Source organism: Planotetraspora phitsanulokensis, assembly GCF_016863295.1.
GTDB classification, from domain to species: Bacteria; Actinomycetota; Actinomycetes; order Streptosporangiales; family Streptosporangiaceae; genus Planotetraspora; species Planotetraspora phitsanulokensis.
In genome coordinates this window covers 1-56,423 of the sequence record NZ_BOOP01000047.1, presented here as the reverse complement: position 1 = coordinate 56,423, position 56,423 = coordinate 1, and the positions used below count along the sequence as shown (strand labels likewise).

The window sequence follows — 56,423 nt, the reverse complement described above, 5'->3', positions numbered from 1 at the left end:
TGATCGCGCGCGGTGGCCGGGGGAAACGGCACGGAGGGCGACAGCGGGCATCGGGGTCCTCAAAGTCTGGCGGGCAAGCCGGTGAGTGCCGCTGAGCGTAGGGCTCGTTCACCCCTATAATCAATACTTGACGAAGGAAATTATTAAGCCGACGTTTCGGGCCATGTCCACCGAGGCCGGCACTGGCGCTCTTAGAGAGACTTCGCCTCCTACGGCCACGCCAGCAGGACCGGATGCCTCATCGCCGCCCGGCGACCACAGACAAACCCTGCGTTTCCACTGTCAGTTGCCACTTGATCTGAGGCACGACGCAGCTCTCGAGCTGGGATGCCTCATGATCAGTGGGACCACAGATTGGGCGAATGTCCTCGGCGCGGAGCTGGGTGACGGCGGCGTCCAAGTAGCGGGTGTTGAACAGCACGAGTGCGTTCAGCACCAGGCCCGGCGCCCCGATCTGATCCCCGTTCTGCGAACGGTATCCGCATGTACGAGTGCTGACCTCGCTGTCATCACGGCAGATCGCGCGGCACGCCGGGCCTTGCGCCGGCTTGTCAGGGAGCCAAGGTGTTTTGGGCGCTGCTGCCGTGTCAGTGCCGGGCGGTGCTCAGTCCGTCCAGGGTGAGGTCGAGGAGGCGTTCGGCCTGCTCTCGCTGTTCGGGTTTTCCGGAGGCGAGTGCGATGCCGGTGAGGGCGGCGAACATGTCGGTCGCGCTGACGTCCGAGCGGATGGTGCCGGCTTTGACCCCGGCATCCAGAAGGGCGGCCAGAGCGGCCAGCATCATCTCGTGGCTCTGGGCGTATGGGTTGACGCCTGTGTCGACAAGGGCCCGCAGGGCCTCGGCCATGCCGAGTTTGGCGGTCGCGTAGTCGATGAAGCGGCCCATCCAGGCACGCATGGCCTCCCGCGGTGGCATCGTGTCCAGAAGATCGGGGGCGGCGTCACACAACTTTGCCAGCTCGTTGCGGTAGGCGGCCTCGATGAGGATCTCCCGGGTCGGGAAGTTCCGGTACAGAGTGCCGCTGCCGACGCCGGCCTCTTTGGCGATGCGCTCCAGGTGCGCGTCCAGTCCCTGTTCGGTGAACACGCGCACCGCGGCGGAGAGAATCTTGTCCCGATTGCGCTGCGCGTCGGCCCGCAGGGGGCGCCCTGTCTCTCTGGCCATCGGCGGTCTCCTGTCGTGCCCGGTTTGCTAAGCGGCGACGCCTCCACTTATAGTCGGAGAAGCGGCGACGCCTCCACTTAACTGTAGGGCACCCGCCGCCCGCATCCACTGCGCGCAACCGGAACGGCGCCTTCAACCTCGCGCCTCTCGGCCACCTCAGGCGGCCGCCGCTACCGGTTCCGGGAGTAAGGGACGCCATCCCCGGCCCTGTCGTCGTGGTTCCGGCTTTACATCCCATGACGGTCCCCACCCACCAAGAACCGAGTGGGGAATCGACACATCACAGGAGAAGAATTGAATCTCTCGCTCGAAGGCAAGGTCGCCCTCATCACGGGCGGCGCATCGGGGGTCGGCCTGGGCATCGCCCAGGAGTTCGTGGCCAACGGCGCTCACGTGGTCATCACTGACCTGCAGCAGAAGCACCTGGACGAAGCGGTCGCGGCGATCGGGCCGAACTGCTCAGGAATCGTCGCGGACGTCACGAGACTCGCCGACATGGAGGCCGCCTACGGGAAGGTGAAGGAGCGGTACGGGCGGCTCGACGCGGTCGTCGCCAACGCCGGTATCGGTGCGCACGCTCCACTCGCCGCGATCACCGAGGAGGAGTTCGACTGGACCTTCAACGTCAACGCCAAGGGCGTCCTGTTCACCGTGCAGCCCGCGCTGCCGCTGCTGCCACCCGGCGGAACGGTCGTCATCATCGGGTCGACGGCATCCATCCAGCCGCCGCGTGGGATGAGCATGTACGGCGGCGCCAAGGCCGCGGTGCGCAACTTCATCCGGGCCTGGATCCAGGACGTCAAGGGATCGGGCATCCGGATGAACATCCTCAGCCCCGGAGCGGTCGACACCGCCTCCCTGCGCAATGCGCTGACGATGGCACAGGGAGCCGACCAGGTCGATGCCACGATCAAGACCATGGGCGAAGGCAATCCCACCGGACGGATCGCCGACCCACGCGAGATGGGCAAGGCTGCGGTGTTCCTCTGCAGCGACGCCTCCAGCTTCATCACCGGCGTGGAACTGTTCGCCGACGGCGGCATGGCGCAGGTGTGACAACCAGCGCCAGGTCGATCGGCGCACCACCCAGTGCGGACCCGTCCCATCGGCGAAGCAGGCCATCAAGCGCCTGCCGGCCGGTGAGGTCGTGTCCGGCCAAAGCGAAGTGAAGGGAAGAAACTCCATGTCGGGAATCGAAGACAAGGTCGTCGCCATCACGGGAGCGGGCGGCGGCATCGGCGCGGCGACCGCACTGATGCTCGCTGAGCGCGGCGCGAAAGTCGTGCTCGGGGACCACCGCGCCGATGGCATCCAGGCTGTGGCGGCCCGCATCGCGGACGCCGGCGGCCAAGCCGTCTTCGTCCAGGCGGACGTGACGCACCGCGAGGACCTGGCCGCCCTGGTCATGCTGGCGCGCGAACGGTACGGCAAGCTCGACGTCCTGGTCAGCAACGCCGGAGTGGGACCGATCGCGCCTTTGGACGACCTGCGCGTGGCGGAGTGGGAGCTGATGATCGACGTCAACATCAAGGGCGTCTTGTACGGCATCGCGGCGGCGCTACCGGTATTCCGCGAGCAGGCTTTCGGGCATTTCGTGAACATCGCCTCCACGGCCGCGTACACCACGGTGCCGAACCAGGCGGTCTACTCCGGCACGAAGTATGCCGTGCGCGCCATCTCCGAGGGCTTGCGGAAGGAGGCCGGCGGCACGCTGCGCGTAACGATTGTCTCGCCGGGCTTCGTCCGGACGAACTTCGTGGAGTCCGTCCAGAACGCGGACGTGCGAGCCCAGCTCATCGAGTCCCGGGACAAGTTCGCGGTGCCGCCCGAGGCGATCGCCCGCGCTATCGCGTTCGCGATCGAACAGCCGGCCGAGGTGGATGTGAACGAGGTCGTCGTCCGTCCCACCGCGCAGAGCTGAACCTCGGTGCCGGCTTCCTGCCGGGTCTGGGCACCCTCTCGGTCCGGACCGCTTCCGCCGAGCACTGGGTGTTCACCCTGAACCGGTCTGCGACGCGGATAGCGTGCCCATGATCGAGTAGGTTTCCCCATGAGGCTACGCTGGCATTCATGAATGGTGCATCCGGCCCCGTGCACCAGCCGCGGCAGAAAGTCGGTTTCCTCTTCGTACGGAACGTGGTCGTTGTACTGCTCCCGCTGTTTGCGGTGTGGCCGCTGATGTCAGGAGTCGAGGCCGGCGACCGGCAGGCCGCCGAACAAGTCTGCGCCCAGCACAGCATGGTGGTGAGGACGCTGGATTACCCTCGCAAAGGGGCTCAGGCCACGGGGGTGACATGCACCCCCGCCGGACGGTGGGACGACCAGCACGCCTACGCGCTGTCCGAATCGGGGCTTCCAGGGCTGTTGGGTGGGTTTTTTGTACCGTTCGTGTGCCTGGTCTACCTCGCGTCCGGGTGCTTGACGCTGGCGGCGTGGAATGTGATCGCCCGTCTTCTCCGCGCCCGATCAGCACGGTGACTTGCCCTGCGGCCGCGGGCGGCGACGTGGCGATCGGCGCGGCTGGTCCCCGCATTGGTGATCCAGTCCGAACACCACCCGAAAGATCCGCGAGTACCTGAACCCCGCCCAACTTCGAAGAGCCCGTTTTTGGGCCGTATCGGCGGAACGCGTGATCACGCTTTCGTCGCGCACGTCCTGCCGCGATCAGAGCGTCGGCACGCGCGTTCAGGAATAGTCACTCTCGTCGTACTTCCCCAGGTCGAGCAGGCGGCGGATCGTGTTTCCCGCGTCCGCCCCGTTGTGCCGTGCGGCTTTCAGCACCTGCTGAATCAGCGCGTCCTGGGTCTGCGCCTTCGCGGCCTCGAGCCAGTACGGCTGTGCCTTGAGCGATTCGGCCCGCAGCTCCTTGATGGGCGTGCGCACAGCAGCGGGCCACTTCGTATTCGCAAGCCGGCTGATCTGGGTCTTGTTCGCCGCGGCGACCTTGGCCGCCGACGTTCGCAGGGTCGCGATCGGCTGGCCGCCGTTGACCGCCTGTTCCAGGCTCTCGAGCGCGACGTTGTAAGGCTTGACGATGGCCAGATAGCGAACGGCCGCCTGCTTCGCGGTCATCGGCGCCGGGCCCGAGGTGGCCCTCTGCGTCGGGCTGGCCACCGCAGTCTGGGTCACCGCCGAGTCTCCGGCGGGCCCGCTCGAACACCCACTCACCGCGACGAGGCCGGCGACGGCGAGGGCCGTCAGAAAGGTACGAATGGGGACCAGTCGTACGATGCCGTCCATCGTCACATCACGTCCAGTAGCCGATTATCGACGCCAATGATCCGGGCCGCTCCAGCGCTGTCGACTCGCCGGGCGACAGTGGCTGGGCCGGGTGGCAGACACCCGACCGATGATTGCGGAACGCCAGTCCTGGAGCAAATCGGATGAAAGCACCATCTGCGCTCCCGCCGACACCGGCCGTCAGCACGCCGGAGTGTTCGGGGCGACCCGGTCAGCGGTGCGCTGGAGATGGGCCCGCATGATCGCCGCGGCCTGGTCGACGTCGCGGCGCTCGATGGCGTCGACGAACTCACGATGTTCGGTGCTGCCGAGGAGGCCCATCACGGGTGCGGCGACCTTCGCCTCTTCGAGTGACATCAGCAGTGGTCCGTGGAAGCTTTTGACCAGCATCTCGATCGCCGCATTGTGCGTGCATGCCGCGACCCGCACATGGAACTCGGCGGACAACGTCATCGAGTAGGACTCGTCCTTCAGGGCGTCCTGCTGCCTGTCGCAAATCTCCTTGAGCGCGGCGATGTCCTCGGGGGTCGCGCGGTCGACCACGATGGGGACAATCCCGAGCTCGAAGACCATGCGGGCCTCCGTCACCTCCGCCGCCGTGAGCGGACTGAGCTTGAGCAGGGTAGCCAACCCCTCACCCACACGCGCGCTCGAAGGCGTGGACACGAACGCTCCGCCGCGCGCCCCGACCCGGATCTCGATCAGGCCGCTGGACTCCAGGACCCGCAGCGCCTCCCGGACCGTGACACGGCTCACGCCGAACTGTTCACACAGATCCCGTTCGCTCGGAAGCCTGTCGTCGGTCTTGAGGCGGCCCTGCTGGATGAGCAGGCGGATCTGATCGACGATGACCTGGGAAACACGCACCGCGCTGACCGGGCTGAACAGGCCCACCCCTGCTGCCGAACCCGCTCTGCCCGACTTGGTCTTGCGCTGTTCGACGGTCATGCGTCCATCCTCCAGCATCGGGTGATCTGATTGTGCCTTGTTGACACTCTACGGCCTGACCGACAGTATGGTCATACCAATAGCCCTAAGCTTCCCAGGGGAATGCACATATGGGCACAGCACCCGAGGTTTCCTTTTCCGAACTGGCAAAGGAGACGAAGTACACATCTGAGTTGGGACCTCAAATATACGAGCCCAGCCGACATCGAGATCCGCGGATCTTCGGGCGCGGTTGGGTGTTCGTCGCCCACGAGTCCGCCACATCCCGCCGCGAGGACCGCCATCGCATCGATCATCATGGTGTCGAGTCGGCCGTCGAGATCATCCAAGCCGAGCGCCACCCGCTCGAGCGGTTGAGCACGCACCGGTTCCTCCTACAAACGGCGCACGACGCGTTGCGCGTCACCGGCGACAGGACGGATCCGAGAGCCACCCATGTCGGCATCCGCCCAACGGAGAAGCACCATGACGCTCCCTGACGACCTCACCCCTCTGCGTCGCAAGATCGCGCTGGCCTGCCGAATCCTGGCGAACGCCGGGCTCGCGGAGGACATCCTGGGTCACGTGAGCGTGCGTGTCGGACCCGACACGATGCTGGTGCGCTGCCGTGGCCCACAGGAAGAGGGACTGCTGTTCACCCTCGACGACGACGTGCGACTGGTCGACTTCGGGGGCGAGGGCGGCGATCTCGGCCCCTGGGCGGTCCCGAACGAGTTGCCCATCCACGCTGAGGTGTTGCGCGCCCGCCCCGACGTCGATGTCGTACTCCATTGCCACCCCCCGTCGATCCTGGTCGCGGGCGTTGAGGAGATCCCGTTGCGGCCGGTCTTCGGCGCCTACAACATCCCCGCGGCACGGATGGCCCTGGACGGCGTCCCCGTCTACCCCAGGGCCGTCCTCGTCCGGCGCCCGGAACTGGGACGGGAGTTGGCCGATGCCATGGGAGGGTCAGCCGTGTGCGTCATGCGGGGGCACGGGATCACCACGCTCGGGTCGGGTGAGCACGCGGTGGAGCAGGCCGTCTCGCGGGCGTTGAGCCTGGACGTACTGGCCCGCGTCAGCGTCGAGCGGGCACGGCTCGGTGACCGGGCCGCGGACCTCTCCGCAGAGGACATCGCGGAGCTTCCCGACCTTGGCTCGTCGTTCAACGACGTGAACATCTGGCGTCACCATGTCGCCAGGCTGCGGCTGGCCGGGCTGGCGCTCGACTGACCTGTCCGTCACGCGCGCCCTGCGCCGTCCGCGTCTGACCGGGCTCGCGATCGACTGACCTGTCCATCACGCGTTCCTTGGGCCCGGCCGCGTCTGGCCGGGCTCGACTGACCGGTCACTCCTCGCGCCGGGCGCGCACCTTCCGCAACCACGGCAACACCGCGAGGCCTGCCAGCCCCGCCGAGATCCCGGCCAGCAGGAGCCCGGCACGAGGTCCCCACTGCTCGCACACCCACCCCGTGATCGGGGCTCCCAGGGGAGTGCTTCCGAGAAAGACCAGGCTGTGCAGGGCGATCACCCGTCCCTGCAAGGTGGGATCCGTCCTGATCTGCAACAGCGTGCGGGCGAGCGTGTTGAAGCAGATGTTCGCGATACCGAGAGCGACGATCGCCGCCATCGCCAGGGCGAGTGCGGGAGCGGCCGCGGCGGCGACGTTCACGCCGGCGAAGGCGAACGTCCACAGCAGCAGAGACCACGCGGTGGCGTCCACGCGCGCGGCGCTCGCGAGGGCACCGAGCACTGCGCCGACTCCGAGAGCGGACGTGAGCCAGCCGTAGACCTCGGGGCCTCCGCCGAAGGTCTCGCGGGCGAGCAGGGGGAACACGACGCGGAAGTTCTGCCCGAGCAGCGCCACCACGGCGACGAGGAACAGGCACGCGCGTAACTCCGGGTGCTCCCAGACATATCGCAGGCCCTGCCTGGCCTGACCCTTCGCTCGGGGAAGGGCCGGAACCCGGTGCAGTTCCTTGGGGTTCATGCGCGCGAGCCCGAGCAGGACCGCCGCGAACGACAGCGCGTTGACCGCGAATGCCGCACCGACGTCGACGGTCGCGATCAGGACCCCGGCGACAGCAGGGCCGACGAGGCGGCCGGCATTGTGCACCGTCGAGTTCAGGGCCTGCGCGTTCACGTAGTTCTCCGGACTGACCATCTCGGTGATGAAGGCCTGTCGCGCGGGCGTGTCGAGCACGGTGACGAAACCGAGCCCGAGGGTGAGCGCGTAGACCATCCAGAGCTGCACCAGGTCGCTCAGCACGAGGACCGCGAGGGCGGCCGCGAGGACGGCGCTGGCCGCCTGCGTCGCCATGATCGTGCGGCGCCGGTCGAGCCGGTCGACGAGGACGCCTCCCCACAGGCCGAACAAGAGGGTGGGCAGGAACTGCAGCGCGGTCGAGATCCCGAGTGCGACGGGGGAGTCTGTCAGTTCGAGCACCAGCCAGTCCTGCGCAACCCGCTGCATCCAGGTTCCGATCACGCTCACCGCGTGACCGGCGAAGAAACGTCGGTAGTTGGGCACGGTGAGTGAGCGGAACACACGCCGATGGGCTGTGCGGGATCGGACGAGGAACGTGTCACCTGCTGAGCCCACCGAGAGCCTCCTCCCCGAATGAGGCTAATGGTATTACCTTTTCCCCTTCAAGGAAGGGGTCTGGGGCCACTTCTTCCGACTCCCGTCGCCAGACAGGCCGCCCTCGCCACGTCCTGGCGTGCGCCGGCCGATAGATCGCCGTACGGCCGACGAGGCCCTGTTCGATCTTGGTGTGGGGGAGCGGACGGGCGTCTATCAAGAGGCCAGATTCAGGACTTGTCCGCCATGTAACGGTCCGGTAAAAGTATGGCCCAAGGGTTAGACCTTTAGTCCGCTGAGGTGTCTACTCGGGTCACTCGCCAAAGGAGGGCAAAATGCGCGATGACGATCTGCCCGGAGTGCCGGCCAACGAGCGGAACCGGGACCTGTCGGAGATCGCCGCTCGTGACGAGTTCAACGGGGAGAATGCTCCGCTCAAGGGACTCGCGCTCCCGTGCGACCTGCGGAGGATGGATCTGCCGGAACGCCCCTGGCGTGACATCGCGCCCCCGCGCCGGCCGTGGCACCAGCGCTTCAACCTGACCCAGTCCGGCATGGGCGTGATTTAAACAGTATTTCTCGCGGGGGGGAGAAACGTGCATCCGCCGGGTCGGGGCTCACACCGACTCGCCGAGCTCGCGGGAGAGCATCAATGCAACACCAGAGAATCCTCGGATCGGTGGCTGCGGCCGCCGTCGTCCTCTTCCTTGGGGCCTGTGGCGCCTCGCCGACCGCTGGAGGCCCTGCGGCCAACGGAGCCAACAATTCCAGCACGAAAGCTCAGCAGGTTTACGACCGCATCAACGGGCTCACCAGTGACGAACGGACCAAGACCCTCCTCGATCTCGCGAAGAAGGAGGGCACCCTTTCGATCTACACCTCGAACACCGACCTGGACAAGGTCATCGACGGGTTCGAGAAGGCGTACCCAATCGACGTGCAGGTCTATCGGGGTAACTCCGAGTCGGTCCTTCAGCGCGTGATTCAAGAGCAGCAGGCGAACTACGACGGCAACGATCTCGTCGAGACGAACGCCGGCGAGCTCAACATCATGAACGACCAGAAGATGCTCTACCCGTACGAAGGCGCGCTGCGCGACGCCGTACGCAAGGAGGGCCAGGCCGACGGCTGGACCGCCACCCGGTTCAACGTGTTCGTGATCGGCTGGAACACCACCAAGGTGAAGCCCGGCGAGGAGCCGAAGTCGTTCGAGGAGCTCGCCGACCCGAAGTGGAAGGGACGCATCTCACTGGAGGTCGGCGACGTCGACTGGTTCGCCGCCATGTACAAGTACTACCTCGACCAGGGCAAGACCGACGCGGAGGTCCGCGACCTGTTCAAGCGGGTCGCCGCCAACGCGAAGATCGCCAAGGGGCACACGGCGCAGGGTGAGCTGCTCTCTGCGGGACAGTTCGCGCTGACCGCCTCCTCCTACAGCCACACGATAGACAAGGCCGCCGACCAGGGCGCCCCGGTGAGCTGGCATCCGGCCTCGGGAACTCCGATCCAGCCCATCGTGATACGCCCCAACGGCGTGGCCCTGATGAAGACGGCGGTCCACCCGGCAGCGGCGATGCTGTTCGTCGACTACGAGCTCTCCGAGGGCCAGAAGATCCTCCACGAGTCCTTCCGGGTCGGCTCGATCCCCACGGCGAACGATCCACTGGCCGGACTCACCTCGATTTCCGTGCCCGAGAAGGAAATGCTCGACGATCCCAAGAAGTGGGACGCGCTCTACGAAGAAGTCGTCCAGTCAGGCCAGGAGGTCAAGTGAACACCGCACCCCCCCTGTCGGGCCGCCGTATGCCCGCGAAGCGCGCGGTAGTCTCAGGATCCGCACTCGTGCTCCTGCTCGCAGGCTGCGGAGGCTCGCCCACGGCCACCGCACCACAGGCCACGACCGCCGGCGGGCCCACCGCGGCAGAGAAGCTCTACGCCGAGGTCAACGGCATGACCGGTCAGCAGCGGCGCGACAAGCTCGTCCCGCTCGCCGAGAAGGAAGGCGCGCTCGACCTCTACACGTCCATGACGAGCGATGTGGCCGACGTGGTCATCAATGCCTTCGAAGACCAGTACAACGTTACGGTGAACCTCTACCGCGCCGGGTCGGAGACGGTGCTCCAGCGCGTCGTGCAGGAGCAGAAGGCCCACTACCAGGGCAACGACGTGGTGGAGACCAACGCGACCGAACTGTTCGACCTGAACACCGAGGGCGTTCTCGCAACGTACGACGGTGAGCGGCGCCGCATGGTCCCGGACGCGGGTCGGCAGGAGGGATGGACGGCGACGCGGTTCAACCTGTTCGCGCCGAGCTGGAACACCAAGCTTGTCACTCCGGACCAGGCGCCGAAGACCTGGGAGGACCTCGCCGACCCCAAGTGGGACGGCAAGCTGTCCATGGAGCTCAGCGACTCCGACTGGTACCTGACCCTCTACGGGTACTGGAAGAAGCAGGGTAAGACCGACGACGAGATCAACAAGCTCTTCAGCGACATGGCCACGGGCGCGAAGGTCGTCAAGGGCCACACCGTGCAGGGCCAGTTGTTGTCCGCCGGCCAGTTCTCAGTCGCCGCCTCCAACTACTCCTACATCGTCGAACAGGCCAAGGCCAAGGGCGCGCCCGTCGACTACCTGCCCTACGTCGAACCGGTCATCGCCCGCCCCAACGGCATCGGGCTGATGAAGACGGCCAAGCATCCCGCCGCGGCGATGCTGTTCACGGACTGGCTGCTTCAGGAGGGCCAGGCGGTCCTCGTGAAGGAGGGGCTCACCCCCGCCATCGTCGAGGGAGACGATCCCCTCAAGGATGTGGAGATCATCCCGATCGACGTCCAGGAGCTGACGAAGAACGGCGACGAGTGGAACAAGCGATACGACCAGGTCATCTCCAACGGTGAGCAGGTCGAAGGAAATTGAGTCACCAAGCGCGCGGCGGCATCGGTATCGGCGGTGCCGCCGCGCCCGCGATCACCGCAGGACTGGTTCAGAAAGAGGTGAGGGCATGACCGCGGCATCTCCCGCCGTACCTGCCCGCAAGGGAGCCGCGCTCGGATGGCTGCGCCGGTTGGGGACCCCCAAGATAATCATCATCCTCGTGGTCGCCGGCGTGATCGGCTATCTCGCGCTCGTACCCCTGTACTACCTGATCTGGGGCACCTTCTTCGACGCCAACGGCTTCACCCTCGGCGGCTTCGCCCGTGCCTATGGTGACCCGCGCGTCGGCGGCATGATCGGGAACTCGCTGTGGTTCGCGGTCGGAGCGGCCGTGCTGTCGCTGTGCGTCGGCACCGCGCTCGCCTACCTCAACGTCCGGACGGACGTCCCGTTCAAGGGGCTGTTCTTCGCCGCCTCGATCATTCCATTGATCATCCCGGGGATCCTGTACACCATCGCGTGGATCTTCCTGGCGAGCCCGGACATCGGCCTGCTCAACAAGGTGATCGAACCGATCTTCGGCCCGGGGTTCCTCGACGTCTTCACCGTGTGGGGGATGGTCTGGGTCGAGGGCCTGCACCTTTCGCCCATCGTGTTCCTCCTCATGGTCGCCGCCTTCCGGTCGATGGACCCCTCGCTCGAGGAGTCTGCGCTGATGAGCGGGGCCAGCAGGTGGCAGGTCTTCCGCCGAATCACCGTCCCGCTGACGCGCCCCGCGATCGTCGCCGCCGTGCTCGTCATGGTCGTACGCAGCCTGGAGAGCTTCGAGGTGCCGGCCCTGCTCGGCCTGCAGAACGGCATCTACGTCTTCACCAGCCGCATCTACTTCGTTCTGCGCTCCTACCCGCCGGACCTCGCCGCCGCGGGAGCACTGGCGGTAGGCCTTCTGGTGTTGGCGGTGATCGGCGTCGCGATCTCCAACCTCGTCGGGAGGTCGGGCAAGACCTACCAGACGGTGACCGGCAAGGGGTTCCGCCCTCGTCCGATGGAGTTGGGCAAGTGGCGGCCGGTCATGGGCGGCGCCATCGTGCTGTACTTCTTCCTCACCGTCGTCGGGCCGCTGCTCGTGCTGCTCTACACCTCGCTGCTCAAGTTCTACCAGGCGCCCTCCACCGAGGCCTTCGCGTCGATGTCCCTGGACAACTATCGCGAGCTGTTCCACATCTCCGACGCGACGACGGCGCTGAGGAATTCCCTCGTGCTCGGCCTGGGGTCGGCAACGCTCGTCATGGTCCTGATGGCAGTCGGCGCCTGGATAGTCGTGCGCTCGCGGATTCCCGGGCGGCAACTCGTGGACCACTTCTCGTTCGTCCCGCTCGTGATCCCCGGTCTGGTGCTGGGGCTCGCGCTCTCGTTCGTCTACCTGCGCAGCCCTGTCCCCATCTACGGCACGATCTTCATCCTGCTGATCGCCTACTGCACGCGCTACATGCCGTACGGCATGCGCTACGCGGTCACGTCGATGCACCAGATCTCCGCTGAACTGGAGGAGTCGGCGCAGGTGAGCGGGGCGAGCTGGTGGCAGACGTTCCGCAGGGTGCTCCTGCCGCTCCTGTCGCCCGGCCTCCTGGCCGGGTGGATCTACATCCTCGTGGTCTCGTTCCGCGAACTGTCGAGCTCGATCCTGCTCTACAGCCCAGGCAACGAGGTGCTTTCCATTCTCATCTTCGAGCAGTACGAGAACGGCCAGTTCACGGTGCTGGCGGCACTCGGTGTCGTCATGGTCCTCACCCTCGCCGTGCTCGTCATCATCGCCTACAAGCTCGGCGCCAAGGTCGGGCTCCGGCAGGACTGAACAACCGGCCTTTATCAGGAGGACAGGTGCTCCGCATCAACAACCTCGTCAAGACCTTCGACGGGGAGCGCCGCCGGCGCAGCTCGCGCGCGTCCGCGCCACGGGAGGCCCGGGTGTTCGCGGTCAACGACGTCAACTTCACCGTCGAGAACGGTCAGCTGTTCACCTTGCTCGGTCCCTCGGGCTGCGGCAAGACGACGACGTTACGCTCGATCGCCGGGCTGGAACGCCCTGACTCGGGGACCATCGAAGTCGGTGGCCGCGTCCTCTTCTCCTCAAGTGAGGGGAAGAAGTCGGTGAACATCCCCGCGAACGAGCGGGGACTGGGCATGGTCTTCCAGTCCTACGCCATCTGGCCGCACATGTCGGTTTTCGACAACGTCGCCTTCCCCCTGCAGGTGAAAAAGCGCGGCGACCGCGTGAGCCGTAAGGAGATCTCCGAGCGGGTGATGCGTGTGCTCGACACCATGGAGCTCGCCGCCCTGGCCGACCGCCAGGCGACCAAACTTTCCGGTGGTCAGCAGCAGCGGCTCGCCCTCGCCCGCGCACTTGTGATCGAACCTCCGCTCCTGCTGCTCGACGAGCCGCTGTCCAACCTCGACGCGAAACTGCGGGAGTCACTGCGTTACGAGCTCAAGAGGGTGCAGCGCGAGCTCGGCATCACCTCGGTGTACGTCACGCATGACCAGGTCGAGGCCCTGGCCCTCAGCAACTCGATCGCGGTCATGCGGGACGGCAACGTCGTACAGCTCGGCCGCCCCCGCGAGATATACGAGAACCCCAACTGCCGGTTCGTCGCCGAGTTCATCGGTACGTCGAACTTCCTGTCCGGCAACGTGGTGGCCAAGGACGGTGATCGATACACCGTCGACACGGCCGACGGGCAGCTCGTACTGGACTCGGCCGCGGCCCTTCCCATCGGCACCGACGTGATCGTGTCCGTGAGGCCGGAAGCGGTGGAGGTCAGCACCACATCCCGGGCGGGCGAGGTGCCCAACGAGTGGAAGGGCACGGTCCTGACCCGTGCCTACCTCGGAGACAGCCTCGACCACGTGGTGGGACTGGGCAAGCACGAGCTCAGGACACGCGGAAACCCCTCGACCTCGATCGAACCCGGGACCACGGTCTATCTGCGGATGGATCCCGCCAAGCTCGTGCTCGTGCCCGTCGACTGACCGCACATCCGACCATGAATCGCCGGGCTCGGCAGTGTTCTGGGCCTTCGGCGCCCAAGCGGCTCCCGTGAGGGAGCGCCTGTGTCTGGACTGAGGAACGCAGGGAGCGTAGCGACCGGAGTGACGAGGGAAGACACAGGATCTCAGCGACCGAACCGCGATCCGCAGGATCGCCATGAACACGGAGACACCGCGTGACACCCGCGATCCTGCGCAACCGCGACTTCACGCTGTATTGGGCAGGGGTCGTTCTGTCCCAGATCGGCACCCGCGGCACTGTGGCGGCGAATTTCTACCAGGTCTACGAGCTCACCCACTCGGTCGCCTACACCGGGCTGGTCGGCGCCGCGCAGGCGGTCGCGCTGCTTCTCCTCAGCCCGCTGGGCGGAGCACTCGCTGACCGCCTGGACCGGCGTCGTCTGCTCCAGGCCGCGCAGGGCGTCGCGTTGCTCGTCGCCGTGGTGCTCTCCTGGCTGACGCTGGCCGGCCAGGCCGAGGCATGGCACGTCGTGCTCTCCGTGGTGCTCACCACCGCCGCGGCGACTTTCGACCAGCCGGCCCGGCAGGCGCTGATCCCCGCTCTGGTGCCCAGGAGCCAGATCGGGCAGGCGGTCGCGCTGCTCAACCCGTCGCGGGAGCTCGCCGTCCTGGTGGGCCCGCTTCTGTCCGGCGTGCTCATCAGCCTGGCCGGGCCCGGACTGATGTACGTCGTCGACGCGGTGTCCTACGCGGTGCTGGTCGGAGTGCTCGCCACGCTCCGGATCTCCAAGCTGGAGTCGTCCGGGGAACGCCGTTCGATACTCGGGTCGATCGCCGAGGGCGCCAAGTACATCGCCCACCGGCCGCTCGTCTACAACCTCATGTTGCTCGACTTGTCGGCGACCGTGTTCAGCGCCTATCGCGTCCTGCTGCCGGCGCTCGCACTGGATGTGCTGCACGTCGGCGCGACCGGATACGGAGTGCTGTCCGGCGCCCCGTCCGCCGGTGCGCTGATCGCGACGTACGCGGTCTTCCGTACCGTGCAGCGCAGCCAACGGCAGGGCCGGGTCCTGCTGGTCTCCACGGCCCTCTACGGCATTTCCGCCATCCTCCTGGCGCACTCGCCGGTCTTCGTCCTAGCCGTGCTCGCCGCCCTGCTCCTCGGCGCCTTCGACGCCATGTCGACCACGATCCGGCATGCCGCGGTCCAGATCGACACACCCGACGAGATCCGCGGCCGAGTCACCGCCTTCTACCAGATGTCCTCGCGGGGCGGTCCGGCGATCGGAGACGTCGTCGTCGGGGCGGTGGCCGGCGTGATCGGACCCGTGGGAGCACTCACCATCGGGGGGCTGGGGCCGATGGTCGTCGCCGGGTGGTCATGGCTGCGGGGCGGCGTGGTGCGGTCCTACACCGGAATAGTGGAGGCCGATGACGAGGGGGTCGGGGAGGACGACGAAGATCCCGAAGAGGAGCGGCGTCCCGTGCCAGGGGCATGACCCGTCAGGTCAGCGACTCGCCACGCTCGAGCATGGCGATCTGGTCCAACCGCTGCTGGTGCGGGCCGCCCTTGAACCGGGTGTTCAACCACAGATCGACAATCTCGTCGGCCAGTTCCGGGCCGAGGACCTTGGCGCCGATGACGATCACATTGGCGTCGTTGTGGGCGCGGGAGATCTCAGTGGTGAACAGGTCGTGACACAGCCCGGCGCGGATGCCGCGGATCTTGTTGCAGGCGATCAGTTCGCCCATCCCGCTGCCTCCCACCACGATCGCGCGGTCGGCGTGACCGTCGACGACCCGGCCGCAGACGTCCGCGCAGAGCGGCGGATAGTCCACCGTCTCCCCGTCGGCGTGTGCGCCGCGGTCGTCGACCTCGTGACCTTGCGCGGTGAGCCGGGTGATCAGCCTCGCCTTCAACGCAAGACCATGGTGATCCGCCGCGATGGCTATCCGCATGCGCCCGCCTCACTAACTGTTGCCTGGTCGGATTGCGTACATCGCCACAAGATTCGGAGTGCTCAACCGGTCAGATTCACGGTGCTCTCCGCGAACAGCGACTCCACGGCGGGCCGCGTATCGAGGATGCGTTGGCTTGTCGCATGCTCGATGAGCTCGTCGATGACGGCACGGTTCGGCGCTATGCCGTAGGGCAGCGGGTCCGCGCCGGTGATCTCCATGACGCGCCGGTACATGAGATCCGTCGGTGTCGGTTCCTCGATCGCGTCGCGACGTAGCCGGTCGACGTACAGGTTCTTGGCCTCGACGAAGGCTTCGAACACGTCCGTGGCCAATCCGGGGTGCGCCGCGAGCAGGTCGTCCCGTACGACCACCAAGTGGTTGATGGGGTAATGACCGCGGCGGCGAAGCGCGGCGAAGCCGGCCTCCGTCGCGTCGGGTATCAGCGGCAGGAGGTCAGGAGGGCTGGAATCGACGCCGACCGCGGCAGCGAGTTCGCCGGTGGCCACCAGGTCGGCGAGGCTCTCTCCCGGCTGTAGCGGCTTGACGTTGCCCGGGGGACGGTACTCGGCGACGTGTTCGTCTCCGGAGGGCACCCAGGTCACCTTGCTGAGGTCGACACCGTACTCGTCCTGCAAGACGCCGCGCGCCCACACGCCGGTCGTCACGGTGTATCCGCGATTGACGCCGACCTTTCGACCTTCGAGATCCTTCGGATCTCGAATGCCGGCCTCCGGGGCGCGCACGATGGCGCCGTGATGGAATCCGCGCACCAGGAAGATCGGCAGTGCCGTGAACGGCTTGCTGTGCGCTTTGGCGCAGAGGTAGGTCGTCATCGCCATCTCGCAGACGTCGAATTCGAGCCCCCGAACCATCCGGCGGAAGGCGTCGACGAGAACCGGGACCTCCTCGAAGGCGAGGTCGAATCGCTTCGGGGTGACCGTGCCATTCTTGAGAGCGCGGTTGTTCCCCTGGGTTCGGGCCACCGTCCGTAGCGGCATGCTCGGCATGTTCTCTCCCGTTCACGGACATCCGCCGACACGGCTGCATCCGGAGCTTGCGCGCCGATGCTGCGGTGATTCCGACCAGCTCCGTGTGGGATACTAGCAAATAATCAGACCATTTGCCCAATGTTGGTGCGCCGCTAGTGGTGTGCGGGGCCCGGTCTGGCGCCGCATCGGGGCGACCAGGCGTTGCGACTTGGTAGGCGGCGGTGGTTGCTGAGCGTATTGGTCAGACCATTCCTGGTAACATGAAGAGCGCGGGGGATCCGCCAAGATCGTGGAGGGACGCCGGTATGGCAATGGGCCCATCGGATGGGACGGCGGGCCTCGGAGGGACGAAGGGCCTGTTCAGCCCGGTGAGCGTCGACCGCATCTCCGAGGTCATCGTGGAGCAGGTGCGGCTCCTGATAAGAGAGGGCAAGCTCGTCCCCGGCGACCGGCTGCCCAGCGAGCGCAGTCTGTGTGAGCAGTTCGGCGTCAGCAGAGTGACGGTCCGCGAGGCTCTCCGGGTGCTCGAGGCCAGTGGGCTGGTGGAGATCCGCGTCGGGGCTCGGGGAGGCGCCTTCGTCGTCCAGCCGTCCAGCGAACGCGTCGGGAAGGGGCTGGCTGAACTCATGACCTTGGCTTCGATGACGGCCGGCGACGTCACCGAGGCCCGTATGGTCTTCGAGCTCGGCATCCTGCCGCTGGTGGTGGAGCGCGCCACCGAAGAGGACATCGCGGACCTTCGGGTCCTCGTCGAACAGGGCCTGAACGCGCTGGAGAGCGGCTCTTACACCATGGCGATGTCGGCGGCGTTCCACGTGCGGGTCGCGTCCGCAGCGCACAATCCGGCAATCGAGATGCTGGTGCAGACCTTCCACGGCCCCATGCTCATGTCACTGCAACAGGCACATGTCGCCGCGCCGTTGATGGGTCCCCGGGGAGCGCACGAACACTTCGAGCTGGTCGAGGCGATCGAGCAGCGGGATCTCGAGCGAGCACGCGGCATCATGACCCGCCACCTGCAACGTACCGCCGACCGTCTGGCGGACTACCAGGACCCGCGTCTGGAGAATCTGGACGGCGAGGAGTAGCGATCGAGGTCGCGCCGGCCACGTCGGCGCACTTCGCCAAGCCGTCGCCCGAATGTCGATCCGCGAGCGTTCAGAGTGGGTCGCCGTCACACGTCGGCCGGTCGTGCCGGGGGTCCTGCTGGAAGAGCAGCGACTTTATCGTGACCGGTACGGTGTTCGACGGGAACCGTATCCGGCCGATGTCGATGTAGTCGAAATCGCGTAGGTTGAGACCGTCGATGACCAGGAGCTCGCCGGTGACCGCGAGCTCCTCCCGCAGCAGTCTGCCGAGCGTCATGGCCACGTCGCCGTCGAGCATGACGTACACCGGCCGGCCCTGCGTGATCCGGTCCGCGAGGCCATCACGTAGGCCGCGTGCGAAGGATATGAGCCGGTCGTAGCTCGGCAGGCCGTTCCAGGACATGGCGAGGGCGACGTCGGCGCCGGTCTGGCCGACGTCGAGGGCGACGAGGTGTCGCCGGATCGCCGCCGCGATCGCCGCCGCGTCGACCGTCTCCCCGAGCTCGTAGTGCGGCCGTATCACCTGCAGGTTGCGGCGGGGGAGCAGCGCGTCGGGGTCGGTGATGTAGCCGGTGTTCCCGCTGAGCTGCACGCTGTACTCCGACGCGCCCAGGGCGGTGGCGCGAATGCATTCGCCCGGTGGCAGGAGCGGGAACGGCAGCGCCCCGGAGTCGACCCGCCGGCGCAACGCCCGGCCGAGCGGCCGGCCGAGGTCGCCGAAGGTGCCGCTCTCCCGGTCGTAGACGTACTCCGCCACCCCGCCCGAGAACATCACCCCGTCGATCGGCCCGGCCTCCGCCGGCCGCTCGGTGAGGTAGAGCCCTGCGACGTCCTCGGGGAGCGGATCAGCGCTGAGTGCCGCGACGATCGCGTCCGCCATCGTCTCCGCCACCTTCTGCAGCTCCTCCGGCCGGGCGACGTCGCCGAGTTCCCAGGCGTAGCCGGCACGCGCGGCGTGACGACGTCCGGCCGGGTCGAGGCGGACGATGCGGTCCTGATTATCGACGACCAGGAGCCGGCCACCGATGTGGACCGCGGCCGTCGTCGCGACCCGGCCGCCGTCCAGCACCGCGAGCTTCGTCGTCCCGCCTCCGATGTCGATGTTCAGGATGCGCAGCCCGGTGTCGTGCGACACCTTCGCCGCGCCCGAGCCATAGGCGGCGAGCATCGCCTCCATGTTGTGGCCCGCGGTCGCGTTGACCAGCTCGCCCCCGCGCTCGGCCAGGACGCTCGCGATGGCCTCGGCGTTGCGACGGCGCAGCGCCTCGCCGGTCAGGATCACGACGCCGGTGTCGACGTCGGACGGGCGGACGTCCGCCCCGTCGTAGGCCTGGTCGATGATCGACCCCAGAGCCTCGGCGTCGATGTGCTCGCCGCTCGCGTACGGGGTGAGCGAGACGGGGGAGCGGTACAGCGTCTGCCGGCGGACCACGATGTAACGGGTCGTCAGGTCCTCGCCGATCCGCCGAAGGTGCAGTCGGGAGAACAGGACCTGCGTGCCGGACGATCCGATGTCGATGCCCACACTGTGCAGCGTGACGTTGTCCTGCTGCCAGATGGGGTTGTCCTCGATCGGGCTCAGCGCCTCGTCGTCGTGCGCGTGGTCGTGGTCCGGGACGTACGCCGAGTAGACCGTGGGCACGTCGCCGTGGTGGTGGCCGCCACGGCCGTCACCACGGATGTGGTCGTGCGTACCGGTGTGCCTCACGGTCGTACTCCTCACGTGCGTCGGAACCAGGCCTCGCGGTCCGGGGCTACGGCTTCGGCGGCAGTGTCTCGAGTTCGGCCGTGTACACCTTGTCCATCTGCGGCTCGATGCCGTACTTGGCCAGGGCCTCGCGGAAGGTCTCACGGACGTACGGCGACTCGTCGGCGTAGTCGATCTGGTCGCCGCCGATGCGCTGGCTGATCCACGCCTTCGGCACGCCCTGCGCGTTGCGGACCGACACCACCTCGTGCTTGAAGGCGAGGTAGCGGGCGGGCTCCAGGCCGACGTTGAAGTGCTGGTGGAACCACATGTTCGGCGGGACGATCAGTGAGCCGGGGCCCCACTCGTAGCGCCGCGGCTCCTCTCCTTCGGGCCACATCAGGCTGTATCCCGTACCCGACAGGATGATGACGTGAGCGCCCGGACCGTGGCGGTGCCCCTTCTTGTACGTCCCCACGGGGAACTGCGAGATGTGGCTGTTCATCGAGCCCTTGGCCATCGCGAAGCGGATGTGCCCGCCGCCCGCGCCGCGTTCCTTCGCCTCGACCAGCGGCAGGTTGACCGCGTCGGCGACGAAGTTCGTGTCCAACAGCAGTCCCTTCTGCTCACCCTTGGGGGAGAAGTAGTCGGGCTCGCCGGCGAAGCGGTTCGGGAAGTCCTTGGGGGTGTTGAAGACGAAATCGACGTCGTCATAGAGGTTGAGGACCGGAGGCAGGTTGGTCGAGGAGACGAAACGTGCGGCCTTCTGCCCGGACCCGTTGAAGTGCTGGTGATGGGCGTTGAGCGGGATGGCGAACAGCGAGCCGGCCTGCCACTCGAAGGTGACCTCGGCGCCGGCGTCGTTCCAGACCTTCGTCGAACCCTGCCCATCGAGGACGAGGATCATCTCCTCGAAGAGTTGCCGCTGCGGCGCCAGCATGCCGCCCGCCGGGATCTCGCAGACATAGCAGTCGTTCGACGTGCGGGTGGCCTCGTGGTTGATGAACACACCGCGCCCGCCTCGCCGTGCCCAGGGCTTGAGCTCCACCGTGCGCAGATCCGGGACGTAGTGGGCGGCGATGATGTCCAGCCCCTCGGCGGCGACCCAACGGGTGTAGGGCGACTCCTTCTCGGTGACGAACTTCGCCGCCAATTCGTCTTTGACGAGCGCGTCCCTGGCCATTCAGCAGCCCTTTCCTCATGGCCGGACGTGGGTTCCCCGTGCCAAGTGCTCGGCCGGCAAAGTCACGGTCCGGATAGGTTATTTGGTATGACCATAAGTCCAACAATGATCGGTGTCAACGAGGTGATCCCGCCGCCCCCTAACGCCCCTGGTCCGCCACCGCCTGGGCGCCCGCGGCGGCCGCTTCCGGGTCGAGGTAGCGGCCGCCGCGCTGGACCGGATTCAGATCCTCGTCGAGGTCATAGCGCAGGGGAATGCCCGTCGGGATGTTCAGCGCCATGACCTCCTCACGGTCCAGGCGGTCGAGGTGCGCGACGAGTGCCCGCAGCGAGTTGCTGTGCGCCACGACCAGCACCGTATGCCCGGCGCGCAGGTCGGGTGCGATGACGTCGTACCAGTAGGGCAGCAGACGGGCGATGACGTCGGCGAGTGACTCGGCCTGCGGCATGAGGTCACGGGGCACCGCGGCGTAGCGCGGGTCGCTCGCCACCTGCCACTCGTCGTCGGGGTCGACCGGCGGCGGTGGCACGTCGTACGACCGGCGCCAGAGCCGGAACCGCTCCTCGCCGTACTTTTGGAGGATCTCCCTTTTCTCCTTGCCCTGCAGCGCGCCGTAGTGCCGCTCGTTGAGCCGCCAGTGCCGGCCGACCGGGATCCAGACCCGGCCGGCGGCCTCCAGCGCGAGATTCCCGGTGCGCACCGCCCGCGTGAGCAGGGAGGTGTGCACCACGGTCGGCAGCAACCCGGCCTCGCGCAGCAGTCGACCGCCCTGCCGTGCCTGCACCTCACCCAACGGCGTCAGGTCGACGTCGACCCACCCGGTGAACAGGTTCTTGGAGTTCCACTCGCTCTCGCCGTGGCGAAGCAGGACCAGTCTCATCGTGCCTTACGCATCCTGAGCCGGCGCGTCATCAGATGACCGCCGACTCCGTCGACTCGGGAGCGAACAGTTCCTCGGGCTTCCACAGCCGCCCCGACAGCCCCTGCTCGTGGTGGTAGCGAAGGAAGGTGGCCAGTGTCTCGTGGTTGCCTTCGAGCCCGTAGGACCAGTAGTCCCTGCCCAGGAAGGCTCGTGCCTCCTCCAGTTGCGGGGTCAGCCAGGGAAGCATGAACCGCAGCGCCGAGGTGTCGTAGAGGTTGGCGTACGCCTCCTCCTTGGCCGCCAGCAGGGCCTTGTAGAGCGACTGGGCGACCCAGGGATGGCGGTCGTACACATCGCGCCGGATCACGACCACGTGCATGATCGGGAAGATGCCCGTCGCCGCGTAGTACTCCTTCTCGCTGCCGACGACGTCGGTGAACACCCGCCGCACCCGGGGGTCGCCGGCGGCGAACGGGCTCGGCACGCGCGGAGTGCACAGGGCGTCGATCTCACCCTCGGCCAGCATCGCGGAGAGTGTCCTGTCGTCGGGGATGCGGCTGATCCGCACCGACTCCGGCAGGCGGAGGCTCGCCTTCTCGATGCGGCCGGCCGTCTCCTGTCCTCCCGTGACGTAGGTGACCGAGTCGAAGGGGACGCCGTGCCGGTCGCCGAGGATGCCGCGCATCCACACGCAGGCGGTGAGCTGGTACTCCGGCGTGCCGACGATCTTCCCCCGCAGATCCTCCGGCGCGGAGATGCCGGCGTCGGCGTGGCAGTACAGCGACCCGTGCCGGAACATCCGGGAGGTGAAGACCGGCAGGGCCACGAACGGCGGGTTCTCAGCAGACAGCGAGACGACGTAGGAGGACAGCGACAGCTCCGCCACCTCGAACTCGTGGTGACGCATCATGCGGAAGAACGTCTCCTCGACGGGCAGCCGCAGATAGGTCAGGTCGATCCCGTCGGGGCGGATCGTCTCCTCGGCGAGGGCCCGTGTGCGGTCGTAGTCGCCGCAGGCGAAAGTGAGATGCAGCCGGGACATGGTCTACCTGCCTTCCGCGGTCAGTCGCGCGTGCAGTCGGGGATAGACGCGCAGGGTGTTCGCCTCGTAGACCTTGTGCCGCTGCTCGTCGGTGAGGTCGGCCCGGTCGACGTAACGCTTGGTGTCGTCCCAGGCGATCCCGGTCTCGGGGTCGACGCCGCGGACGGCACCCAGCATCTCCGACGCGAACAGGATGTTGTCCGCGGGGACGACGCGGTGCAGAAGGTCGATGCCGGCCTGGTGGTACACGCACGTATCGAAGAAGACGTTCTTCATGACGTGTTCCGACGGGTCCGGACGACCCATCCGTACGGCCAGGCCCCGGTAGCGGCCCCAGTGGTAGGGCACAGCTCCGCCGCCGTGCGGGATGACGAACCGCAGGGTGGGGAAGCGGTCGAACAGGTCTGCCTGGACGAGTTGCATGAACACCGAGGTGTCGGCGTTGAGGTAGTGCGCGCCGAGGGTGTGGAAGCTCGGGTTGCAGGACGTCGAGACGTGGATCATCGCCGGGACGTCGAGCTCCACCATCGCCTCGTACAGGGGGAACCAGTACTCGTCGGTCAGCGGCGGCGAGGTCCAGTACCCGCCGGACGGGTCCGGGTTGAGGTTGCACCCGACGAAGCCGAGGTTCTCCACGCACCTGCGGAGTTCGGCCGCCGCGTCGTCGAGCGTGCCGCCGGGTGTCTGGGGCAGCTGGCACACGCCGGCGAAGTAGTGCGGGAACAGGCCGACCACCCGGTGGACGAGGTCGTTGCTCACCCGCGCCCATACGCGTGCGGTCTCCGGGTCGGGTACGTGGTGCTCCATCCCTGAGGCCTTCGGCGAGAAGAGCGTCAGATCGGCGCCGCGCTCGCGCATCAGCTTCAGCTGGTTGTTCTCGACGCTCTCGCGGATCTCGTCGTCGCTGATCTCGGCCGGGGCCGGCGCGGGCAGGGAGGCGTCGGCGAGCCGGGCGAGCTGCGCGTCGCGGAACGCCTGGTGTTGCCGCGGCGCCGTGGTGTAGTGCCCATGGCAATCGATGATCATCGGTGCGTGTGCTTTCTGTGAGAGCCCGGCGGCCGGTTCACTCGTCCGGCCCCTGGTCGACGTAGGTCAGCCCCTTTTGCGCCAGCCGTTCGCGCATGGAATTGACGTCGAGGCCGAGTTCCCCGCGGGCGTAGCGCTCGCGGAGCACCGCCTCCCGCTCTTCCCGCGCCTGCGACGCCTCCAGCACCTGTGCTGCCCGGCGACGCTGGACGACCACGACCCCGTCGTCGTCCGCGACGACCACGTCTCCCGGCTCGATCCACTGGCCGGCGCAGGCCACGCCGACGTTGACGTCGCCCAGGGTCTCCTTCACCGTGCCGAACGCGCAGATGTGCCGCGCCCACACGGGGAACCCCATCCGCTGCAGTTCGGCGACGTCGCGGCAGCCGGCGTCGATGATCAGCCCCCGTACGCCGCGTGCGGCGAGCGACGTGGCGAGCAGCTCGCCGAAGTAGCCGGCCTCCGAGGGGGAGGTGGGCGCGACGACGAGGACGTCACCGTCCTGGCACTGCTCCACCGCCACGTGGATCATCCAGTTGTCCGCCGGCGGCACGCTCACCGTGACCGCAGTGCCCGCGATGTGCGCGCCGGAGTAGATGGGGCGCAGGGCGGGCGCGAGCAACCCGGTGCGTCCCTGTGCCTCGTGGATGGTGGATACGCCGAACCCGCCGAGGGCATCGACCGTCGACTTGTCCGTACGGCGCGGGTTGCGGACGACGATGCTCACGCTTCCTCCGCCCAGGGCAGCAGGGAGACATGGACGACGTCCGTGGCACCCTCGCCGCCGACGGTCCGGATGGCGCGGTCGACGTCCTTCAGGCCGAAGCTGTGGGTGCTGAGCTTTTCCAGCGGGAAGCGTCCGGAGGCGAGCTGTTCGAGGGCGAGCTCACAGGAACGGTAACTGTGGCCGCGGGCGCTCTTGATGCTGATGGACTTCTCTGTGACCTTCTTGAGCGGGAAGTCGGGGAAGGCGGCGAGCTCGCCCTGGACCACCATCGTGCCCTCGCGGCGTTTGAGCGCGTCGATGCCGAGCAGGATGGGCGCGGTACCGGCGCCGGCCGTGCAGTCCAGCACGACGTCGACCCCCCTGCCGCCGGTGATCTCCAGTACGCGCTGGAGGGCGTCCTCCCGCGTGACGTCGATGACGTCGTCTGCTCCCAACTCCTTCGCCAGAGCGAGCCGCGCGGTGTCCCTCGTCGTCCCGGTGACGATGATGCGGGAGGCGCCGGCCTGCTTGCAGGCGACGACCTGGGACAGTCCCTGCTGCCCGGGGCCCTGGATGAGGACTGTTGAGGCGTAGCCGACGCCCGCGGTGACCAGCGCCCACTCGATGCCGTTCGAAAGCGGCGTCACCAGTCCCGCGAGTTCGGCGGAGACACCGTCTGGAACGCGGTGCGTCACCGAGTTCCAGGGCAGGTAGAGGTATTGCGAGAAGCCGCCCCACAGGTGGTAGGGGTTGTTCGCGGAGGTATAGCCGTAGCGGCGGGCGTCGGGGTTGGTACGCCAGTCGGTCGCCTCGCAGTGACGGTACTCGCCCTGGTGGCACCAATCGCAGCGGAAACAGCCGACGTAGTGCTCGACGAAAACGCGGTCGCCTTCCTTCAGGCCCTTGCGCTCGGCGAACGTGCGTCCCGCCTTCACGATGACGCCGACGTTCTCGTGGCCCATGATCACCGGATCCGCGAACGGTGGCTTGGCGTACATCTTCACGTCAGTGCCGCAGATCCCGGCGACCTCGACCTTGAGCAGGGCGCCGTCGTCGGGGATGTCCGGCATCGAGAACTCGCGTAGTTCGGTTGTGCCGGGCCCGGTCCTGACCGCTGCCAGCACCTGCTCTGCCATGCCGTCTCCTCATTTTTGGGCCCGTCCAACGCACCCAGCTTGCTGACCTATGACCTTTTCTCTGGCTCCGGAGCCCGCCCGCCGGTGCCGCCTCGCGTAGGGCGCCGAGCGTCCGGCGCCCTACGCGCCGTCCAGGAACCGCAGTATCCGGGCGGGAGCCGTCTCCTCCGTCTGCTCGGCCACCGGGACGTCCCAGTACTCCGCGCGTGGGAGGCACTCCTGGAGGTAACGGGCGGCCGACGGCGCGTGTGAGTCGTCCTGCCCGGGGATCACGAGCGCGGGGATGTCGAGCCGCAGAAGGTCCTCCGGTTCCGGTCCGGGAACCGTGTCGCGGTCGAACAGCAGCCGGGCCATGCCGCTGACCAGCACCTGATAGCGGTCCGGGTCCGTACGCACGTACATGTCGGCGAACTCCGGATCGCCGCGGAGCACGCTCGCCCAGGGGCCCAGCCGGGGCTCCGCGGAGAAACCCAGGTCCGAGATCTTCGCGAGCCCCGCCACCTGTTCCAGGCCGTGGGCGCCCGCATAGGCCAGGTGCCGGCCGAACCGGGCGTGCTGCTTCATGCGGTATTTCACCCCGCCCGCCGGCGAGTACAGCACCATGCTCAGGACGCGCTCCCGATGTGCCACCCCGACGGCCGCGACGCTGGAGCAGCCGACGCAGCCGCCGATCAGATGCGCCTGCGCGATGCCCAGATGATCGAGTAGTCCCACACCCTGCGCCACGTAGTCGGCCCACGAGATCCGTTGCAGCCGGCCGCCGGACCGGCCCGACTCCCGCCGGTCGAAGGCGATGCAGGTGTACTTCTCGCTGAGGTGATCGAGCAGCCGCAGGCGCCGGTAGATCCCCACCGTCCGCCAACTCTCCAGGCTGGAGTCGAAACCGCCGGGAGAGAACATCAGCAGCGGCGGGCCGGAGCCGGCCACCTCGTAGCGGGTGGTGATCCCGTCGACAACGGCGGTGGGCATGGACGGTGCTCCTCGTGGTCGCCTGCCGGGCGCCTCGGTTCGTGACGCGGGCAGTGCCGGGTGAGAGTGGACAGGGTCAGGGGGCGGGCGGCACGGGGATGCCTCCGGCGACCTGACGTGCGGAGCGCACGTCCTCGGCATAGGCCGTGATCGCGTCGAGGGTTGTCCGTGCGACGTTCGCGTAGGTGTCAGGAGGGTTGTCGATGGCCGACGCGGCATAGCCGATGGCGGCGTGCGCCATGCGCATCCGGCCGTCGAGCCACGGGCCGCCGCCGAATCCTCCGACGACCGGAATGGAGACGGCCTCGGCGACGGCGGCTCCGACGATCGGTCCGGAGTTGGTGAAGTTGAGCAGTACGGCGCCCGCCTCCTCCAGTCGCTTGGCCTCGGCGACCAGAGCGTCCTTCATCGCCACCGGCACCTGGTCGTGGCTCGACGGGATCGCGTTGTATTCGACCCCGTAGCGCAGCGCGGTCTGCGGGGTGATCCCGAACTGCGCGAACACCGGAATGCCCGCACGAGTGATCGCCGTGACGGAGTCGAGGAAGTCCGAGGCCCCGTCCAGCTTGACCATGTCGACGCCGGCCTCCTTGACGAACCGGATGGCCGCCCGCACGGCGCTGTCCGTGCCCTCCTGCAGGGGGCCGAACGGGAAGTCGGCGCTGAGCAGGGCCCTGCTCACCCCCCGGCGGACCGCCTGCGTCACCAGGATCATCTGGTCCATCGTGACCTCGAAGGGGTTGGAGTGCCCCCACAGGTTCACGCCGACCGTGTCGCCCACCGAGACGATGTCCACGCCGGCCCGGTCGACGATGCGGGCGATCTGGTAGTCCCAGGCCACGACACCGACGATCTTGCGGCCGTCGTCCTTCATCCGCTGCAGGGTACGCAGGGTGATCTTCTCCGGCATCTCGCCGTCGCCTTCCTCCGTCAAATCGTGTGGCCTGGTCCGGCTGCCGGCCCGCTAGGGAGTGTCGGACACGAGCTAGACCCTCAGAGCTCTGAGCAGTTCAAAGGCATCGCTTTCATCCGCCGACAGCAGCAGGACCCGGGCATGCGGCCGGAGCGCGGCGACAGCGTCGTCGGCCTCGAAGCCGTCGCCGAGCACCACCCCCGCCGTGGTGATGGCGCGCGCGCTGCAGGCGCTGCCGATGGCGGCCGCCCGAGTCCCTCCCGAGTCATCGGTCGCCATGATCACCACCACGTCGGTGTCCCTCAGCATGTCGTCCAGCGCGGCCGGCACTCCGTCGAGTCTGTACAGCAGGAACTCGTCCGCCGGCCCGCGGTCGGGTGCGGCCTCGCATGTGTAGAACCGGGCGTTGGCCCAGGGGCCGTCGGAGATGCGTCGGGCGACCGACGCGGCTCTCGTGTCCAGCGCGATGACGCGGGCGTTCCTCGCGGGTGCGATCGGCACGGTGATTCGGTAGCGCGACTCGCTCGCGGAGGCCGCCTTGGCGCTTTCGCTCGCATACATCGGCAGCGACGACATCTCAGACCGACGAGTGCGGGACGCCGGGCGTGGCCTTGATCGCGTCGCGGCAGGAGTCCAGGAACGACTCGGCCTGCGGCAGCACAACCGCCGCCGAGCGCACCCGGTGGTGCGCCGTGTCCACCCCGGGAGGCGTCACGCCTTCGTCCCGCAGCGCGATCGCCGCCTTGCGCAGTTTCTGACGGGCCTTGATGATCCCGCTGTCGGCCGGGACCAGCCGCTCCTTCGTACGGTCCACGATCGGCCCCATGCTCTCCTGCAGGGAGGCGTCCTGCATGGCGATGCCCGCCACGCCGGAGTAGGTCTCCCCACGCTTCTGCGCCTCGCGGTCGATCAGGTAGTCGTTGTCCATGTTGGCCATGGGCCGGTAGGTCCCCGGGATGTTCTTGCTGTGCACTCCGTGGCCGTCGATCATGGCCTGGCGTTCCGCGGCCGTCAGCGGACGGCCCGGGTGGTAGTCGAAGGAGTACGTCCAGCAGTTCTCGTCGTCGATCGGCACCCAGAAATGGCCGTGCAGCGGGTGGTCACCGCGTGGCGGCACCATCGTGAAGGCCGGCATCACGTACGGCGTGATCCGCCAGTAGTAGCTGCCCTCCTCGGCGTTGCGACGGGCGCCGACGAAGAGCCCGCCCTCGCTGTCGGCGACCTCGAAGAACGGCTTGGTGTCCTTCATGTTGTACTCGTTGCCCTTGGCGCCCTTGAACAACGGGTCGGACTTCAGGCCGCCGGAGTGCAGGAACGTCACGTGGCTGGAGTCGATGCCGCCCTCGAACGCCTGCAGCCAGTTGCACTGCTGCCACCGTTTGGAGGTGTAGGTCTGCTCCGGCGGAACGTGCGCGAACTCGAACTCCGGCAGGTCCGGCCGCTTGGCCGGGTCGCCCATGTGGGTCCACAGGACGTCGCCGACCTTGACCAGCGGGTACGCGCGCAGCTTCACGTTCTCACAGAAGCTGCTGTTGTCCGCCTCCGACGGCACCTCGATGCACTGGCCGGTGACGTCGTATTTCCAGCCGTGGTACGGGCAGCGCAGTCCGGACCCCTCATTGCGACCGAACCACAGCGAAGCGCCGCGGTGCGCGCAGAATTCGTCGATAAGGCCATATCGCCCTTCGCTGTCGCGGAAGGCGATCAAGCGTTCGGACAGGAGCTTCACGCGCACCGGCGGTGAGTCGTTCTCCGGGAGTTCCTCGGCGAGCAGCGCGGGAATCCAGTACTGCCGGAACAAGTCGCCCATCGGCGTCCCGGGACCGGTCTGCGTCAAAAGCTCGTTGATGTCCTGCCTTAGCACGGCCGTTTCCCCTTCATGTGATGGATCGATGCCGGACTGGCGGTATCGGATCCGCGATGCTGGTCCGCGCTCCCACCGGGCGGCCGACGGTGTGTCCGTGTCCGGGTGTCATGGCTGCTCCGGAGGGATCTCCACCCTCAGACCGTCGAGGGCCGCTGTGATGCGTATCTGGCATGAGAGGCGACTGGTGCCGCGACGCTCCGAGACCCCCATGTCGAGCAGGTCCTCCTCCATGTCATTGGGAGGCCCCACAACAGGTGCGAACTCGTCGCTCACCCACACGTGGCAGGTGGCGCACGAACAGTTCCCGCCGCACTCCGCGACGATCCCGGGGACGCCGTTCTTGACCGCGGTCGCCATGACCGTGTCACCGACCGTCGCATCCACGGCGTACTCGCGACCGGCGCTGTCGATGTAGATCACTTTGGACAAGGTGCCCATGTCCTCTCACGGTCGTTCTGCCGGACGCGCACCGATGAAGTTACTATGGTATGTCCATTAGACCAGAGTCGGTCATCTGCTACAAGCGGCTTGCCCCACCCGCTCACGCCTCCGCCCGCTGAACGGCCGGCGCCGCCGGGGCCGGACCGCCGACGAGGGACCTCAGGGGAATGTCGGGATCGGCGGCGCGGTCCGGAGCGATGCTCGCTCCCTGGCCGAGGGCCTTGCGTACCGTCATGTAGTCGGCCGGGCGGTTGACGGCGTCAACGGCCAGCAGCCGGTCATGCCGGTAGTACAGGACGGAGAAATGCTCGTCAGCCGGGTCACCGCGTACGACCTGGGTGTCGTAGCCGGCGGCGAGGCCGGCGATCTGCAACCTGAGGTCACCCTGGTAGGACCAGAACCACGGCACCGACATCACGGTGTCAAGCCGGCCGAGCAGCGTCGCGGCTGCCACTTGGGCCTGAGCCACGGCGTTCTGAACCGACTCGAGCCGTACCCGTCCCTGGCCGGTGATCGGGTGCGGCTGCACGGTGCAGTCGCCGGCGGCGACGACGGAAGGGTCGCTGGTACGGGCGTGGGCATCGACGACGATACCCTGGTCGCACATGAGTCCCAGTTGTTCGGCGAGCTCCGTGCGGGGGAGAACGCCGACTGCGACCAGGACCAGATCGGCCGGCAGGCGCGCGCCGTCGGACAACGTGACGCCGGTGACCCTGCCGTGTTCCCCCTGGAAGCCGGACACCGCGGACGAGAGCCGGACGTCGATGCCGCGGCGAAGGTGCGCCTGACGATAGAACTCGGAGATCACGGTTCCCACGGACCGGGCCATCAGCCGTTCCGCGGCCTCGACCACCGTGACGGATCGTCCGAGGCTGCGGGCCGCCGAGGCCACCTCCAGGCCGATGAATCCGCCGCCGACGACGACGACGTTCGTGGCGGTCGAGAGCTGCGTCCGCAGGTCGGCGGCGTCGTTGTACTCGCGCAGGTAGCAGATCCCGCCGAGGTCGGCGCCGGGCAGGGGAAGCCGCCTGGCGCCCGCTCCCACGGTCAACGCCAGCCGATTGAAGGGCAGTTCGCGCCCGCTCGCGGTCATAGCGACTCCTGAGCCCGGCGGGCCCGACGTGGACAGGCTCACCTCGCTCACCCGCTCACCGCATACGAGGTCGATTCCGGAGTCGGCGTAGAAGTCGGGCGTGCGGAAGGCCAGCGAGTCGAGCGCCGCCTCGCCGGCGAGGAACTCCTTGGAAAGGGGCGGCCGCTGGTACGGCTGATGATCCTCCTCGCCGACCAAGATGATCGGTGAGGTGTCGCCGAGCTGCCGCAGGGACACGGCCACTTGCAGGCCGGCCTGGCTGCCGCCGACGATCAGTGTCCCGTTGCTCATCGGGCCCCCCGGAAGTGGGGTCGGAACGGCCGCCTCCGTGGAGATGGCCCCGCATCCTGAGCCCGCCAAGGGCGACACCGCTGGTCCATACGTGACATGGAATCCTCTCCCGCGGTTAGGTAATACCATTAAACCACCGAAGGCGACCGACGTCCCCGTCGACTTCGTGCTGGGCGCGGATCATCGGATCGTGGAGTTCGGGGAAGCCGTGAGGCATGCTTACGAGTGATCAGGCCGAGCGGGGTTTCGGGGATCGGATGTCGGCAGCGCCCAAAGTGAGGCACGTGAGCAGCGGCCCCCGGCGAACGACCTGGTGGGGGCGCCTGGCAGCGGCGCGACGCGGATCAGAGCACGTGACCAGCACTGCCGATGTAAGGATCACGGCGGCGGACGTCAGCGCATTGACCGCACACCGGGCGGCGGCGAGCCACGTGACGACGATCCCAGCGAGGGCCGGACCACCGGAAGCACGACCGCGCAGGGCGTGATCGACGACGAGAACCGGTCAGATCACGGACCAAACCCCGTGTGTCGAGAGTCAGCCGAGCACGGTCGTACTATCCGGCAACTTGATCGTCGAGCGTCGTGCGCGCCTCGTCGATCTTGTCGCGCATATCGGGAACAGGCTTTCTTCCACGCATGTCGACAGGCAGCCATTCCACGTTGATGGTGGTGTTCGCCGGCTTGCGCGCGAACGTGGCCGCCTCTCCGGGCCGGTCGGCGCAGGTTATCTGAAGCTCTTACGCCTCCACGCACAACGCGTCGCCGTCGCAGAACAGATGCCGGGCCGATAACACGATCAGCCTCAGCTCACATAGTGATCCGTCAACCAGCCGGCCATGTGGTCGAAGGTCGTCTTCACGGTGTCGCCGTACTGCACGGGCGTCTTCTCACACCGGCTTGCACGCGTGACGCGTACGGTGCGGGCGACCTCGACCCGGGTCGTGCCGTCACCGCACAGCACCGGGTACTTGCTCTTCGTATGCGAGATGAGGAGTACGTCGTGCCACATCCCCACGTTGCCATGGAAGGCGGGGAAAGTTCTCAGCGTCCGGGAACTGTCCGCCGTCTTGGGCAACCCTGTCGACGAGGCTGTGCGCTCTTCGTGAGCCGCTGCATGCGCTTGGCCTGGGCTGGCAGGCAGTCACGGCGGAACGTGGGGAGGACCACTCCATCTGCCGGTGGCAGCCAATTCAGCCGACGTGACCGCCTCGCTCCGAGTGCTGGAGCGAGGCGCTCTTCATATGGACGACGTCACGGTGGTTCTGCCACCCGTTCTCGATGAACCTGCCGCGCCGGCTCTTCCGGCACCGCAGCGGGTGACTCCGGTCGTCGTCCGCGTGCTCACGACGTCGCGTTCGAGGCGGGCTCGAAGTAGTGGACCGTGTCGTAGCCGAGGTGCTTGAAGACGCGGTTCTGCGCGTTGAACAGCCGCATCGGGGTCCCGTCCGCCGCGAAGATCTGGCAGACGTGGTTCTGCGGGACATAGAGGGTGTCGCCCTGCCGGATGTCGTAGCGCTTTGGCTCCAGGGCGATCCTCGCGTAGTACTTCTCCGCGATCTCCGCCTCGACCTCCCACTGGAGCGCGTACCCGCCGCCCTCGAGGACGTAGTAGACCTCGTCGGCCATCTTCCAGTACTTGCCGCTGTGACCACCCGCGGGGATGTCGAGTTCGAAGGCGTCCACGCTGAAGATGCGGGCGTCCGTGCGCTCAGGTGAGGACATGACGCGGACCCGCCCCAGCGGGGTGTCCTGCCAGGTCGTGTCCGCGGGGGAGATCACCTTCTTGCGGTCGAGGACTCCAGGCGTCCAGATCCGGGACCAGTCCTCACGGGGTCCGAACCGCTCCTCCTCTTCAACCGGTCCCGACCGGCCCTGCTGGATGAGCCCCATGAACATCCACGTGCACTTCGCCTTCACCACGAGGGCGACGGCCCGCTCCTGGTACGGGTTGAAGTGCCGGTGCACCGAGTCGGTGTGCACGAAGACCAGGTCGTCCTTGTTCCACTCGTAGCGCTGGTCGTCGTGGATCTCGTAGCCCTTGCCCTCCAGGATGTAGAAGGCGGCCTCGTTCTGGTGGCCGTGGCCGTGATTCGACGACTCGGGGGGCAGCTCCACGAAGTGGACCTGGATGGTCTGCGTGAGGAAGTCCTCGTCGCCAGGACCGATCCGCCACCAGGTCCGGCTCTTCGCGCTGTCGCCCGAGTGCCCGACCTTCGCGTCGTCGACGACGACGCTGTCGTCACGCACCCGGTCCACCGCCAGTTGGCGGCGCCGGAACTCACCGAGGCCGTACGTCTGCGAGGTGAGTCCACGCACGAACACGCGTCCGCTCTTGCCCATTGGTCCTCCGATTCTCGGTCATCGTCCTGCTCGGGCGCCGGTGCGCCACCGGTGCCCGGGCCACGGTTGCTTCGATTCGGCCAGCCGGATCGTCAGCTCCGTGTCCACGCCTACCCGTCCCACCTTCGTGGCTCCGCCGGGGCTCCCCGGTGGAGTGAGATGGCCGGGCAGGCGGTCGTGAAGAAGGGCGCGTTGTCCTGTCTGTGCTCCCGCGCCTTGTCGGGCATCTCGCCGGTTCCTGTCACCGACGATCGCGTCGATCGGGCAGGCCGGGTGGCATGCGCCGCGCTCGATGCACTCCAGCGGGCAGGGGTGGGGCTTCCTGTCGCCTCCGTGTGTGCAGCACTTTCATGGGGGCGGCGCCGATGATCGGGGCGGCGACCTCGAACGCGTGCCGTGGCTGCGTGTCCATGTACTCCCCTCACAGGGCTCCGACCCCAGGTAGGTGAATGGTATTACCTTCGTACCATCGGTCGCAATGGTGCAGCCCTGTGCCGCAGTGTCCGACGCGACAAGACGATCCGGCTAGCAGCCTCTGAACTGCATCTTCAGGTGTTCACCCATCGTGGTTGGACGGCGGGAGGCAGCAGTAGGATCCGGGCCGGAGCGGTTGTCGAACGCGCGGTGACGCGTTCGTCGTCGGTGTAGGGGCCGATCCGCGCGAGAGAGGAACGGCCGATGGCAGCGCATATGGCGAACGTCGAGCCCACCGCGGCCGGCGACGCTGTCGCGCGGGCCGTCGCCGACGCGCACCGCCGTGAATGGGCTTTCGTGCTGGCCGCCACGGCGCGTGTGGCCCGCGACCTCGACCTCGCTGAGGAGTGCGTGCAGGACGCGTACGTCAAAGCGATGCACAACTGGGTCCGCGACGGCATCCCGGCGAACCCTGGTGCCTGGTTGACCACGACGGCCAAGAACAAGGCCATCGACGCTCTGCGGCGCGAGCAGACGCTCCAGTCGAAGCTGCCGCTCCTCGTGGAACCCGATGAGATCGAGATGGACGACCCTGCCCTCGAGGCGGTCGCCGACGACCGCCTCCGCCTGATCTTCACCTGCTGCCACCCGGCGCTGGCCCGCGAGGCCCAGATCGCGTTGACCCTCCGGCTGGTCTGCGGCGTGGCCACCGCCGAGATCGCCCGTGCGTTCCTGGTCTCCGAGCCCACCATGGCCGCCCGGGTCACCCGCGCCAAGAAGAAGATCCTCGCGGCGCGCATCCCCTACCGGGTACCCGAGGCCGGCGAGCTGCCCGAGCGGCTCGACGCGGTGCTGACCGTCATCCACCTGCTGTACACCACCGGGCACACCGCGCCGACCGGGCTCCAGTTGGTCCGCCACGATCTGGTCGAGCGGGCCATGGACCTGGCCCGGATGCTGGACGCGCTGTTGCCCGACAAGCCTGAGGTCCGTGGCCTGCTGGCGATGCTGCTGTTGACCGACGCGCGCCGGGCCACCCGAACCGATCCGGGCGGGCGGCTGTTGCTGCTGGAAGAGCAGGACCGCTCGGCTTGGGATGGGGCCGCGATCGCCGAGGGCCGCCTCCTGGTCGCCGAGGCCATGCGTACCGGCAGCCCAGGCCGGTTCGCTCTGCAGGCCGCCATCGCCGCGCAGCACGCCGCGGCCGCCAGCTACGCCGACACGGACTGGCCCAAGGTGCTGATGCTGTACGACGCGCTGCTGGTGGTCTGGCCGTCCCCAGTGGTCGCGCTGAATCGCGCGGTCGCCCTGGCGATGGTCGACGGGCCGCAGGCCGCCCTCGACGCGCTCGAGCCGCTGAACCAGGACCCGCGCCTGGCCTCGTACCACTACCTGCCGGCCATCCGGGCCGACCTGCTACGAAGGTTGCGCCGCACGGACGAGGCCATCGGGGCCTACCAGGCCGCGCTGCGGCTGGCCGACAACGGCGCCGAGCGCGACTTCCTGGCCGCGCGGATCGAGGAGCTCGCGACCGGCTGAGCCACACCGACCGGCGACCCGTCCCGGGCAGGGGCGGACGGTCGGCCCGGCAGAGGGCGTCCCGGCTCGCCCATCGAGTTCGGCGGCAACGGGGGAGCGGAAGACGCTGCGGCCGGCCGCCCAGTGATCCGTTGTGCCAGCCGAACCTCCGACGTCCGGGCTGCGCGATTGGGTGCCGAACCTCCGCACGAACCAGACCGCTCGAGCTGTCGAATTCGTGACAGCCCGCTCGTCGTACCTGCAGGAACACGTTTCCGACCCGGACACGGCCGGCCGGCACTCCCGGCCGACCGTTGGAGCAGGACATGGAGTTTGGAATGAATATGACCGAAGCCGGAACCGAGGAGCGGGCCGGCCGGCGGGAGTGGCTGGGGCTGATCGTGGTCGCCATGCCCACCCTGCTGATGTCACTCGACGTCAGCGTGCTGTACCTCGCGCTACCGCAGCTGAGCGCCGACCTGAACGCCAACAGCACCCAGCAGTTGTGGATCATGGACATCTACTCGTTCATGAGCGCAGGCTTTTTGGTCACCATGGGTACCTTGGGCGACAGGGTCGGCCGTCGGCGGCTGCTGCTGATCGGTGCCGCCGGGTTCAGCGTCGCGTCGGTCCTGGCCGCGTACTCGGTGAACGTCTACATGCTCATCGCCTCGCGTGCCCTGCTCGGTATCGCGGCGGCGACCCTGACACCCTCGACGCTCTCGCTGCTGAGCAACATGTTCAAGAATCCGCGGCAGCGCGGCGCCGCGATCGGAGTGTGGTACAGCTGCTTCATGGGCGGCATGACGGTCGGCCCGCTGATCGGTGGCGTCCTGCTGGACAACTTCTGGTGGGGCTCGGTGTTCTTGCTGGGCGTGCCGGTCATGGTCGCCCTGCTGATCGCCGCGCCGCTGGTCCTGCCGGAATACCGCGACCAGGGTGGCGGCCGGCTGGACCTGGTCAGCGTGGTGCTGTCGCTGGCTGCCGTGCTGCCGGTCATCTACGGGCTGAAGGAGACGGCCCGCACCGGCTGGCATTCGGTGCCGGTGGTGTGCGTGGTGTTCGGGCTGCTTGTCGGCTGGGCGTTCGTCCGCCGGCAGCGCCGGCTCGACGAGCCGCTGCTGGACATGCGGCTGTTCGGCAAGCGGGCGTTCACCGCGGCGCAGGGCATCATGCTGCTGATGGGCATCATGATGGCCGGCTCCACGCTCCTGTCCGCGCTCTACCTTCAGGTCGTGCAGGGGTTGTCACCGTTGCAGGCCGGCCTGTGGCTGCTACCGCAGAACGTGACAATGGTGATCGGCTCGATGCTGGCGCCGCACATCGCCCGCCGTTTCCGGCGCGAATACGTCATCGCGTTCGGCCTGATGCTGACCGCGGTCGGGTTCCTGCTGATCACCCAGGTGGACGCCGTGGGTGGGCTGGGGCTGCTGGTGACCGGGCTGGTGTGCACGTCCGGTGGGGTGTCCGTGCCGATGCCGCTGATGACGGACCTGGTCGTCGGCGCGGCTCCGCTGGAGAAGGCCGGATCCGCTGCGTCGATCATGCAGACCGGTGGTGAGTTCGGGGTGGCGCTCGGCGTGGCGACGCTGGGCAGCCTGGGCACGTTGGTTTACCGCAGCGAGCTTCCCCACGACGTTCCCCCGGACGTGCCGGCCGCCTCGCTGCACACCGCGCTGCAGAGCATCAGCGCCGCAGCCGAGGAGGCCGGCCGGCTGCCCGCAGCGGTCGGCGGCGACCTGTTCGCCGCCGCGCGGGAGGCGTTCACCAGCGGCCTGAACACCGTGGGCATAATCGGCGCGGGGGCGTTCCTGGCGATGGCGATCATCGCGGTGACGATGTTCCGGCAGCGCACTCGGCCGGCGGCGGTCGAGCCGGCGGTGGCGGTCGACCTGGAGTTCCGCTCCTAGTCACCCCACGCCCGCGACCGTATCCAGCAGACAACCCGGATCAGTGCTTGATCACCAGAAAGGAAACACGCCCGTGGCGAAGTACGCAGTCCTGATTTACATGCCGGCGCCAGGCGACGTCGCGGACACCCCGCCGGAGGAGATTGAGGCGCACCTCAGGTACGGCGAGCAGGTGGAGCAACTCGGAGGGAAGATCCTCGAGGCGCAGGCGCTGCAGGCCACCACGACCGCCACGTCGATCCGCGGCGACCTCGTCACCGACGGGCCGTTCACGGAGTCCAAGGAGGTTCTCGGCGGGTTCTTCGTGCTGGAAGCCCGCGACCTGGACCACGCGGTCGCCATCGCGAAGCTGAACCCGGCGACCTGGCGGGGCGGCGTGGAGGTGCGGCCGCTGCTGTACCCGTCGGCCGAGTAGGTTCAACCGGCTGACCCGCGGCCGTTCATCGCCGGCGAGGCGACACCTGACCACGGTCGGCTCATCCCGAACGCCGGCCGTGGTGCGACGACCCAGGCGATGATCTCGACCAGGAAGCGTGGTAGCGGACGCGGTCAGCGTGTCCGGAGCTGTGTTCGGCGGGCGGTCATGGACCTCTGCATCACGCGATGGCCCTTGCGGTCGACCAGGCCGTCCAGCCCCGGCTGAGCACATACGCGGCCAGCAGGATGAGCGTGACCGCTCCGTCGGCGATCAGTGCCGCGCCGGCGCCGTCGGTCCCGCTGCCGAAGGACAGGGCGGCCACGGTCAGGCCGAGCTTGTTCAGGATGGCGAGCTCCCAGATCCCGGCGTAAAGCCGAGGGCGGTAGCCCAGCAGCAGGAACACGCCCGCGAAGACACCGAAGCCGAGCATGCGCCAGGTCTCGACAAACCGCGTGGCCGGTCCGGCGTCCGCGACGGCGCCCACCGCGCCGGCCACCGCGGCAAGGGCGCCGACGGCGGCGAGGATGAGCAGGGCCCGCGCGATGAGGTCACGGGTCCGCGCGGAGCCGGCGCTGGTCTCGACGTGCACGGATGGGGCATGAGCGGGCATCGACGCCACCTTTCGTCCTAACGGCGTTAGGGCGCTAACCTAACACCGTTAGGACATTCTGGGAAGGTGGATGGATGGCTTTTCACGCGCTGAGCCGGCTCACCCCACGAGCCCGGGAGATCGTGCAGACCGCGCGGCAACTCCTCGAGCAGGAGGGCCCCGACGCACTGTCGATGCGTCGCCTCGGCGCCCAACTCGGGATCCGCGCCTCCTCGATCTACGAGCACCTCCGCGACAAGCAGGCACTGGAAGCGGCGCTGATCTCGGTCGGCTTCGAGGAGCAGGCCGAACTGTTCGCGCAGGCCGTCCGTCGATCCGACACCCCGATCGCCGCTCTCGCCGCCGCGTACCGCGACTTCGCACGCCGCCAGCCGAACCTCTATCGACTGATGACCGAGCGGCCCCTGCGCCGCGACCTGCTCGCCTCCGGCGTCGAGGAGGCGGCCGCAATGCCGCTCCTCGAGGCCGCCGGCGGTGACCGTGAACGCGCACGGGCCATCTGGGCCTTCGCGCACGGCATGGTCATCCTCGAGTTGAACCAACGCTTCCCACCCGACGCCGATCTCGACACCACCTGGCGCAAGGGCATCGACGCGCTCCACGGTGCGGGCTGAGCGCCGCCTACTCGGTGCGCAGCGCGTGGGCGACGCTCGTTCAGGATGACCACGGCGGCGAGTGCCCCGCCGACGGCGAGCATCCACGGCGGCGCTGAATCCAGGAGCGCAGGAAGGCCCCAGCTCGCCGCTCGCGGACGACCACGGCCGTAAGGGCCTGCCCGGGCGATCACGACGAATGACGGAGCCATATGGGGGCATTTTCAACATTCGCACCATGACAGCCGCTCTTGCAGCTCTCTACAGTGGTGTCACTTGTGATCTTCGGCCGCGCGGTTTTCCAACTGCACTGCCGGCCTAGGGAGGGTCTGGTGAAAGCGAAATCCCTCGCGGCGGGTGCGGTCGCTCTGGCAACGGCTGTGGCACTGCAGCTGTCCGGAGCCGCCTCAGCACTCGCCGACGAGCCGTCCGACCCGAGTCCGTCCAGCAACTCCGCCCATGGCGGTCCGGTCCTCGACGACGTCCACAACGTTCCGACGACCGCTGTCGCAGGCAACGTCACGTTCCTCGACAACGTCAAGGGCGTCAGCGGCTACTCGGGGCTGAACTTCATCCACTACGACAAGTACGGCTACGACTTCATGTTCGCCAACGGCACCGGCGGCCTCGCCGTCTGGTCGCTGAAGGACCCCAAGCACCCGGCCATGGTCTCGAAGATCACGGCAGCCGAGCTGCGCCAGCCGGGGGACACCCAGGACAGATTCTGGGAAGGCGAGAACATGACCGTCGACCCGAAGCGCAAGCTGGTCTTCCTCAGCCGGGACCCGCGCGGCTTCGGCGGCACCGTCTCGACCGGTCAGTCCGGCGTCTACATCGTCGACGTCAAGAACCCGTGGAAGCCGGAGACCGTCGTCTTCCAGCCGATCGCGGCCGGGCACACAGCGACCTGCATCAACGACTGCACGTACCTGTGGTCGGTCGGTCCGGCCAACACGGGCACGCCGGGCCAGGACCCGTCCTGGAAGGGCGTGCCGATCCGGGTGACCGACATCCGCGACATCAAGCACCCGCGCACCCTCGACTTGGCACTCGATCTCGGCCGGGTCGACGGGACCACGGACTACGTGCACAGCGTCGACGTCGACAAGAACGGTGTGGCCTGGGCCTCCGGCGAGGGTGGCGTACGCGGCTACTGGACCAAGGGCAGGCACTACGACCCGGTGCAGAAGCGCAACCGGGTCGCGACGGCGTACGACCCGGTGCCGTACGCGGGCGGCACTGTCGTCCCCACCAACCCGGCGGGTACCGCCTTCTTCGACTTCTTCGACCACAACGCCTACCACAACACCGAGAAGCTCGGCTCCTTCGACAAGGGCGAGCTGCTCTACATCACCAACGAGAACATCACGACCTGCTCACAGGCGGGCGAGTTCAAGATCGCCTCGTTGAAGGGCAGCTACGACGGCGAGAGCTGGCGGTCCACGCCGGAGAAGCCGTTCCGGCTGGACCTGATCAGCCACTGGTCTCCGTGGGGCAAGGAGGGGTCGGCCACCACCGGTAGCTGCTCCGCGCACTGGTTCACGGTGAACGGCAACATCGTCGCGCAGGCGTGGTACGGCCAGGGCACCCGCTTCCTCGACGTGTCCGACCCCAAGAACCCGACCCAGGTCGGCTACTTCCGCGTGCCGTCGGGGACGGGCGTGACCGCCGGCTCGGCGTCGGCCGCCTACTGGCACAACGGACTGGTCTACGTCGCGGACTACAACCGAGGCGTCGACGTGCTCCGGTTCGACGGCAAGTTGGCCGGCAAGCCGGACAAGAAGATCTGCTGGAACTCGTGCGACAAGTAACCATCTGAACCAAAGCGCCGGCCCGGCGTGGCGACCGCTACGCCCGGGCCGGCTTTCTATGGCGACGGGCATGGAGGTAGTCGGTGCGACGCGGAGGTGCCACGCGCTCGGTCGCGGCCTATGGCCTGGACGTGAGCAGGCCGAGCGCCGTATCGAAGGGGCCGGATCTCGCGGAACTCGCCCGCACCGTCACCTGCTCCAAGGCGGACCAGCACGGATGATGCGCGGAGTGAACCACACGGGCCATCGTCGGGCCCGGCTGATCGCGCGGCTGGCGGTGGTCGCGATCCTCGTGGCCTGCGGCCTGGTCGCGGACCTCGTCTCTGTCGCGGCCACGCGTCCCGCGTACGCGCACGCCTACCTGCAGGAGAGTTCGCCGGTCGACGGCCAGGTGCTGGACCGGCCCCCGGCCGAGGTCCGGCTCCGCTTCAACGAGGCGGTGAGCTTCAACCAGCGGTCGATTCAGCTGCTCGACGTGACAGGGAAGAAGCTGGCGATCGGTGCTCCAAGTTACGTGGACGGGAAGGCCAACACGGCGCGGGTGAGCCTTCCGACGAGTTTGGCGGAGGGAACCTACGTCCTGGCCTGGCGGATCACGTCCGCGGACTCGCACGTGGTGTCGGGGGCGTTCAGCTTCAGCGTCGGCCGCCCGAGCACTCTGGCCGCCCCGGTGGAGGAGGATGTCAGCCCGGCCGTTCCCGTCGTCGACGCCGTCGGTCGCGCCCTTGCGTTTCTCGGTCTGGCCCTCGCCCTTGGTGCTGGACTGTTCGTCGCCGTGCTCTGGCCCGCCGGCCGCGACGACCGCCGCGGCCGGGGCATCGTGTGGTCCGGCTTCGCCGCCTTGACCGCGGGCACCGTGGTGGTCCTGCTCGTACAGGGGCCGTACGCCGCGGGCACGTCGCTGACCGGGGTGTTCGACCCTGAGCTGCTCGGCGCCACGCTGTCCACGCGGTTTGGTCACGCGCTGTCGGTGCGGCTGTTGATCGTGCTCGCTCTTGGTGTGGCCTTCTGGATCGCTGTACGCCCCTCCTCGTCCCTGGCTGACGTCCGGACGGACGGCGCCAGGACGTCTGGCGCTGGGACGGCCGGCGTCGGGGCCGCCTGTGCCGTCGCCCTGCCGTTCACCTGGACGCTGGCGGATCACGCACAGACTGGCGAGCAGACCTGGCTGGCCGTACCTGCGACCAGCCTGCACCTGCTCGCCATGGCTCTGTGGCTGGGCGGCCTGATCGCGCTCGCGGCCTGCGTGCTCCTCCCAGGGAGGGGGCGGAAGCCCACCGGCGCCATCTCCCTGGAACCCGCGCTCCCGAGGTTTTCCACGCTCGCGCAGATCTGCTTCGCGGTGATCGCGGTGACGGGGGTGTATCTGGCCTGGCGGCAGGTGGGAACGTGGGGTGCGCTCGGCGGGACGGACTTCGGGCGGCTGCTTCTCGGCAAGCTCGCCGCCGTCCTCGCCGTGGTGGGTCTTGCCGCAGGAGCGCGGCGGTTCGTGCGGCGGCGCGGTCGCGACCCCCTCGGCCTCGATGCCGCCCCTTACACCGCGGTGCGCCGGCTGCGCCGCTCGGTCGCGGGTGAGGTCGTGCTCGGGGTCGCCGTCGTGTCGATCACGGCCGTCCTGGTCAACACCGCCCCGGCCCGCACCAGCTACGCGCCGCCGGTGCACACCACGGTCCCCATCTCCGCCGCCGTCGCGGACGCGGCCGGCCCAGCCGCCGGGCTGGGGGGCGGCTCGGTCGAGGTGAAGATCGAGCCCGCGAAGCCGGGAAGCAACGTGGCCGACATCTACATCACCGGGCGGAACGGCTCGCTGGTCGCGGTGCCCGAGGTCTCGGGTGCGCTCGAGTCGCGTGACCGCAGCGTCCCGGCGCTGCCCGTCAAGGTCTCCGCGGCCGAACCCGGCCACTACGTGGCGAACTCGATGTCCATCCCCTACCCGGGGGAGTGGGTCCTGCGGCTGGACATCCGAGTCTCCGACTTCGACGAGACACCGGTGCGTGTCCCGTTCACGGCACACTGAAAGGCTGGTAACACACATGCGAGGCGCTGACAGGAAGGCGTCCCGGCTCCGAGCGACCATGACCGCTGCCGGCGTGATCGCCCTCTGCGTCCTGGCGGGCTGCTCCAACGGGGCTCCGCAGCCGCTGACCAAGCCGCCCTACACCGTGACCTCCATCCGGTCCGGCCTCGTCAGCCCCAGCGACCTGGGAAAGGGCGCCACCGAGTTCGAGGACACCGACCACGCCTCGCACGTCATCTACACACCCCCGAACAGCATCCCGACCTGTCCGTACGTCCAGCGCTCAGAAGACGTCAAGGTCGACGTGCAGCCGGCGGTCGAGCCGGTGGGTGGGAATCCGACCGGGCGGTTCATCGTCGGCCCGCAGCGCGTGGGGCCGTCGTCGCTTCCGGTCGTCACCCAGGGCGCGGTGGTCTTCCAGAGCCCCTCACTCGCCGACGGCACGATGGACACCGTCGCGGCCGAGTCCGCCAAGTGTCCGGAGGCGTTCAGCGTGCTCGGCGGACCGCCGTCCGTCGTGGGCGCTTACAAGGTCGGCAGCCGGCCGATCGAGATGGATGGGTGGAAGGGGTTCGCCCAGCATCTCGTGCACACCTCGCCCCCGGAGATGAACCCGGACACCTACGACGATCTGGTCACCGTCGTGGTGCACAAGGCGAACGCCATCATCTACGTCGGCTACGCGCAGATCAAAGCGGTGGGCCAGCGTGCCGACTCCGACGAGAAGGTCAAGGCGTTGATGACGACGACGCTGGACCGCCTGGGTTAGCGAACTGTCCATGAAGATCACCTATTGAGGGTTCGAAGAACGGTGAGAGTCCTACCTGCTGGAGGAGCGTTGAGCGCTAGAGCCCCCCTGGCGGGCACTGCCGTGCTCGTCACGGCGTCCGCGCTACGGATGGCGAGCCTGGGCCCGGCATACGCGGGAACGTCACCTGACCCGGTCAGCCCCAGCACGGTCGGGGCCGCTGAGGCCGAGACGGCCGGCGCCCGATCGTCTGACACAACCTGGAGAGTGCGTATGCTGCGCCGCGCCGTACGAGGCCTCGTAACCGTGGGGGTGACGGCCTGCCTGGTCGGCGTCATGCAGGCGGTGGCGTTCGCGCACGTGACGGTGAACCCGGAGACGGCCACCCAGGGCGGCTACGCCGCCGTGACGTTCCGCGTCCCCAACGAGCGCGACGACGCGAGCACCACCGAGATCGAGGTTCAGCTCCCGACCGACTCCCCGCTGGCTTCGGTCTCGGTGAAGCCACATCCCGGCTGGTCGTACGAGATCACGAAGACCAAGCTGGCCTCGCCGATCGAGGTGCACGGCGCGCAGATCAGCGAGGTCATCGGAAAGATCACCTGGACCGCGGCGGATCCGAAGTCAGCGATCAAGCCGGGGGAGTACGACGAGTTCTCCGTGAGTGCCGGACCGCTGCCCGAGACCGACCGTCTGGTGTTCAAGACGCTCCAGCACTACAGCGACGGCGAGGTGGTGCGCTGGATCCAGGAGCCGACCTCCGGTGCCGACGAACCGGAGCGGCCTGCGCCAGTGCTCCGGCTCGTGCCCAAGGGGGACACGGCATCATCCCCGTCGACGGGCACCGCCCGGGCGGCTCTGGCCGCGGGTAGCACGTCTGCGACCGGGTCGGGCGCGGGAGCTCCGTGGGCGGTCGGGCTGTCCGTGGCCTCGTTGGTGATCTCCCTCGCGTGCGCAGTGACGATGGCCGTGCGGTCCCGCCGGACGCGATAGCGCCCGCTCCTGCGGGAGTCGCGCCCGGCATCGTCAAGGGCAACCAGCCCACGCTCCTGACCCGGCTCAAGGCCCTGCCCTGGCGCCAGGCCCTGCCGTCGGCGGGCTCCGAGGACCATGCGGTTCTTGCCGAGGCGATGCCCCTGCGCCGCCGTATCACCCAGCGAGAACAGACGTGTACGCAGGGTCCTTGGTTGCGCCAGCCGGGACCTTCGGCCCTCCATGGGTTTCGCCTTGCCTTCCTAGCGTTGATGGGAGGGCGGTTTCCACCGCCTTCACACTCGGGTTCTGGTTCAGCAGTGGGCTGCTCGATCGGTCGCCGAGCCCGCCGAGATCCCGCCCCGCAGAACTGGGTTGCAAGGCCCAGTGGCTGAAGGCGGGACGTCCCTCGGAACTCCGAGCAGGCGCCCGGGGACCTTCCCTTCGAGGGCGGTCCGATGAAGGACAGAGGAACAAGGAGAAGTCATGACTGAACCGATCGTCGTCGCCACCGACGGTTCATCCCCTGCGACAGCCGCCGTGGAATGGGCGGCTGACGACGCCGCCCGGAAGGGCCTGCCCCTACGAGTCGTCCACGCCCTGGACCGCCTGCCGTACGACATCCCCTGCTATCCGATCCCCGGCGCGCAAGACCACATGACTCGTTCGGGCCACCAGATTCTCCGGCAGGCTGAGAAGATCGCGCGGGAACGGCAGCCCGGCATTGAGGTGTCCGTCGAGATGATCGAGGGACCCCCGGCCCGGGTACTGCGAAAGCAGGCCACGCGCGCCTCCGAGTTGGTGGTCGGCAGCCGGGGGCTGGGCGGTTTCACGGGGATGCTGCTGGGGTCGGTCAGCATGCACGTGGCCGGACATGTCGCCGCTCCTGTCGTAGTGGTACGGCCCGGCCCGATGGTGGAGCACGCGGAGATCGCCGTTGGCTTCGACGGCTCGGCCGAATCGGAGGCCGCTCTGACCTACGCCTTCGAAGAAGCGCGGCTACGCGGCTGCGGGCTACGCGCGGTCTACGCCTGGCAACTTCCGGTGCAGGTCTACACTCCCGGAATCGTCTACGACATCGATGAGGTGCGGCAGGCCCAGCAGGATTACGCGCTCGGCAAGCTCGCGGCCTGGCAGCTGAAGTACCCCGAGGTGAAGGTGGCGGTGGACATCGTCTGCGCCCACCCGGTCACCGCCCTGGTCGAGGCCTCCCAGAAGGCGGATCTGCTGGTCGTCGGGTCCCGCGGTCACGGCGCCATCGGCGCGGTCGTGCTCGGATCGGTGAGCCGCGCCGTACTGCAACACGCTCATTGCCACGTCGTGGTGTGGTCACGGACCACCAGCCGGGCCGATGAAGTCGGCGAGCTGTAAGCGCCTATCGGACCGACCAGTGGTCGTCGGCTTCGACGCCTCACGTTGTGCGGCCTTCTGGGCCGGAGCATTGTGGCGGACATTGACAATTCCGCGCGCCGCGCGAGCGGCGTTGGCGTGGGGGATGTCCGGCTGCCGTTGACGATCACCGGGCCACGGCCGTGGATCCTCTGATCAGCTTGGGAATCGAGAGGGTGGGCGACCCGCCATGGCCAAGGATACGGAGGCGAACTCGATGGTGCGGCTACCGCGCAAGCTGTACGAGAGGGAGCTTTACCGCCTTCAGACGGAGCTGGTGAAGCTTCAGGAGTGGGTACGCGCCGAAGGCGAGCGGCTCGTCGTGATCTTCGAGGGTAGGGACGCGGCCGGCAAGGGCAGCACGATCAACCGTGTCGCCGAGTACCTCAACCCGCGGGTCACCAGGATCGCCGCGCTGCCGGCGCCCGCGGAGCGGGAGCGCAGCCAGTGGTACTTCCAGCGCTACGTGGAGCACCTGCCCGCCGCGGGGGAGATCGTGCTGTTCGACCGGAGCTGGTACAACCGCGCTGGGGTCGAGCGGGTAATGGGCTTTTGCACGCAGGAGGAGTACCTCAGGTTCCTCCACCAGTGCCCGATCTTCGAGCGGCTGCTCGTGGAGGATGGGATCCTGTTGCGCAAATACTGGTTCTCGGTGAGCGACGCCGAGCAGGAGCGGCGGTTCCGGGCCCGACTGGCCGATCCGATGCGCCGCTGGAAGCTCTCGGAGATGGACCTGGAGTCGATCACCCGGTGGGAGGATTACTCGCGGGCCAAGGATGAGATGCTGATCCACACCAACATCCCCGAAGCGCCATGGTATGACGTGGAGAGCGAGGACAAGCGGCGGGCCAGGATCAACATGATCTCCCACCTGCTGTCGACCATCCCCTACGGGGAGGTGCAGCTCCCGTCCATGGAGATCCCCTCGCGGCCCCCGACCTCCGGCTATCGGCGGCCGACCCGCAGGCTGGAGATCCCCGTGCCGGACGTGGCAGCCGCTCTGGAGGAGCATCCGGGGTCGTGAACGAGGGCCGACGGTCCCACGTCGGCCCCGTTGCCATCCCGCGGATCCTCATCCTCTTTGGCCCGGCCGATGGGGACCAAGGTCCCTGGTTGATCAAGGGCGCTCCGGACAAGTGTGATTGTCATGGGCACACACGAGGGCGTCGACGCGTAATGGCGAGCCGCGAACTACCTGTCCGTCGGGCAGATCTACCTCCTGGACAACCCGTTGCAGGGAACGAACCGGAGGCCATGCATCGGCTGATGGCCGGCACCTTGGACGAGGTTTTCGACGAGATCGCCGCATACAAGGCCGGGGTGGACAGGCGCCTGCCGATGGTCGTGCTCCGTACTCCGAAAGGATCCGCCGGGCCGGCAGCATTCGTTCGCGGAACGACCTTCATCAGGTCGCCCTGGTGACCAACCTCGGCCGGCCGCGCTCTTCCGACCTCAGACATCCTGCAGGAACGTCTCGAGCTTGTCCTGAAGCTTGTCGACGTAACGTTCATCATGGAACATCTCGCCTGCATGCTGCGCGCCAGGGGTAGACCGCCAAGGTGCTCCTGCCCTTCGGCGTCGCCTTGTGGAGGTCCTTGACGAGATCCGTGACGCCGGTGGTGTCCACCTCGGTGACGACGTACAGCGCGGGTACGGTGAGCCGCTTCACTGTCTGCTCCTGCCCGTCCAGGCCGCCGGACAAGGAGATCACACCGGCCGCCCCTGTCGCCGGATCGGCGGCGGTGACCAGCGCTACCGAGCCGCCGAGCGAGCCGCCAGCATAGACGATCTTCTGTGCGCCGAACCGCCCGCCATCACGCCGATCCGAGCCGTCTGCGGCGGCCGGATCCCCTGAGCCAGTCATCGGAACACGCCCGTGTGGCCGAGCGAGTAACGGCCCGGCTGGGGATAGATGCACAGTCCGTGTGGCCCGGCGCCTACGGGGATCTTGTGGAGCACCTTCCCCGTGCGGGTCGAAAAGACGTAGACCACGCTGTCGTACCGTCCGGAGAGCCAGAGTTCTGAGCCGTCGGCCGACACACCTCCCATGTCGGGCGAGCCGCCTCCGGGGATCCGCCAGGTGTCGACGATCTTCCGCCGGGCGAGCGACACCAGCGAGACCGAGCCCTCCCCGCGGTTGGAGACGTAGAGGTGACGGGAGTCCCGGCTGACGTACAGGCCGTGGGCGCCCAGACCTGTTCTCATGAAGCGGATGACGTCGAAGGTGTCGGCGTCTACGAGCCACACCCCGCCCCGGTCCATGTCGGCGACGTAGAAGAGCTCGCCGTCGGGGCTGAGCTTCACGTCCTGCGGCATGCTGTGATGGCCGAGCTCGATAACGCGCCGCACTGCCGGGACCCTCCAGTCCACGACGAGCAGCTCGCCGGAGAACTCGCAGCTCGCGAGAAAGAGCCCGCCGTCGGCGGTGAAGTCGCCGTGGTTGATCCCCCGGCACGGCAGCGAGAGCCTGCGCACCAGCCGCATGGTGTGCGGGTCGCGCAGGTCGAGCTCGTTGTTCCGCTCGGCCATGACCAGCGCGTAGCGGCCGTCCGGCGAGAAGTACAGGTTGTACGGGTCCTCGACCGGCACGGGCTTGCCCGGTCTGCCGGTCCGGGGGTCGATCGGGGTGAGCGAGTTCCCCTGGTTGTTGTTGACCCACAGCGTCTTGAGGTCCCACGAGGGCACCACGTGCTGCGGCAGTCTGCCCACCCCGAAGTTCCGGATGACCTTGTACGTGCTGGGGTCGATGACGTCGACGGTGCCGCTCTCGCTGTTCGGCACGTACACCAGGGGGCGGAAGCCCTGGACGACGGGGCTAAGCAGGCCGGGACGGTCGTTGGCGTACACGTCGCGCGGCGCGGGGCGCGCCGGGACCGCCATGCCGGACGCGGCGGCGGCCGGGTTCGGCGGCGCCAGACGTGACGGCGAGGGCGCCGGTGTGCCGGAGGAGCACCCGGCCAGGGTCACGAGCATCCCGAACACCACCACCAGACCGGCGGCCGTCTTCCCGTGCCGTCTCACGCCCACCCCCGCGGCCACCAACCGGCGCATAGGGAAGAGCGGGTGGCGGCGGGTCCGCGGCCTCCCCGATCTTCCAGGATCACGACAAACCGGCCGGTCACCCCGGCCGCGCGAAGCGGCCGATGATCGGCGGGTCAGCGGGAGGCTAACAGCGGGCCCACAGGCCCTGGGCGCCGCTTTGCCCGCGGTTTCCCGATCAGGGCTATAGAGCTGACCTTCCCTGCGCGCCGGCAGATACGGCGGGCCAGGTGATCGGACGGCGGTGGTAGCAGCGCGCCGGGTGGCGGCTGATCGTTGAAGTGCGCCCGATGGGCCTCGCAGGGGACCCGCCGCCGGTGGCCGCCAGAGCCCCGAGGAGGATCACCACTACCGCCATCAAGGGCGCCGCCCACCCACTGCGATGTGCTGAAACTCCACCGATCCTCGCCCAACGCCCAGCCAAGGTTGTCGCAGTTCAGGATGGGTATGGCCCGCACGTAGTCGTCCAGAAGAGGCCGGTCCTGCCGGACGTGGGCCGGCCGGGTCAGGAGACGGCAAAAGGGGACCGGGGCAATGGAATTCCAGCGAACCGACACTGCGGTGGTGTTCATCGACCCGCAGAACGACGTGCTGAGCGAGAACGGAACAAGCTGGGCGGTAGTCGGCGCGAGTGTCACCGAGAACGGCACGGTCGAGAACATGGAGCGTATCTTCAAGGCCGCGAAGGAGCGGGGCTATGACGTCTTCATATCGCCCCACTACTTCTATCCGACCGACAGCGACTGGATGTTCAACGGACCGCTGGAGGCCGACGAGATCCGGACCGGCACCTTCGCACGAAGCGGCCCGCTGGATCTGACCGGTTTCCGCGACTCGGGAGCGGACTGGCTGGATCGCTTCAAGCCCTACATCGAGGATGGCAGGACGATCGTCGCCAGCCCGCACAAGGTATTCGGGCCGCAGACCAACGATTTGGTCCTGCAGCTGCGCAAGCGGGGTATCGACAGGATCGTGCTCGGCGGCATGCTGGCGAACATGTGCGTCGAATCCCACCTGCGGGAGTTCCTCGAGCAGGGCTTCGAGGTGGCCGTCGTCAGGGACGCGACCGCCGGGCCACGGCATCCGGAGTGGGGCGACGGTTATGAAGCGGCGATCGTCAACTACCGCTACCTCGCCCATGCGGTGCTCTCGACCAAGGAAGTGCTCGATCGCATGCTCCACTGAGCCTCGAGCGCCCATCCGAGCCCGCAGGCGCTGGTGGCCGAGCGCCGCCCCGACCGGCCGGTACCGCCGCGATCGGGGCGGTCGTGCATCTGCCGGCCACCGCCATCGAGGAGGGCCGGGACCTGTCCTCGATGAGCGGCATCCTGGTCGACATCGCCTACCGTCTGCTGCCGGCCTGACGGCGGGGGTGGTCGGCGGCTAGCGCAGATGCCGGGCGAAGAACCCGGCCGCGTCCTCCCCTGCGAACTGCGGGACACCGGTGTGCCCACCCATGTTGGCGTGCAGCGTTTTCTCCTTGGAGCCAAAGGCGTCGAACAGGTCCAGGGCCGCCTGTCGGTCGTTCCCTTCGTCATCCCACTGCAGCAGGACATGCAGCGGAATGGTGACCTGTCGGGCCTCCTCGAACATGGTGCGAGGCACGAAACTCCCGGCGAACAAGCCGGCGGCCACAATGCGCGGCTCGACCACCGCAAGCCGGATTCCGATGGAGATCACTCCCCCCGAGTACCCGACCGGGCCGCCGATCTCGGGCAGCGACAGGAGGGCGTCCAGGGCGGCCTGCGATTCCGGGACCGCCTTGTCGACGAGCGGGAGGACGAGGGCGTCGATGATCTCGTCGCTGACCGGCTCGCCGGCCTCCATAGCCCGGCGAAGGTCGGCGCGGGCCTGCTCGGCGGCGGCCCAACGGGGCCGGTCACCGCTCCCAGGGAGTTCGATGGTGGCCGCAGCGAAGCCCTCCGCCGCACAGTGCCGGGCCCGCGCCACCAGCCGGGGGTACATCTTGCGCAGTCCGAGCGGGGGGTGGCCGAGCAGGATCAGCGGGACCGGTGCGGATGCGGATACGGGCGTCCACAGGATGCCGGGGATCTCGCCGAGGGTGAATTCGCGTTCGAGGACGCCGTCGTCGAGGCGCTGCTCGGAGGTGAATCGCATGGTCGTGCCTTTCGGGAGTGCTCGTGAACGGCGCTCCCGGACGACCTATCGCCCGACCGTGACCCCGGAGGGGAGCACCCATGTCGATATTGCGTTCACGGGTACCACCTCCTCGTTCTCTCGCACGGCCTCCGGAAAAGTAGCAGTGGTCGCCGTGGTCCGGCAACGGGTTTTTGCGAGGCTCCGTGGCCGGATGCCACGGAGACGGTGACCAAGGTCCACAACACCGTGCCGCCGCCCGCGAGACATGGATAGTCTTCTCGATGCTCCAGGTCCCCTTGGAGGCGACGGTCCCGCTGGCGGCCGATTTGTCGCTAGAGCCTTGAAAGGATCGGCGATTGTCCAGTTCGCGCCTGCTCGAGCCGGAGCAGCCAGAGCGGATCGGCGCCTACCGGCTCGCACGTGTCATCGGTGAGGGCGGCCAGGGAACGGTGTACCGGGCCGAGTCACCCACCGGGACCCAGGTCGTCATTAAAGTGCTGCACGCTCGGATGGCCGCCGACCCCGACGAGCGCCGGCGGTTCGCCCGCGAAATGGACATCGCCGGTCAGGTGGCGACGTTCTGTACGGCCACGGTCCTCGACATGGGGGTGATCCGTGAGCGTCCCTACATCGTCAGCGAGTACATTCCGGGACCCTCTCTTCATGAGCTGATACAAAGCGACGGGCCACGAACCGGCAGCGGCCTGGAACGCCTGGCGGTCGCCACTCTGACCGCACTGGAAGCGATCCACCGGGCGGGGATCGTGCACCGCGATTTCAAGCCGGCCAATGTCATCATGGGCCCGGAGGGGCCGGTGGTCATCGACTTCGGCATCGCACGGCTGCTGGACCAGGCCACCACTCGCTCGGGGATCGTGGGCACCCCCGCCTACATGGCGCCCGAACAGTTTGACGGGCGTACCGCCAGCCCGGCTTCCGATGTGTTCAGCTGGGCCGTCACCATGGTGTACGCCGCCACCGGCCAACGCGCCTTTCCGGGGGCCACGCCGTCGGCGGTGATCCACGGGATCATGACCAGCGAGCCCGATGTCGGTGGCGTGCCCGAGCCTTTGCGACAGCTGGTGCTTTCCTGCCTGGCCAAGGACCCCGACGCCCGTCCTACGGTTCAGGCGTTGCTGGCCAGGCTCACCACAAGGTCTCAATCGCCGTGGCACGCCTCAAATGACTCCGCAGCTTCTTCCGCGGAGCCGACGCCCACTCATGGGCCGGATCGCGGCGGCGACGTCGTCAGCCCGGCGTCGCCGGGGACCGAACGCGGAGTGACCGGGCTCTACCTGCGCGGCTATCTGCGGTCGCACACCCCGCTTGCACCTCGGCCGGCCGCTCTGTTCGCCGCTGACCTGGCCGAGCAACTGGCCGCACTGCACGTAGAAGGAAGAGCGCACGGACCTCTCGATGCCGGGGTGCGGGTGGAGACGGCGGACGGACACGCGCGTCCTGCGATCGTCGGATCCGGGATACCAGCCGGACGAACCGGTGGACCCGACGATGTACGTGCGACGGGCCTCTTGCTGGCTCATCTGCTCGGATCGCAGACGGCCGCTGACGCGGAGGTGCCACGACGCCCAGGAAACGTGCCCGACACGCTGTGGTCTCTGGTCACCGCCTGCCTCGACGCGGATCCGGCCGGGCGGCCCACTGCGGCGACTCTGGCACAGCGGCTCCACGACGCCGCAGCAGACTTGGGAGGCGCACCGTCCCAACTGCCCGGCGCTCCCGTGCCCGCTGGGCCCACCACTGACGGCGGGGTTTCGCCACCGGCCTCCGTTCCCCGGCCGGGCATCACGTCTGAACCGACGTCTCCGGGCCGATCGCGGGGCCGGAGAAGGAGGAGAGTGGTCACGGCCACGGCGGGGGTGGTGCTCGCCGGCGTAGGCGTCGGAATCGGGTTCGCGATGATCGGGCCATCTGATGACGGTCACACCGCGGTCAGCACGGTAGCCACCAGCACGGTCACGACGCCTTCCGGCGCGAGTGCCGCGCCCGCAGTCCCGCCTTCGCGTGAGCCGACCGCGTCGCCACGGCAGGCCGGATCGACCGGATCGACCGCATCGACCGCATCACCCGACTCGACGAGGGCCAAGCCCAGGCGTTCTTCGCCCGCAGCATCGGTCTCGCCGCAGCAACAAGGATCACCGGCGCAAACGCAACCACCTCTGCCCTCGGGCGGCTCGACTTTGGACATCAACACCAACTACGCATGGGCTCGCGGGTCCGTTTCCTGGAATGGGACGGCTGGCACTGCGAGCGGCCGGTTGCAGGACACCAAGCAGTACGAGTCTCATTCGTGGCTGCGGATCGCCTACAGGGTCCATGTCGGTGGAGTCTGGAAGCTGCGCTACGCGCAGCCCGATCCATACGTCGAAGTCTCGAACGGGCAGTTCAAGGACTTCGAGTTCTCGGTCGGCGGCCCCGCGAAGGATGTGGAGTGGGACGTCTGCTCCAGCCGAAACGACAAGACGTACTGCACCGGATGGAAATAGCCGCAGTTCATCGCGTCCACCGCGAAGCGCGTAGCGGCCCTGGCCGTGTCGCGTCCGATTCGCTTCACTGATCGTCCGCCGAAGCCCCACCATCTTCGAGACTCCTGCCTCCACTCACCCTTCAGTCAACGGACGCATTGCGGCGGGTCCGCGTAAAGGGGGATGACGACCCCGTCCGCAGCCAGCTCTGCCGGCTGAAGCCCCACCATCTGGTCATAGGCGGCGAGCACCGCGAGGACCAAGTGGGTGATCATCAAACTCATGGCCGCCGTGCCGTCTGTCTCGACGTGTCACTACCCATGGGCGGACGCTCGAAAGAGATGGCCGCGGAAGTCAGCCCGCGTATACGGTGCCGCGCTCGACGAAGCACAGCGGGTTGCCCCAGGGATCATCAGCGTAGAACGACCGCTCGCCCCACGGACGGACGACGATGGCCCCGGCGCTCTGGTCGTGGACGAGTTCCGTGGACAGGCAGCCGAGGACCTCGGCGCGGGCGAAGAGGGCTTCGAGGTCCTCGACGGTGAAGTACAGGGCCTTTGCCGCGGTGTGCGGCGCTCCATTGGCCGAGACGTCCATGACTGACAGGGTGACAGGCCCGCAGTCGAAGTAGGAGCGGGCTCCCGCCTGCCGGTGGCCTTCGATGCCGAACAGCTCGCTGTAGAAGGCGATGGCCCGGTCGAGGTCGCCGACCTCGACGCTGAGGCGGAAGAGCTGAGGAGTGTCGGGCCGGTTAACCGGTGTGGTGGCGGCTGCCATGTCAGGGGGTCTCCTTCGTGGGGTCGGGCGTGATGGTGAAGTGCGCAAGCCAGTCGCGTATGAGGTCCAGGCGCTTGCGTTCGAGGTGGTATATCCGCATGCGGCCGTCGCGTGCGCTGCTGAGCAGGCCGGCGGCCTCGAGGATCTGCAGGTGGCGGGTGGTCGTCTGCCAAGCGTGTGAGAACACCGCGGCGATCTCGCCGGCGGCCATCGATCCGCCGTTGAAGTAGATGGTGAGCAGCACCCGTCGGCGCGCCGGGTGCGCCAGCGCACTGAACACCGCCTCGTACGCATCCTCATGGCGCCCGGACTCGTCGACCATCTCCCACCCATCTCGCTGAATGTTCACGTATCAATATTCAGCGTACATGCTGAATATTTGGGTCATCAAAGGCGGGAGGAGAGCACAGCAAGCGCCTCCCGCATCCGATAAACCCAACTCACCGCCTACTGGCGGACGCTCAAAAGCCCCAGCAGCTTGAGCTTCCTCAATTACGTGATCAGGGGCAATCTCGCGGATCTGCACAGCCGTACCACCTTCCGTCGTAAGTGGACACGGCGAGGTTGAGAACCTGCAACGGGGCGAGGTTCGATCGGGCACCCATGGCCGCGTACCGCCGTGGGTGCGACCGCCTATTCCGTCCGGGTTCACCACCTGATCGAAGTGGCGTCACCCGCGGGTACGAGTTGACCGTTTTGATCAAGTATGCGCCCTTGATCCAATTGGGTGTAGCGGAGGTGTCATCGCCTCCGCTCATCTCTTGAGCCGAGGTTTCTATGAGATCGAAGGTCTTGAACCATCAGGCTGGGAGGCCACTGCTGGTGGCGCTCGCCGCGGCGACCGCGCTGGCCGTCTTCCCGGCCGCCGCGTACGCGGACGCGGGTCAGCCCGCGCCGGTCACCGGCGGACTTCCCTTGATCAACACGACCGAGAAGATCGGTCCGGGGATCAACCTGCAGCACGTGCAGGCGCTCGACCAGAACGGCTGGTACAACGCGCGATTCCTGACCGTGGACCTGTCCAACAGCGCGGTCAGCACGGACCTGCTGACCGCCGGACCGGTCGCGTCCGGCGGGCCGCTCAGCGTGGCCGCCGACAAGGCCGGCGCGGTCGCGGGCGTCAACGGAGACTTCTACGACCTGGGCAACTCCACCGCGGCGCACGGTGCCGAGATCCAGAACGGGCAACTGCTCAAGACCTCCAACCTCGGCGGCCCGGAAGCCGCCGCGGCGCAGCCGCACGTCGGCGTCAGCAAGGACGGCATCGCCCAGCTCGTGAACCTCACGGTCAACGCAAACGCGAACTTCGCGGGCACGGACCACAAGGTCCTGTCGGTCAACGCGGCGGACCCCGAACCCCACCCGGTACCCGCGGACGGCATGGTCGCGTTCACGTCCGCGTGGGGCACCTACAGCCGCAACCGCCCGTTCATCGGCGTGGACAGCAACCTCGCCGAGGTGCTGGTCGAGAACGGCTCGGTCGTGTCGGTCACGCCGAACGGGCCCGCGGGCTCGGGGACGATCCCGGATGACGGGTTCTATCTGGTCGGACGCGACGCCGCGGCGACCGCGATCCGCGCGCTGCAGCCGGGGGACCCGGTGACGCTGAGTTGGGAGCTTGCCGACCCGGTCGCCAAGACCATGAAGTTCGCGCTCGGCCACGGCGGCACCGGCGAGGGCGTCATCATCTCCAACGGCCAGCCCCGCGCCGGCCTGGACAACACCGCGATCTCCCCGCGCACTTCGTTCGGCTTCAAGGACGGCGGGCACACACTCGTGCTCGCCCAGTGGAACGGCCCGGGCGGCACCGGCAAGGGCGGCGTCACGATCAACAAGGTAGCCCGTGACATGGTCGCGATGGGCGTGCAGACCGCGGTCATCCTCGACAGCGGCGGCTCGAGCGAGATGGTCGCCCGCGCGCTCGGCGAGGACCACGTGACCATTCGCAACACCCCGTCCGACGGCGGTGAGCGCAGCAACACGAACGGCGTGGGCGTGTTCGTCTCCAAGGGCGACGGCAGGCTGCACCAGCTCCTCGTCAAGCCCGCGCCGGGCGCGGCGTCGGCCGACGGCGGCGTGAAGGTCTTCCCCGGACTGCACCGCGCGCTCCTCGCGCAGGGCGTCGACGACCACCAGACGCCGGTGACGGTCGACCCCAAGTCCGTGCGGTGGTCCGCTCACGGAACGTCCGTCAAGGACGGCGTGCTCGCGGCCAAGCCTGACCCGCACGGC

General features: G+C 68.0%; 56 protein-coding genes. 28 read left to right on the top strand and 28 right to left on the bottom strand.

Annotated elements, in window-relative coordinates:
* Positions 1-587: 587 nt before the first annotated feature.
* Entirely contained in the window at positions 588-1,163 is a 576-nt protein-coding gene (locus Pph01_RS38610) for a TetR/AcrR family transcriptional regulator (protein ID WP_204078209.1), read from the bottom strand.
* Positions 1,164-1,457: 294 nt separating this feature from the next.
* Here Pph01_RS38610 and Pph01_RS38605 point away from each other — a divergent pair, with 294 nt between their 5' ends.
* From Pph01_RS38605 to Pph01_RS38595, 3 genes are all read left to right on the top strand, one after another.
* Positions 1,458-2,219 (top strand): SDR family NAD(P)-dependent oxidoreductase, encoded by a 762-nt coding sequence (locus Pph01_RS38605; RefSeq protein WP_204078208.1) that lies wholly within the window; start codon positions 1,458-1,460, stop codon positions 2,217-2,219.
* Between the two features lie 127 nt (positions 2,220-2,346).
* Complete coding sequence (locus Pph01_RS38600; RefSeq protein WP_204078207.1) at positions 2,347-3,084, top strand: SDR family oxidoreductase; 738 nt, start codon at positions 2,347-2,349, stop codon at positions 3,082-3,084.
* 149 nt (positions 3,085-3,233) lie between these two features.
* The gene (locus Pph01_RS38595) at positions 3,234-3,641 is read left to right on the top strand and encodes a hypothetical protein (protein WP_204078206.1); all 408 of its coding nucleotides are present in this window, start codon (positions 3,234-3,236) and stop codon (positions 3,639-3,641) included.
* A 207-nt stretch (positions 3,642-3,848) separates the two neighbouring features.
* On the opposite strand, the gene Pph01_RS38590 is transcribed toward Pph01_RS38595, so the two are convergent.
* Positions 3,849-4,403: a hypothetical protein gene (locus Pph01_RS38590; RefSeq protein WP_204078205.1), complete on the bottom strand. Its 555-nt coding sequence runs from the start codon at positions 4,401-4,403 to the stop codon at positions 3,849-3,851.
* A 180-nt stretch (positions 4,404-4,583) separates the two neighbouring features.
* Entirely contained in the window at positions 4,584-5,351 is a 768-nt protein-coding gene (locus Pph01_RS38585) for a FadR/GntR family transcriptional regulator (protein ID WP_204078204.1), read from the bottom strand.
* Between the two features lie 110 nt (positions 5,352-5,461).
* Between Pph01_RS38585 and Pph01_RS38580 the strand changes: the two genes are divergently transcribed.
* Both Pph01_RS38580 and phtC read left to right on the top strand, forming a co-directional pair.
* Positions 5,462-5,830, top strand: coding sequence for a hypothetical protein (locus Pph01_RS38580; RefSeq protein ID WP_204078203.1), 369 nt, complete (start codon positions 5,462-5,464; stop codon positions 5,828-5,830).
* Positions 5,817-6,563 (top strand): 3,4-dihydroxyphthalate decarboxylase, encoded by a 747-nt coding sequence (gene phtC / locus Pph01_RS38575; protein WP_204078202.1) that lies wholly within the window; start codon positions 5,817-5,819, stop codon positions 6,561-6,563. The genes Pph01_RS38580 and phtC overlap by 14 nt, the downstream gene beginning before the upstream one ends.
* A gap of 115 nt (positions 6,564-6,678) precedes the next feature.
* Here phtC and Pph01_RS38570 read toward each other — a convergent pair whose 3' ends face one another.
* Positions 6,679-7,860, bottom strand: coding sequence for an MFS transporter (locus Pph01_RS38570; RefSeq protein ID WP_204078201.1), 1,182 nt, complete (start codon positions 7,858-7,860; stop codon positions 6,679-6,681).
* 386 nt (positions 7,861-8,246) lie between these two features.
* On the opposite strand from Pph01_RS38570, the gene Pph01_RS38565 reads away from it, so the two are divergent.
* The 6 genes from Pph01_RS38565 to Pph01_RS38540 all read left to right on the top strand — a co-directional run bounded on the left by Pph01_RS38565 (position 8,247) and on the right by Pph01_RS38540 (position 15,293).
* Entirely contained in the window at positions 8,247-8,480 is a 234-nt protein-coding gene (locus Pph01_RS38565) for a hypothetical protein (protein WP_204078200.1), read from the top strand.
* Positions 8,481-8,563: 83 nt separating this feature from the next.
* Positions 8,564-9,685 (top strand): ABC transporter substrate-binding protein, encoded by a 1,122-nt coding sequence (locus Pph01_RS38560; protein WP_204078199.1) that lies wholly within the window; start codon positions 8,564-8,566, stop codon positions 9,683-9,685.
* On the top strand, positions 9,682-10,827 hold the full coding sequence (locus Pph01_RS38555) for an ABC transporter substrate-binding protein (protein WP_204078198.1): 1,146 nt from the start codon (positions 9,682-9,684) through the stop codon (positions 10,825-10,827). Before Pph01_RS38560 ends, Pph01_RS38555 begins: the two co-directional genes overlap by 4 nt.
* Positions 10,828-10,912: 85 nt before the next feature.
* The gene (locus Pph01_RS38550) at positions 10,913-12,640 is read left to right on the top strand and encodes an ABC transporter permease (RefSeq protein WP_204078197.1); all 1,728 of its coding nucleotides are present in this window, start codon (positions 10,913-10,915) and stop codon (positions 12,638-12,640) included.
* Between the two features lie 26 nt (positions 12,641-12,666).
* Positions 12,667-13,815: an ABC transporter ATP-binding protein gene (locus Pph01_RS38545; RefSeq protein WP_239117342.1), complete on the top strand. Its 1,149-nt coding sequence runs from the start codon at positions 12,667-12,669 to the stop codon at positions 13,813-13,815.
* A 194-nt stretch (positions 13,816-14,009) separates the two neighbouring features.
* Positions 14,010-15,293: an MFS transporter gene (locus Pph01_RS38540; RefSeq protein WP_204078196.1), complete on the top strand. Its 1,284-nt coding sequence runs from the start codon at positions 14,010-14,012 to the stop codon at positions 15,291-15,293.
* Positions 15,294-15,297: 4 nt separating this feature from the next.
* Here Pph01_RS38540 and Pph01_RS38535 read toward each other — a convergent pair whose 3' ends face one another.
* Both Pph01_RS38535 and Pph01_RS38530 read right to left on the bottom strand, forming a co-directional pair.
* The gene (locus Pph01_RS38535; protein ID WP_204078195.1) at positions 15,298-15,753 is read right to left on the bottom strand and encodes an RpiB/LacA/LacB family sugar-phosphate isomerase; all 456 of its coding nucleotides are present in this window, start codon (positions 15,751-15,753) and stop codon (positions 15,298-15,300) included.
* A 62-nt stretch (positions 15,754-15,815) separates the two neighbouring features.
* Entirely contained in the window at positions 15,816-16,754 is a 939-nt protein-coding gene (locus Pph01_RS38530; RefSeq protein ID WP_204078194.1) for a substrate-binding domain-containing protein, read from the bottom strand.
* Between the two features lie 296 nt (positions 16,755-17,050).
* On the opposite strand from Pph01_RS38530, the gene Pph01_RS38525 reads away from it, so the two are divergent.
* Complete coding sequence (locus Pph01_RS38525; RefSeq protein WP_204078193.1) at positions 17,051-17,833, top strand: FadR/GntR family transcriptional regulator; 783 nt, start codon at positions 17,051-17,053, stop codon at positions 17,831-17,833.
* Between the two features lie 70 nt (positions 17,834-17,903).
* Here Pph01_RS38525 and Pph01_RS38520 read toward each other — a convergent pair whose 3' ends face one another.
* From Pph01_RS38520 to Pph01_RS38460, 13 genes are all read right to left on the bottom strand, one after another.
* Positions 17,904-19,541: an ethanolamine ammonia-lyase reactivating factor EutA gene (locus Pph01_RS38520; protein ID WP_204078192.1), complete on the bottom strand. Its 1,638-nt coding sequence runs from the start codon at positions 19,539-19,541 to the stop codon at positions 17,904-17,906.
* 46 nt (positions 19,542-19,587) lie between these two features.
* Positions 19,588-20,703: a cupin domain-containing protein gene (locus tag Pph01_RS38515; RefSeq protein WP_204078191.1), complete on the bottom strand. Its 1,116-nt coding sequence runs from the start codon at positions 20,701-20,703 to the stop codon at positions 19,588-19,590.
* A gap of 139 nt (positions 20,704-20,842) precedes the next feature.
* Positions 20,843-21,583 carry a phosphoglyceromutase gene (locus tag Pph01_RS38510; protein WP_204078190.1) on the bottom strand — a complete coding sequence of 247 codons (741 nt, stop codon included), beginning with the start codon at positions 21,581-21,583 and terminating at the stop codon, positions 20,843-20,845.
* Between the two features lie 31 nt (positions 21,584-21,614).
* Positions 21,615-22,607: a substrate-binding domain-containing protein gene (locus Pph01_RS38505; RefSeq protein ID WP_204078189.1), complete on the bottom strand. Its 993-nt coding sequence runs from the start codon at positions 22,605-22,607 to the stop codon at positions 21,615-21,617.
* Positions 22,608-22,610: 3 nt separating this feature from the next.
* Complete coding sequence (locus Pph01_RS38500) at positions 22,611-23,633, bottom strand: amidohydrolase family protein (RefSeq protein WP_204078188.1); 1,023 nt, start codon at positions 23,631-23,633, stop codon at positions 22,611-22,613.
* Between the two features lie 37 nt (positions 23,634-23,670).
* Positions 23,671-24,360, bottom strand: a complete 690-nt coding sequence (locus Pph01_RS38495) for a 4-carboxy-4-hydroxy-2-oxoadipate aldolase/oxaloacetate decarboxylase (RefSeq protein WP_239117341.1) — start codon at positions 24,358-24,360, stop codon at positions 23,671-23,673.
* The gene (locus Pph01_RS38490) at positions 24,357-25,475 is read right to left on the bottom strand and encodes a zinc-dependent alcohol dehydrogenase (protein WP_204078187.1); all 1,119 of its coding nucleotides are present in this window, start codon (positions 25,473-25,475) and stop codon (positions 24,357-24,359) included. Before Pph01_RS38490 ends, Pph01_RS38495 begins: the two co-directional genes overlap by 4 nt.
* Before the next feature lie 120 nt (positions 25,476-25,595).
* The gene (locus Pph01_RS38485; RefSeq protein ID WP_204078186.1) at positions 25,596-26,444 is read right to left on the bottom strand and encodes an alpha/beta fold hydrolase; all 849 of its coding nucleotides are present in this window, start codon (positions 26,442-26,444) and stop codon (positions 25,596-25,598) included.
* 76 nt (positions 26,445-26,520) lie between these two features.
* Positions 26,521-27,378, bottom strand: coding sequence for a 3-methyl-2-oxobutanoate hydroxymethyltransferase (locus tag Pph01_RS38480; RefSeq protein WP_204078185.1), 858 nt, complete (start codon positions 27,376-27,378; stop codon positions 26,521-26,523).
* A gap of 51 nt (positions 27,379-27,429) precedes the next feature.
* Positions 27,430-27,918, bottom strand: coding sequence for a hypothetical protein (locus Pph01_RS38475; RefSeq protein ID WP_204078184.1), 489 nt, complete (start codon positions 27,916-27,918; stop codon positions 27,430-27,432).
* A 16-nt stretch (positions 27,919-27,934) separates the two neighbouring features.
* A complete protein-coding gene (locus Pph01_RS38470; RefSeq protein ID WP_204078183.1) occupies positions 27,935-29,221 on the bottom strand; it encodes an aromatic ring-hydroxylating dioxygenase subunit alpha in 1,287 nt (428 codons plus the stop codon).
* A 108-nt stretch (positions 29,222-29,329) separates the two neighbouring features.
* Positions 29,330-29,644, bottom strand: a complete 315-nt coding sequence (locus Pph01_RS38465; RefSeq protein WP_239095196.1) for a 2Fe-2S iron-sulfur cluster-binding protein — start codon at positions 29,642-29,644, stop codon at positions 29,330-29,332.
* Positions 29,645-29,765: 121 nt separating this feature from the next.
* Positions 29,766-31,049: an NAD(P)/FAD-dependent oxidoreductase gene (locus Pph01_RS38460; protein WP_204078181.1), complete on the bottom strand. Its 1,284-nt coding sequence runs from the start codon at positions 31,047-31,049 to the stop codon at positions 29,766-29,768.
* 569 nt (positions 31,050-31,618) lie between these two features.
* Here Pph01_RS38460 and Pph01_RS38455 point away from each other — a divergent pair.
* Positions 31,619-31,843 carry a hypothetical protein gene (locus Pph01_RS38455; protein WP_204078180.1) on the top strand — a complete coding sequence of 75 codons (225 nt, stop codon included), beginning with the start codon at positions 31,619-31,621 and terminating at the stop codon, positions 31,841-31,843.
* Between the two features lie 11 nt (positions 31,844-31,854).
* Here Pph01_RS38455 and Pph01_RS38450 read toward each other — a convergent pair whose 3' ends face one another.
* Together Pph01_RS38450 and Pph01_RS38445 are read right to left on the bottom strand one after the other, a co-directional pair.
* On the bottom strand, positions 31,855-32,067 hold the full coding sequence (locus Pph01_RS38450) for a hypothetical protein (RefSeq protein ID WP_204078179.1): 213 nt from the start codon (positions 32,065-32,067) through the stop codon (positions 31,855-31,857).
* A gap of 326 nt (positions 32,068-32,393) precedes the next feature.
* Positions 32,394-33,392 carry a cupin domain-containing protein gene (locus Pph01_RS38445; protein ID WP_204078178.1) on the bottom strand — a complete coding sequence of 333 codons (999 nt, stop codon included), beginning with the start codon at positions 33,390-33,392 and terminating at the stop codon, positions 32,394-32,396.
* A gap of 678 nt (positions 33,393-34,070) precedes the next feature.
* On the opposite strand from Pph01_RS38445, the gene Pph01_RS38440 reads away from it, so the two are divergent.
* From Pph01_RS38440 to Pph01_RS38430, 3 genes are all read left to right on the top strand, one after another.
* A complete protein-coding gene (locus Pph01_RS38440; RefSeq protein WP_239117340.1) occupies positions 34,071-35,345 on the top strand; it encodes an RNA polymerase sigma factor in 1,275 nt (424 codons plus the stop codon).
* Between the two features lie 317 nt (positions 35,346-35,662).
* Positions 35,663-37,234 carry an MFS transporter gene (locus tag Pph01_RS38435; protein WP_204078177.1) on the top strand — a complete coding sequence of 524 codons (1,572 nt, stop codon included), beginning with the start codon at positions 35,663-35,665 and terminating at the stop codon, positions 37,232-37,234.
* Between the two features lie 73 nt (positions 37,235-37,307).
* Positions 37,308-37,649 carry a YciI family protein gene (locus Pph01_RS38430; protein ID WP_204078176.1) on the top strand — a complete coding sequence of 114 codons (342 nt, stop codon included), beginning with the start codon at positions 37,308-37,310 and terminating at the stop codon, positions 37,647-37,649.
* 181 nt (positions 37,650-37,830) lie between these two features.
* Here Pph01_RS38430 and Pph01_RS38425 read toward each other — a convergent pair whose 3' ends face one another.
* Positions 37,831-38,262: a hypothetical protein gene (locus Pph01_RS38425; RefSeq protein WP_204078175.1), complete on the bottom strand. Its 432-nt coding sequence runs from the start codon at positions 38,260-38,262 to the stop codon at positions 37,831-37,833.
* 74 nt (positions 38,263-38,336) lie between these two features.
* Between Pph01_RS38425 and Pph01_RS38420 the strand changes: the two genes are divergently transcribed.
* The 9 genes from Pph01_RS38420 to Pph01_RS43585 all read left to right on the top strand — a co-directional run bounded on the left by Pph01_RS38420 (position 38,337) and on the right by Pph01_RS43585 (position 47,214).
* Positions 38,337-38,876 carry a TetR/AcrR family transcriptional regulator gene (locus Pph01_RS38420; RefSeq protein ID WP_204078174.1) on the top strand — a complete coding sequence of 180 codons (540 nt, stop codon included), beginning with the start codon at positions 38,337-38,339 and terminating at the stop codon, positions 38,874-38,876.
* Between the two features lie 311 nt (positions 38,877-39,187).
* A complete protein-coding gene (locus Pph01_RS38415) occupies positions 39,188-40,666 on the top strand; it encodes an LVIVD repeat-containing protein (RefSeq protein WP_204078173.1) in 1,479 nt (492 codons plus the stop codon).
* 83 nt (positions 40,667-40,749) lie between these two features.
* Positions 40,750-40,887, top strand: coding sequence for a hypothetical protein (locus Pph01_RS38410; RefSeq protein ID WP_204078172.1), 138 nt, complete (start codon positions 40,750-40,752; stop codon positions 40,885-40,887).
* A gap of 8 nt (positions 40,888-40,895) precedes the next feature.
* Complete coding sequence (locus Pph01_RS38405) at positions 40,896-42,683, top strand: copper resistance CopC/CopD family protein (RefSeq protein ID WP_204078171.1); 1,788 nt, start codon at positions 40,896-40,898, stop codon at positions 42,681-42,683.
* 58 nt (positions 42,684-42,741) lie between these two features.
* Positions 42,742-43,452, top strand: coding sequence for a hypothetical protein (locus Pph01_RS38400; protein ID WP_204078170.1), 711 nt, complete (start codon positions 42,742-42,744; stop codon positions 43,450-43,452).
* A gap of 252 nt (positions 43,453-43,704) precedes the next feature.
* Positions 43,705-44,424, top strand: coding sequence for a YcnI family copper-binding membrane protein (locus Pph01_RS38395; protein WP_239117339.1), 720 nt, complete (start codon positions 43,705-43,707; stop codon positions 44,422-44,424).
* Between the two features lie 465 nt (positions 44,425-44,889).
* Positions 44,890-45,774, top strand: coding sequence for a universal stress protein (locus tag Pph01_RS38390; protein ID WP_204078169.1), 885 nt, complete (start codon positions 44,890-44,892; stop codon positions 45,772-45,774).
* Between the two features lie 208 nt (positions 45,775-45,982).
* Complete coding sequence (ppk2, locus tag Pph01_RS38385; RefSeq protein WP_204078168.1) at positions 45,983-46,816, top strand: polyphosphate kinase 2; 834 nt, start codon at positions 45,983-45,985, stop codon at positions 46,814-46,816.
* Between the two features lie 230 nt (positions 46,817-47,046).
* A complete protein-coding gene (locus Pph01_RS43585; RefSeq protein WP_373315707.1) occupies positions 47,047-47,214 on the top strand; it encodes a phosphoketolase family protein in 168 nt (55 codons plus the stop codon).
* 88 nt (positions 47,215-47,302) lie between these two features.
* On the opposite strand, the gene Pph01_RS38375 is transcribed toward Pph01_RS43585, so the two are convergent.
* Positions 47,303-47,656 carry a hypothetical protein gene (locus Pph01_RS38375; RefSeq protein ID WP_204078166.1) on the bottom strand — a complete coding sequence of 118 codons (354 nt, stop codon included), beginning with the start codon at positions 47,654-47,656 and terminating at the stop codon, positions 47,303-47,305.
* The gene (locus Pph01_RS38370; RefSeq protein ID WP_204078165.1) at positions 47,653-48,843 is read right to left on the bottom strand and encodes a YncE family protein; all 1,191 of its coding nucleotides are present in this window, start codon (positions 48,841-48,843) and stop codon (positions 47,653-47,655) included. The genes Pph01_RS38375 and Pph01_RS38370 overlap by 4 nt, the downstream gene beginning before the upstream one ends.
* 552 nt (positions 48,844-49,395) lie before the next feature.
* Between Pph01_RS38370 and Pph01_RS38365 the strand changes: the two genes are divergently transcribed.
* Positions 49,396-50,016, top strand: coding sequence for a cysteine hydrolase family protein (locus Pph01_RS38365; RefSeq protein WP_239117337.1), 621 nt, complete (start codon positions 49,396-49,398; stop codon positions 50,014-50,016).
* 198 nt (positions 50,017-50,214) lie between these two features.
* Here Pph01_RS38365 and Pph01_RS38360 read toward each other — a convergent pair whose 3' ends face one another.
* Positions 50,215-50,949 (bottom strand): alpha/beta fold hydrolase, encoded by a 735-nt coding sequence (locus tag Pph01_RS38360; protein ID WP_204078163.1) that lies wholly within the window; start codon positions 50,947-50,949, stop codon positions 50,215-50,217.
* Between the two features lie 338 nt (positions 50,950-51,287).
* Between Pph01_RS38360 and Pph01_RS38355 the strand changes: the two genes are divergently transcribed.
* On the top strand, positions 51,288-53,435 hold the full coding sequence (locus Pph01_RS38355) for a serine/threonine protein kinase (RefSeq protein ID WP_204078162.1): 2,148 nt from the start codon (positions 51,288-51,290) through the stop codon (positions 53,433-53,435).
* A gap of 125 nt (positions 53,436-53,560) precedes the next feature.
* Here the strand turns inward: Pph01_RS38355 and Pph01_RS43510 are convergent, their stop codons facing one another.
* From Pph01_RS43510 to Pph01_RS38345, 3 genes are all read right to left on the bottom strand, one after another.
* Positions 53,561-53,689, bottom strand: coding sequence for a hypothetical protein (locus Pph01_RS43510; protein ID WP_275412927.1), 129 nt, complete (start codon positions 53,687-53,689; stop codon positions 53,561-53,563).
* 79 nt (positions 53,690-53,768) lie between these two features.
* Positions 53,769-54,191 carry a VOC family protein gene (locus tag Pph01_RS38350; protein WP_204078161.1) on the bottom strand — a complete coding sequence of 141 codons (423 nt, stop codon included), beginning with the start codon at positions 54,189-54,191 and terminating at the stop codon, positions 53,769-53,771.
* A gap of 1 nt (position 54,192) precedes the next feature.
* Entirely contained in the window at positions 54,193-54,540 is a 348-nt protein-coding gene (locus tag Pph01_RS38345) for an ArsR/SmtB family transcription factor (RefSeq protein ID WP_204078160.1), read from the bottom strand.
* Positions 54,541-54,983: 443 nt separating this feature from the next.
* On the opposite strand from Pph01_RS38345, the gene Pph01_RS38340 reads away from it, so the two are divergent.
* Positions 54,984-56,423: phosphodiester glycosidase family protein (locus Pph01_RS38340; protein ID WP_204078159.1), on the top strand; the 1,440-nt coding region annotated here is incomplete at its 3' end.

Coding starts and splice junctions, on each gene's coding strand:
- Pph01_RS38610 (WP_204078209.1), bottom strand. CDS start 1,163: ATGGCCAGAGAGACAGGGCGCCCCCTGCGGGCCGACGCGCAGCGCAAT.
- Pph01_RS38600 (WP_204078207.1), top strand. CDS start 2,347: ATGTCGGGAATCGAAGACAAGGTCGTCGCCATCACGGGAGCGGGCGGC.
- Pph01_RS38595 (WP_204078206.1), top strand. CDS start 3,234: ATGAATGGTGCATCCGGCCCCGTGCACCAGCCGCGGCAGAAAGTCGGT.
- Pph01_RS38590 (WP_204078205.1), bottom strand. CDS start 4,403: ATGGACGGCATCGTACGACTGGTCCCCATTCGTACCTTTCTGACGGCC.
- Pph01_RS38585 (WP_204078204.1), bottom strand. CDS start 5,351: ATGACCGTCGAACAGCGCAAGACCAAGTCGGGCAGAGCGGGTTCGGCA.
- Pph01_RS38580 (WP_204078203.1), top strand. CDS start 5,462: ATGGGCACAGCACCCGAGGTTTCCTTTTCCGAACTGGCAAAGGAGACG.
- phtC (WP_204078202.1), top strand. CDS start 5,817: ATGACGCTCCCTGACGACCTCACCCCTCTGCGTCGCAAGATCGCGCTG.
- Pph01_RS38565 (WP_204078200.1), top strand. CDS start 8,247: ATGCGCGATGACGATCTGCCCGGAGTGCCGGCCAACGAGCGGAACCGG.
- Pph01_RS38560 (WP_204078199.1), top strand. CDS start 8,564: ATGCAACACCAGAGAATCCTCGGATCGGTGGCTGCGGCCGCCGTCGTC.
- Pph01_RS38550 (WP_204078197.1), top strand. CDS start 10,913: ATGACCGCGGCATCTCCCGCCGTACCTGCCCGCAAGGGAGCCGCGCTC.
- Pph01_RS38535 (WP_204078195.1), bottom strand. CDS start 15,753: ATGCGGATAGCCATCGCGGCGGATCACCATGGTCTTGCGTTGAAGGCG.
- Pph01_RS38530 (WP_204078194.1), bottom strand. CDS start 16,754: ATGCCGCTACGGACGGTGGCCCGAACCCAGGGGAACAACCGCGCTCTC.
- Pph01_RS38525 (WP_204078193.1), top strand. CDS start 17,051: ATGGCAATGGGCCCATCGGATGGGACGGCGGGCCTCGGAGGGACGAAG.
- Pph01_RS38515 (WP_204078191.1), bottom strand. CDS start 20,703: ATGGCCAGGGACGCGCTCGTCAAAGACGAATTGGCGGCGAAGTTCGTC.
- Pph01_RS38510 (WP_204078190.1), bottom strand. CDS start 21,583: ATGAGACTGGTCCTGCTTCGCCACGGCGAGAGCGAGTGGAACTCCAAG.
- Pph01_RS38505 (WP_204078189.1), bottom strand. CDS start 22,607: ATGTCCCGGCTGCATCTCACTTTCGCCTGCGGCGACTACGACCGCACA.
- Pph01_RS38500 (WP_204078188.1), bottom strand. CDS start 23,633: ATGATCATCGATTGCCATGGGCACTACACCACGGCGCCGCGGCAACAC.
- Pph01_RS38490 (WP_204078187.1), bottom strand. CDS start 25,475: ATGGCAGAGCAGGTGCTGGCAGCGGTCAGGACCGGGCCCGGCACAACC.
- Pph01_RS38485 (WP_204078186.1), bottom strand. CDS start 26,444: ATGCCCACCGCCGTTGTCGACGGGATCACCACCCGCTACGAGGTGGCC.
- Pph01_RS38475 (WP_204078184.1), bottom strand. CDS start 27,918: ATGTATGCGAGCGAAAGCGCCAAGGCGGCCTCCGCGAGCGAGTCGCGC.
- Pph01_RS38460 (WP_204078181.1), bottom strand. CDS start 31,049: ATGAGCAACGGGACACTGATCGTCGGCGGCAGCCAGGCCGGCCTGCAA.
- Pph01_RS38445 (WP_204078178.1), bottom strand. CDS start 33,392: ATGGGCAAGAGCGGACGCGTGTTCGTGCGTGGACTCACCTCGCAGACG.
- Pph01_RS38440 (WP_239117340.1), top strand. CDS start 34,071: ATGGCAGCGCATATGGCGAACGTCGAGCCCACCGCGGCCGGCGACGCT.
- Pph01_RS38435 (WP_204078177.1), top strand. CDS start 35,663: ATGAATATGACCGAAGCCGGAACCGAGGAGCGGGCCGGCCGGCGGGAG.
- Pph01_RS38425 (WP_204078175.1), bottom strand. CDS start 38,262: ATGCCCGCTCATGCCCCATCCGTGCACGTCGAGACCAGCGCCGGCTCC.
- Pph01_RS38420 (WP_204078174.1), top strand. CDS start 38,337: ATGGCTTTTCACGCGCTGAGCCGGCTCACCCCACGAGCCCGGGAGATC.
- Pph01_RS38400 (WP_204078170.1), top strand. CDS start 42,742: ATGACCGCTGCCGGCGTGATCGCCCTCTGCGTCCTGGCGGGCTGCTCC.
- Pph01_RS38395 (WP_239117339.1), top strand. CDS start 43,705: ATGCTGCGCCGCGCCGTACGAGGCCTCGTAACCGTGGGGGTGACGGCC.
- Pph01_RS38390 (WP_204078169.1), top strand. CDS start 44,890: ATGACTGAACCGATCGTCGTCGCCACCGACGGTTCATCCCCTGCGACA.
- ppk2 (WP_204078168.1), top strand. CDS start 45,983: ATGGCCAAGGATACGGAGGCGAACTCGATGGTGCGGCTACCGCGCAAG.
- Pph01_RS43585 (WP_373315707.1), top strand. CDS start 47,047: ATGCATCGGCTGATGGCCGGCACCTTGGACGAGGTTTTCGACGAGATC.
- Pph01_RS38375 (WP_204078166.1), bottom strand. CDS start 47,656: ATGACTGGCTCAGGGGATCCGGCCGCCGCAGACGGCTCGGATCGGCGT.
- Pph01_RS38370 (WP_204078165.1), bottom strand. CDS start 48,843: ATGCGCCGGTTGGTGGCCGCGGGGGTGGGCGTGAGACGGCACGGGAAG.
- Pph01_RS38360 (WP_204078163.1), bottom strand. CDS start 50,949: ATGCGATTCACCTCCGAGCAGCGCCTCGACGACGGCGTCCTCGAACGC.
- Pph01_RS43510 (WP_275412927.1), bottom strand. CDS start 53,689: ATGATCACCCACTTGGTCCTCGCGGTGCTCGCCGCCTATGACCAGATG.
- Pph01_RS38350 (WP_204078161.1), bottom strand. CDS start 54,191: ATGGCAGCCGCCACCACACCGGTTAACCGGCCCGACACTCCTCAGCTC.